Source organism: uncultured Sunxiuqinia sp., assembly GCF_947495665.1.
In the GTDB taxonomy this organism is placed as follows: Bacteria; Bacteroidota; Bacteroidia; order Bacteroidales; family Prolixibacteraceae; genus Sunxiuqinia; species Sunxiuqinia rutila.
In genome coordinates, this window is sequence record NZ_CANLZV010000022.1 from 1 (window position 1) to 44,571 (window position 44,571).

General features: G+C 45.4%; 39 protein-coding genes. 23 read left to right on the forward strand and 16 right to left on the reverse strand.

Annotated elements, in window-relative coordinates; genetic code table 11:
* Positions 1-452 precede the first annotated feature (452 nt).
* On the reverse strand, positions 453-3,752 hold the full coding sequence (locus tag Q1A18_RS17875; RefSeq protein WP_299584002.1) for a TonB-dependent receptor: 3,300 nt from the start codon (positions 3,750-3,752) through the stop codon (positions 453-455).
* 469 nt (positions 3,753-4,221) lie between these two features.
* Here Q1A18_RS17875 and Q1A18_RS17880 point away from each other — a divergent pair, with 469 nt between their 5' ends.
* Positions 4,222-7,434 (forward strand): glycoside hydrolase family 2 TIM barrel-domain containing protein, encoded by a 3,213-nt coding sequence (locus Q1A18_RS17880; RefSeq protein WP_299584005.1) that lies wholly within the window; start codon positions 4,222-4,224, stop codon positions 7,432-7,434.
* Between the two features lie 96 nt (positions 7,435-7,530).
* On the opposite strand, the gene Q1A18_RS17885 is transcribed toward Q1A18_RS17880, so the two are convergent.
* Positions 7,531-7,665 carry a hypothetical protein gene (locus tag Q1A18_RS17885; protein WP_299584008.1) on the reverse strand — a complete coding sequence of 45 codons (135 nt, stop codon included), beginning with the start codon at positions 7,663-7,665 and terminating at the stop codon, positions 7,531-7,533.
* 87 nt (positions 7,666-7,752) lie between these two features.
* Here Q1A18_RS17885 and nadA point away from each other — a divergent pair, with 87 nt between their 5' ends.
* Together nadA and Q1A18_RS17895 are read left to right on the forward strand one after the other, a co-directional pair.
* A complete protein-coding gene (nadA, locus tag Q1A18_RS17890) occupies positions 7,753-8,745 on the forward strand; it encodes a quinolinate synthase NadA (protein WP_299584011.1) in 993 nt (330 codons plus the stop codon).
* 190 nt (positions 8,746-8,935) lie between these two features.
* Positions 8,936-9,670: a hypothetical protein gene (locus tag Q1A18_RS17895; protein ID WP_299584014.1), complete on the forward strand. Its 735-nt coding sequence runs from the start codon at positions 8,936-8,938 to the stop codon at positions 9,668-9,670.
* A gap of 84 nt (positions 9,671-9,754) precedes the next feature.
* Here Q1A18_RS17895 and Q1A18_RS17900 read toward each other — a convergent pair whose 3' ends face one another.
* Entirely contained in the window at positions 9,755-10,681 is a 927-nt protein-coding gene (locus Q1A18_RS17900) for a CPBP family intramembrane glutamic endopeptidase (RefSeq protein WP_299584017.1), read from the reverse strand.
* A gap of 169 nt (positions 10,682-10,850) precedes the next feature.
* Between Q1A18_RS17900 and dusB the strand changes: the two genes are divergently transcribed.
* From dusB to mgrA, 6 genes are all read left to right on the forward strand, one after another.
* Positions 10,851-11,864 carry a tRNA dihydrouridine synthase DusB gene (gene dusB, locus Q1A18_RS17905; RefSeq protein WP_299584022.1) on the forward strand — a complete coding sequence of 338 codons (1,014 nt, stop codon included), beginning with the start codon at positions 10,851-10,853 and terminating at the stop codon, positions 11,862-11,864.
* Entirely contained in the window at positions 11,861-12,244 is a 384-nt protein-coding gene (locus Q1A18_RS17910) for a DUF1232 domain-containing protein (protein ID WP_299584025.1), read from the forward strand. Before dusB ends, Q1A18_RS17910 begins: the two co-directional genes overlap by 4 nt.
* Positions 12,245-12,369: 125 nt before the next feature.
* Complete coding sequence (locus Q1A18_RS17915) at positions 12,370-12,705, forward strand: hypothetical protein (RefSeq protein WP_299584028.1); 336 nt, start codon at positions 12,370-12,372, stop codon at positions 12,703-12,705.
* 130 nt (positions 12,706-12,835) lie between these two features.
* Positions 12,836-13,591: a sulfite exporter TauE/SafE family protein gene (locus Q1A18_RS17920; protein WP_299584031.1), complete on the forward strand. Its 756-nt coding sequence runs from the start codon at positions 12,836-12,838 to the stop codon at positions 13,589-13,591.
* The gene (locus tag Q1A18_RS17925) at positions 13,588-14,307 is read left to right on the forward strand and encodes a class I SAM-dependent methyltransferase (protein WP_299584034.1); all 720 of its coding nucleotides are present in this window, start codon (positions 13,588-13,590) and stop codon (positions 14,305-14,307) included. The genes Q1A18_RS17920 and Q1A18_RS17925 overlap by 4 nt, the downstream gene beginning before the upstream one ends.
* Positions 14,308-14,384: 77 nt before the next feature.
* On the forward strand, positions 14,385-15,374 hold the full coding sequence (mgrA, locus tag Q1A18_RS17930) for an L-glyceraldehyde 3-phosphate reductase (protein ID WP_299584037.1): 990 nt from the start codon (positions 14,385-14,387) through the stop codon (positions 15,372-15,374).
* Between the two features lie 77 nt (positions 15,375-15,451).
* Here the strand turns inward: mgrA and Q1A18_RS17935 are convergent, their stop codons facing one another.
* From Q1A18_RS17935 to Q1A18_RS17945, 3 genes are all read right to left on the reverse strand, one after another.
* Positions 15,452-16,372, reverse strand: a complete 921-nt coding sequence (locus tag Q1A18_RS17935; RefSeq protein ID WP_299584040.1) for a hypothetical protein — start codon at positions 16,370-16,372, stop codon at positions 15,452-15,454.
* A 91-nt stretch (positions 16,373-16,463) separates the two neighbouring features.
* Positions 16,464-18,815, reverse strand: coding sequence for a TonB-dependent receptor (locus Q1A18_RS17940; protein WP_299584043.1), 2,352 nt, complete (start codon positions 18,813-18,815; stop codon positions 16,464-16,466).
* A 204-nt stretch (positions 18,816-19,019) separates the two neighbouring features.
* Positions 19,020-19,376, reverse strand: a complete 357-nt coding sequence (locus Q1A18_RS17945; protein ID WP_299584046.1) for a hypothetical protein — start codon at positions 19,374-19,376, stop codon at positions 19,020-19,022.
* 80 nt (positions 19,377-19,456) lie between these two features.
* Between Q1A18_RS17945 and Q1A18_RS17950 the strand changes: the two genes are divergently transcribed.
* Entirely contained in the window at positions 19,457-19,852 is a 396-nt protein-coding gene (locus Q1A18_RS17950; RefSeq protein ID WP_299584052.1) for a DUF3859 domain-containing protein, read from the forward strand.
* On the opposite strand, the gene Q1A18_RS17955 is transcribed toward Q1A18_RS17950, so the two are convergent.
* The 6 genes from Q1A18_RS17955 to Q1A18_RS17980 form a co-directional block, all read right to left on the reverse strand.
* Positions 19,849-20,142 (reverse strand): hypothetical protein, encoded by a 294-nt coding sequence (locus tag Q1A18_RS17955; protein WP_299584054.1) that lies wholly within the window; start codon positions 20,140-20,142, stop codon positions 19,849-19,851. The genes Q1A18_RS17950 and Q1A18_RS17955 overlap by 4 nt on opposite strands.
* Positions 20,143-20,144: 2 nt before the next feature.
* Positions 20,145-20,993, reverse strand: coding sequence for a DUF3108 domain-containing protein (locus Q1A18_RS17960; RefSeq protein ID WP_299584056.1), 849 nt, complete (start codon positions 20,991-20,993; stop codon positions 20,145-20,147).
* Positions 20,938-22,818, reverse strand: a complete 1,881-nt coding sequence (locus Q1A18_RS17965) for an Ig-like domain-containing domain (protein WP_299584059.1) — start codon at positions 22,816-22,818, stop codon at positions 20,938-20,940. Before Q1A18_RS17965 ends, Q1A18_RS17960 begins: the two co-directional genes overlap by 56 nt.
* 81 nt (positions 22,819-22,899) lie before the next feature.
* A complete protein-coding gene (gene glmS / locus Q1A18_RS17970) occupies positions 22,900-24,738 on the reverse strand; it encodes a glutamine--fructose-6-phosphate transaminase (isomerizing) (protein ID WP_299584062.1) in 1,839 nt (612 codons plus the stop codon).
* A 39-nt stretch (positions 24,739-24,777) separates the two neighbouring features.
* The gene (locus Q1A18_RS17975) at positions 24,778-26,145 is read right to left on the reverse strand and encodes a DUF4270 domain-containing protein (RefSeq protein ID WP_299584065.1); all 1,368 of its coding nucleotides are present in this window, start codon (positions 26,143-26,145) and stop codon (positions 24,778-24,780) included.
* 30 nt (positions 26,146-26,175) lie between these two features.
* Positions 26,176-26,979 carry a glycogen/starch synthase gene (locus tag Q1A18_RS17980; RefSeq protein WP_299584068.1) on the reverse strand — a complete coding sequence of 268 codons (804 nt, stop codon included), beginning with the start codon at positions 26,977-26,979 and terminating at the stop codon, positions 26,176-26,178.
* A gap of 154 nt (positions 26,980-27,133) precedes the next feature.
* Here Q1A18_RS17980 and panC point away from each other — a divergent pair, with 154 nt between their 5' ends.
* From panC to Q1A18_RS18020, 8 genes are all read left to right on the forward strand, one after another.
* A complete protein-coding gene (panC, locus tag Q1A18_RS17985) occupies positions 27,134-27,976 on the forward strand; it encodes a pantoate--beta-alanine ligase (protein ID WP_299584071.1) in 843 nt (280 codons plus the stop codon).
* Between the two features lie 11 nt (positions 27,977-27,987).
* Complete coding sequence (panD, locus tag Q1A18_RS17990; RefSeq protein WP_299584074.1) at positions 27,988-28,338, forward strand: aspartate 1-decarboxylase; 351 nt, start codon at positions 27,988-27,990, stop codon at positions 28,336-28,338.
* 84 nt (positions 28,339-28,422) lie between these two features.
* Positions 28,423-28,911, forward strand: coding sequence for a D-glycero-beta-D-manno-heptose 1-phosphate adenylyltransferase (gene rfaE2, locus Q1A18_RS17995; RefSeq protein ID WP_299584077.1), 489 nt, complete (start codon positions 28,423-28,425; stop codon positions 28,909-28,911).
* A 2-nt stretch (positions 28,912-28,913) separates the two neighbouring features.
* Entirely contained in the window at positions 28,914-30,278 is a 1,365-nt protein-coding gene (gene radA, locus Q1A18_RS18000) for a DNA repair protein RadA (protein WP_299584083.1), read from the forward strand.
* 126 nt (positions 30,279-30,404) lie between these two features.
* The gene (locus Q1A18_RS18005) at positions 30,405-30,791 is read left to right on the forward strand and encodes a DUF4296 domain-containing protein (RefSeq protein WP_299584086.1); all 387 of its coding nucleotides are present in this window, start codon (positions 30,405-30,407) and stop codon (positions 30,789-30,791) included.
* Positions 30,788-31,282 (forward strand): hypothetical protein, encoded by a 495-nt coding sequence (locus Q1A18_RS18010; RefSeq protein ID WP_299584089.1) that lies wholly within the window; start codon positions 30,788-30,790, stop codon positions 31,280-31,282. The genes Q1A18_RS18005 and Q1A18_RS18010 overlap by 4 nt, the downstream gene beginning before the upstream one ends.
* A gap of 75 nt (positions 31,283-31,357) precedes the next feature.
* Entirely contained in the window at positions 31,358-32,137 is a 780-nt protein-coding gene (locus Q1A18_RS18015) for a radical SAM protein (protein WP_299584092.1), read from the forward strand.
* 135 nt (positions 32,138-32,272) lie between these two features.
* A complete protein-coding gene (locus tag Q1A18_RS18020; protein WP_299584095.1) occupies positions 32,273-32,875 on the forward strand; it encodes a helix-turn-helix domain-containing protein in 603 nt (200 codons plus the stop codon).
* Between the two features lie 181 nt (positions 32,876-33,056).
* Here the strand turns inward: Q1A18_RS18020 and Q1A18_RS18025 are convergent, their stop codons facing one another.
* From Q1A18_RS18025 to amrS, 3 genes are all read right to left on the reverse strand, one after another.
* On the reverse strand, positions 33,057-33,506 hold the full coding sequence (locus Q1A18_RS18025; RefSeq protein ID WP_299584098.1) for a DUF2147 domain-containing protein: 450 nt from the start codon (positions 33,504-33,506) through the stop codon (positions 33,057-33,059).
* A gap of 104 nt (positions 33,507-33,610) precedes the next feature.
* Positions 33,611-34,453 carry an AmmeMemoRadiSam system protein B gene (gene amrB, locus Q1A18_RS18030; protein WP_299584101.1) on the reverse strand — a complete coding sequence of 281 codons (843 nt, stop codon included), beginning with the start codon at positions 34,451-34,453 and terminating at the stop codon, positions 33,611-33,613.
* Positions 34,434-35,462: an AmmeMemoRadiSam system radical SAM enzyme gene (amrS, locus tag Q1A18_RS18035; protein WP_299584104.1), complete on the reverse strand. Its 1,029-nt coding sequence runs from the start codon at positions 35,460-35,462 to the stop codon at positions 34,434-34,436. The genes amrB and amrS overlap by 20 nt, the downstream gene beginning before the upstream one ends.
* A 194-nt stretch (positions 35,463-35,656) precedes the next feature.
* Here amrS and pepF point away from each other — a divergent pair, with 194 nt between their 5' ends.
* From pepF to Q1A18_RS18050, 3 genes are all read left to right on the forward strand, one after another.
* On the forward strand, positions 35,657-37,555 hold the full coding sequence (gene pepF / locus Q1A18_RS18040; RefSeq protein WP_299584107.1) for an oligoendopeptidase F: 1,899 nt from the start codon (positions 35,657-35,659) through the stop codon (positions 37,553-37,555).
* Positions 37,556-37,680: 125 nt separating this feature from the next.
* Positions 37,681-38,502 (forward strand): class I SAM-dependent methyltransferase, encoded by an 822-nt coding sequence (locus tag Q1A18_RS18045; RefSeq protein WP_299584110.1) that lies wholly within the window; start codon positions 37,681-37,683, stop codon positions 38,500-38,502.
* A gap of 54 nt (positions 38,503-38,556) precedes the next feature.
* Entirely contained in the window at positions 38,557-39,744 is a 1,188-nt protein-coding gene (locus tag Q1A18_RS18050; protein ID WP_299584116.1) for a glycoside hydrolase family 18 protein, read from the forward strand.
* 394 nt (positions 39,745-40,138) lie between these two features.
* Here the strand turns inward: Q1A18_RS18050 and Q1A18_RS18055 are convergent, their stop codons facing one another.
* Entirely contained in the window at positions 40,139-41,461 is a 1,323-nt protein-coding gene (locus Q1A18_RS18055; RefSeq protein ID WP_299584119.1) for a sulfatase-like hydrolase/transferase, read from the reverse strand.
* A 576-nt stretch (positions 41,462-42,037) separates the two neighbouring features.
* Between Q1A18_RS18055 and clcA the strand changes: the two genes are divergently transcribed.
* Both clcA and Q1A18_RS18065 read left to right on the forward strand, forming a co-directional pair.
* Positions 42,038-43,384, forward strand: coding sequence for a H(+)/Cl(-) exchange transporter ClcA (gene clcA, locus Q1A18_RS18060; protein WP_299584122.1), 1,347 nt, complete (start codon positions 42,038-42,040; stop codon positions 43,382-43,384).
* Positions 43,385-44,374: 990 nt separating this feature from the next.
* Positions 44,375-44,571, forward strand: a 197-nt coding sequence (locus tag Q1A18_RS18065; RefSeq protein WP_299584125.1) for a hypothetical protein, incomplete at its 3' end; no start/stop codon positions are given.

Consider the following 44,571-nt stretch of genomic DNA (forward strand, 5'->3'; position numbering starts at 1 on the left):
GAACTTGTTTGCTTTCTGTTTCCGTTTTTAAGACGACTGGTTTCTGTTTTCGTTACACTCTGTATAGAACTTTTTTTTAACTATTTCTATCTTTTACCTTGAATTCGGTATTACAAATATACAACCATTAAATGGTTCTATGCAATACAAAGTACTATCTTTTTTGAAAATATTTTCATGAAAATCACCTAATTCACTGATTTAACACACATTAAATACCTAGAGAATTTTAATCTTTTTTTCGAAGGATGGAGCAAAAGGGCTTAAGATCACTAAAATGGACTTCCTTCTTATGCCAGAAGGCAACAAAAAAAACAGCAATGAGAGGGTGAAAAAAGAAGAAAAGAGTGCAGGTAGTAAAGAATGAGCCTTTCCTTAGAAAGGTGAAAGGCTGCCCGAAAACAATCGGGCAGCCTTTCTGCTGTTGTTAAAATTTATTTCCTATTCACTCGTTAGAAAAAATAGCGCACTCCAACTTGTAACTGCCAGCATTGATTATAATTCTCATAAGTTGAGTAGGTTTTTGTTGGGTATTCACCACCTACTTTAACCATTGAGAAAGTAGGAACATAATTTGCATCCCTACTCTCGTACTTTAGAATTGAACCGTAGTTACTTGCAGCCATATTTTTATTTACTCCCCATTCAGAATTAATAAGGTTTCCAACATTTAATACGTCAGCACTTAATTGAATAGTATGAGTAGTCTTGCCTACTTTTATCGAAAGATCTTCCAAAATACGCAAATCAAATTTGTGAACCCATGGAGCACGGGCTGCATTGGCTTCAGCGTATTCTCCCTTATGCTTGCTCAAATAATCATCTTGCTCAATAAATGCAAAAAATGCATTTTCATCTTCAGGCGAAACAAATTGAATATCACCTTTGGCTTTAGGAATATAGATTAGATCAGCATTTACTCCATCACTATTCATATCGTTACTATATGTGAATGAATTACCATAAGGTGAGTAACCTGAGTAGAATACGCTAATCGTAGTACCTCTCATAATTTTTGACTCACTGTGACCGAAACGGTAATTCAAAGCTCCAACTACCTTATCAGGAATTACATATTGAGAACGTTGAGCCTCTGCAACATTGGGGCCATTCACAGAAGTAACTCCACTCCAAGCAGAGTTAGCATAGCTGCCCGGCATACCGGAAACTTCTTTCATCTCGGTGCGGGTATAAGCAAGCATCAATTTCAAATCCTCGATTGGCTCTGCATTAACAGTCAAATTCAACGTATAACCATAACCTTTACTTGTATTAGTCAACACACAAGCATCGCGCACACCTTCCTCAGATGGAGAATACAAATAATCGGAGTAGATATAGCGATTATCTGGTCCTGAGAAAGTTTCCCAACTGTCAGTTGGAGTTTTCACTAAATAGTTTTCCTGCATCACGGCATTCACATTTTTCGTAAAAACACCTTCTGCAGTTACCGACAACGGGAAACTAACAGGAACCTGGAAATCGACTCCTGCTGCCGTTTTCCACACCTGAGGCATTTTAAAATCAGGATCAACACCAGCCACAGAACTCACTACACTACCATCCTCAGGAGTCACTTCTGTTTGGAAACCTAAAGTTGAAATCATCTCATCTACACTGGTTAATAATCCACCCGTCAATTTATCCAAATTAGCATCTCGACTCTTCACCGAACCATCTGGATTAAACCTAGTTTGAACTTTCATAAGTAATTGATTCATCCCTGCATTGGAAGGCATATTAGTGAAGAATACCAATGGCAAACGACCTGTAAACAGACCACTACCACCACGAATAACTAATGATTTATCGCCTTTAACATCCCAGTTTGCCCCAATACGTGGAGAAAGATTAATTTTAGCATCGGGCCATGCGCCAGTATCAATTTTGCGACCACCAAAATCCAAATCGTAAATGGCCTGATTTCGCATTATATCGTTTAAAAAGCTAATTCTATCCGCACGCAAGCCAAAAGTTAATTTCAAATTAGGCTTAACAGTCCATTCATCTTGTGCATAAAAGCCCAACTGGCTAAATACAACCTCATTCACAGGGTTCTTTTCACCGTTAGCACCATAAGTCAGTGCAAAATCTACCGGAGCGGCACCATTTAAGAAATCAGACAAACTGGCGTAACGATAATAACCAGTACCACTACGCATATAAGAGTTAGCCGCTGATTGATGCTCATAACTAATACCAGCAGTCAACTTATGAGCATCCAAGTAATAAGTAAAGTTATCTGTAATGGTGTAAATTTTATTTTTCACCCCATTATTATAAGTAAACAACTCGTAACCAGCTGATATATACGGATCCAATGCTTCAGCTCCGGATGCAATATCTCCACTCATAATATCTATGAAAGGGAATACTGACGAGTTCGTTCCACGCACATCCTGTATGTCTGAATAAGTTGCAATAACTTGATTCGACATCTTTTCATTAATTCGGCTATTCAATTCAATTGTCCCAGACTTGACCAGATTATCCATTGAATACATCGAATTAGCGTAAGACATCGAGTACTGAGAAATTCGGTTTTTATTGCGATCACGATATGCACCATCCGTTGAGTTCCCATTAGGAGCGTTCCAAGCCGTGTTCTTTGTATAATTGTAACGAATATTCATTTTATTCGCGTCATTTATATTCCAGTCCAAACGCAACAAATATTTAATATTCTCCTGATCTGCTGGGAAATCGGTAAACGATCCGGTATCATAACCGTATTTATTTTTCAAATGGTCTGATACCGCCTGAAGATCGCTAATTGTTGTTCTGGAAATTGTTTGCTCATCAGTTACACCGTCAGTCGAAGGTTTCCAGTTAACAACTTGTTCTGGACTTTTCTCTTTCTCAATATTACCAAAGAAGAATAACTTGTTTTCAATAATTGGACCACCCAAAGAAGCTCCATAAGTTGTTTTTGACTCCTCTGCTCGTTCTCCAAAATATTTATCGCCAATTTTATTACCGCGCATATCTTGATTGCGATAATAAGTATATCCGGTCCCCTTAAAGGTATTGGTTCCTGATTTAGTAATCGCATTGATCCCTCCGCCAATGAAGTTGGTTTGACGAACATCGAAAGGAGCAATAACCACTTGCACTTCTTCTATCGCGTCCATAGAAATAGGATTTCCACCACCAGGAAGATTTGAACCCAATCCAAAATTGTTGTTAAAGTTGGCACCGTCAACCGTGAAGTTGGTAGAGCGACCATCACCTCCGGCAAAGCTCATTCCATTGGCATAAGGCGAAATACGTGCAATGTCCGAAATGCTTCGGTTAATGGTGGGCATTGCGTTCATTTGTTCGTTCGAAATATTGGTTGTAGCCCCGGTCTTGGTCGTCCGGAAAGGGGAGGCTTGCGTACCAAGCACCACCACTTCTCCTACATCAACCGAGCTTTCCTTCATTGTAGCATTCAAAATGTAAGTTTCACCCAAGAATAGTCTGATATCAGTGAAAGTTCCTTTATTGTACCCAACAAAAGATACTTCAACCCGGTAAGGCCCGCCGGATCTCATCCCTTGCAGATCAAACAAACCTTCTTTGTTGGTAATGGTCCCGTACTGAGAACCTGATGGTTCATGAACAGCCAGGACAGTTGCACCCGGCAGTCGTTCACCTGATTCAGTCTCAACAGTTCCAGTCATTCCTGCAGTAGTTATCTGCGAAAAAACCGGAGAAGTTGCTAACAGCATCAAAGCGAATAGCAAAGTGTAATTTTTTAGTTTTGTTTTCATAGAAAATGGATTAAGATTAGTTACAAATAACACAAAAACATATTTGTCAATAATTAACAACTTGTTACAACTTTGTTAAAAATAATTACGATAAACAAAGGCCATCCTTCTCCAAGCAAAATCAAAAGATTCTACAAATTACAATTTTATGGTTTATAAAAATATAAGAGCAATCACATGTTCATATCTTTCGCCCCATTGTAGATAAGTTTTTTGTTAGCCAAAAAATCGAATAAGCCGTTCTTCCTTTCATTTTTACCTCACGAACACTCTTTTTTAGCTTAACAACTTGCAGAAAATGCCAAACAAAAACAGCAGCTTTTCCCCGTCCTTCCTGACCAAAACCATATTCCAAAAGTTTACAGGCTGTTAAACACGTTTTTTCTGCTTGCTTTTAAAGAATATTTTTAGGATTTTTGCTTCCCTACCGGTACCAACCAGTTAGGCTAACAAACGATAAACACTAATAATGAAAAACTATTACTACTCAATTACGCTGCTACTTGTGCTTTTAATAGGCCATTCATGCACCAGCAAATACAACGATGTTCCTTTTGAAGAGCCCAACCCAAAGCCCTGGGAAGATCCTGAGATTGTTCAAATTAACAAAGAAGCTCCCCGGGCTCACTACATTCCCTACACTACCATTGAACTAGCAGTTCAGGATGAAAAATGGAAATCGCCTTACCTGGCTTCACTGAATGGAACTTGGCAATTTCACTTGGCGCAAAACCCCGATGAACGCCCATACTGGTTTTTCAAAAACGACTACGACACCCGTGACTGGCAGGAAATTAAAGTGCCTTCCAACTGGGAAGTTGAAGGGTTTGACTATCCCATTTACACCAATGTAAAATATCCGCACGCCAAAACGCCACCACTCATTCAAAAAAATTACAACCCCGTCGGCTCCTATAAACGCACCTTTAAGATTCCTTCAGACTGGACGGACAAAGAAGTTATTTTGCACTTCGGAGCCGTTAGCTCAGCCATGAATGTGTGGGTAAATGAGCAATTTGTGGGCTACAGCGAAGACAGCAAAACTCCTGCTGAATTCAACATAACTCCCCTCCTGAAGAGCGGAAAAAATACACTGGCTGTAGAGATTTTCCGATGGAGCGATGCCAGCTACCTTGAAGACCAAGACTTTTGGCGCCTTAGCGGAATGACCCGCGATGTATTTCTGATGGCCCGTAACAAGCAACATATTCAGGATTTCAGCGTGAAAGCCGGCTTGGATGAGAATTACACCGATGGTCACCTGGCGCTGCAGGTTGAACTGGCCAATGTGCAGGCCGAAACCAAAAACCTGACTTTACAGGCTGAACTTTTAGATGGCGATAAGTCTCTGGTCAGTTTTGAACAGGAAGTTGAACTGAGCAATGCCGGCCAGATGCTTCCTTTTGAAGCAACCCTTCCGAAGGTAAAAAAATGGTCTGCCGAACATCCGAACCTGTATTTACTGTTGATCAAACTACAGGATGCCAATGGCAAAACACTGGAAGTTCTTCGTCAGGATGTTGGTTTCCGAACAGTGGAAATCAAAGACGCCCAACTGATGGTAAACGGAACCCCCATTCTGGTAAAAGGAGTCAATTTACACGAACACCACGATGTTACCGGGCATGTGATGGATAAAGAAACGATGTTGAAAGATATCGAGCTCATGAAAACCCACAACATCAATACCGTTCGTACATCACATTATCCCCAACCCGAATTGTGGTACAAACTCTGCAACCAATATGGTTTGTATGTGATTGACGAAGCCAATATTGAGTCGCACGGTATGGGTTACGGCAAAGAGTCGCTGGCCAAAGACCCCATTTGGGGTAAGGCGCACATGGACCGGACGGTCAACATGTATGAGCGCGACAAAAACCAACCTTCCATCATCACCTGGTCATTGGGTAATGAAGCCGGAAACGGGGTCAATTTCATGGCTACCTACAAGTTTCTGAAAGAAGCTGACCCGACACGCCCGGTTCAGTATGAGCAAGCGCACGGCGGCGAAAATACCGACATCAACTGTCCGATGTATGCATCCATTGGTCATATGGAAAACTACGCCAAGTCCAATCCTTCCAAGCCCTTGATTCAATGCGAATACGCGCATGCCATGGGAAACAGTGTTGGAAACTTGCAAGACTACTGGGATGTGATCGAAAAATACGATGTTTTACAAGGTGGTTGCATTTGGGACTGGGTTGACCAGGGACTGCTGACCACCAACGAAGCCGGAGAAACCTACTGGGCTTATGGAGGCGATTTCGGACCGGACACTGTTCCTTCGGATGGCAACTTCTGCCTAAACGGATTGGTTGATCCTGACCGTGGAATAAAACCCCATCTTCTGGAGGTAAAAAAGGTGTACCAAAATATTGGTTTCAAAGCCATCAACCTTCAAAAGGGCATTGTTGAAATTGAAAACAAATACAGTTTCACCAATCTCTCGGAACTGACTATCAGCTGGACCATTACTGCCGATGGACAAACAGTTAAGGAAGGAAAACTGACCAACTTCGAACTGACTCCCGGAGCCAAGCTTCAGGTAAACCTGGATTATACGATTGATCCGCAACCAGGAACAGAATACTTCCTGAACTTTTCAGCAAAAACAAAAGCACAACAAGGCCTGGTTCCAGCCAACTACGAACTGGCAGCCGAACAAATGAAATTACCGTTTGAGAAAGCGGCCAAGAAAATGAACACCGCCGAATTTCCGGCACTCCAGGTAAACGAAACGGATGCTTCAATTACCATCAATGGTGAAGGATTCAGTCTTGAATTTAATAAAACGGTTGGCGTATTGAGCAGCTTCAAAACCGGCGAAACCGAACTGCTAAAAGAAGGCCCGATTCCGAACTTCTGGCGAGCCCCCATTGATAACGACTACGGAAACAACCTGCACAAGCGTAGCCGCGTTTGGCGCAAAGCCGGCGAAAACCGGACTGTAAGCAGCGTAAAACTAACGCAAAAATCAACCAACGAGGTCGTGGTCAACTTCAAGTTTGACCTGAATAATGAGGCGGGTGAAAAAATTGCGGACTACAACTCAAGCTACACCGTTTATGGTAGTGGCGATGTAGTGGTTAACAATCAATTCAAAATGACCAAAGAGGAACTTCCTGAAATCGTCCGGATGGGAATGAACCTGCAAATGCCGCGTCAGTTTGACCAAATGAGCTGGCTGGGACGTGGCCCACACGAATCGTATTGGGACCGCAAAACCAGTGCATTCGTTGGATTGTATTCCGGATCGGTAGCTGATCAGCTCTGGGCTTACGTTCGTCCACAGGAAAACGGCAACAAAACCGATGTCCGCTGGATGACCATCACCAACAAACAAGGAGTCGGATTGCTGTTTGTTGGCGAGCCACTGCTGTCGGTAAGTGCACACCATAACATCATGGAGGACTTTGAGTCGCCTGAGCGTACCGATGGACGTCAGGCCCAAGGTGTAAAGCCGGTAAACCGTCACACCAACGACGTGAAAGAGCGCGAACTCACCTCTGTCAATGTGGACTACAAACAGATGGGAGTTGGTGGCGACAACAGCTGGGGGGCCTGGACACATGAGCCTTATCGTTTGACCGCAAAAAGTTACGACTATTCATTCCGCATGCGACCGGTTTCTGATAAAATCAGCCCAGTCGACAATGCGAAACTACAACTCGATTAATACAAATTACTCGATTCCCGAGTCAAATCCCTGTCAGATTATTAGCTGGCAGGGATTTTTTATTTTGATCTTACCGCTATCCCCAGCGAGCTGATTTTACTGAAGGTACGACTGACCAACGGTGCCCAACACATGGTAAAAGTAATAGTCACCCATTAAACGATGTTTGCCGAAATCTGGTCCCCCACTAACCATTCCTAGTCCTGACACACCCAGTGGATATGCGTTCATTCTCAAAACATTTAAAGATTGCTATATGTTTTTTTAGAGGAATTCTTAATTTTGCAGGCAATTATTCTGAAAAAAGGAGTGCTGACGATGGAAAAGTTATTGGTTCAGGAGATGTTGGAAGAGAAAGGTTTTATTGACGAAAAAATCGATCCTAAACTGAATTTGGTAAACGAGATTAAGCGGCTGAAACAGGAAAAAAATGCCGTTATTCTGAGCCATTACTATGTGGATGGAGACTTGCAGGACATTGCTGATTTCGTTGGAGACAGCTTACAGCTGGCGCAGGCTGCAGCCCAAACCGAAGCAGACATGATTGTTTTTGTTGGCGTGCATTTTATGGCTGAAACAGCCAAAATCATCAACCCCTCCAAAAAAGTGATTCTGCCCGACCTAAAAGCCGGATGCTCACTGGCCGAGTCAGCCCCTGCGGATAAATTTGCTGAATTCAAAAAACAATATCCTGACCACCAAGTTATTTCTTACATCAACTGTACTGCTGACCTGAAAACAATGACTGATGTGGTCTGCACCTCATCCAATGCCGAGAAAATAGTCAACAGCTTTCCGAAAGATGCCAAACTTATTTTTGCCCCCGACAAAAACCTGGGCAACTACATCAACAGCATCACAGGACGCAATATGGTGCTTTGGGACGGCGCGTGTATGGTTCATGAAAAATATTCGGTTGAGAAAATTATCGAGCTGATGGATCAACATCCGGACGCAGAATTTATTGCTCACCCCGAATGTGAAAAAACCGTGCTTTTGCTGGCCAAGCACATTGGGTCTACTAGCTCTTTGCTGAATTACGTTCAGGAAAACAAGGCCCAAAAATTTATCGTAGCTACTGAAAGCGGGATTCTTCACCAAATGAACAAAGCGTGTCCCGACAAAATTTTCATTCCTGCCCCTTCAAACGATTCTACCTGTGCTTGCAACGACTGTTCTTACATGAAGCTGAACAGCTTACAAAAACTGTACATCTGCATGAAACATGAGCTACCCGAGGTACAACTTTCTGCCGAGGTCATCGAACAAGCCAAGGTACCGATTGTTCGTATGCTCGAAATTTCGAAGTAAGTTTAAGAAAGAGCCCACAACCTGAAGGACAGTTTCTCCCCTGGAACAGCACTCAGAGAAAGCAAGAAAATACTGCGAACAGCCCGTAAATATTAACTTGTGAACAGGTAGCTGTTAATTAAAATAGGAAAGAACAGCTCAATTAGCTTGCGCGTAATTCTTATCTTCGTAGTACTCAAAAGAACTTAGTATGCCTTACCGCAGGTTGCCAAATACCGACCAAGCACGAATGAAAGCCATTGAGATGGCTTTGGAAAAAGGAAAGCGAACAGCCTATAGTGAATTGGCTTTCAGTCAGCTCACACTCAACAAGCTTCAATCGCTTTACCCCAATTTGTCCAACTGTATCCGGCAACTTCAGGCTGCCAAACAAGTACAGTTTGACCGGTCCAACGAATACGGCAACATCTTCAAAAAGGCTAAATTATACTTATCCCACTTCGTTCAGGTGCTGAACTTCGCCATTCAGCGTGAAGAAATGAAACCTGCTGTCCGCGAATTTTACGGGCTTCGTCCCAATGCCTTGGATGTTCCTCCACTCAACTTGGAAAAGGACGTTTTAGCCTGGGGAGAACGGATCATTCAGGGAGAACAAAGACGCTGCATGCAAGGCGGAAGTGCCATCTATAGCCCATCCATTGCCTTGGTAAAGGTTCATTATGAAAATTTCAAGGATGCCTTTCAGCATCAGAAAATTCTGCAAAACAACACCGATCGTGCATCCTTTAAAATGAAGGACATACGCGAACAGGCAGATGCACTCATTCAGCAGTTGTGGAACGAGGTAGAAGCCCATTTTGAAGGACAACCCGATGAAATTCGACGTGAAAAAGCCGCACAATATGGCGTGGTGTACGTTTACCGCCAGTCGGAACTGAAACGGATGGAAGCAGAAAAACTGCAGATCAATCTCAATTTCAACTAAGCTGCACCTTTCTTTTAAACCGGGTTCTTATACCTGCAACCGAAAGCTAAGGCTAATCGACAAAACTTCGATTTACGAAAACCATCAGGCTTCTGCGCCCACTCTTTTGCGCAGTATATAGACCAATGCAATGGTTAAGGCCAGACTCAAAACAGCCATCACTACAGAAGTACTCATCGAATCGCCATAGCTGTTCAATGATTCCATTGTTTTACTGCCGGTCTTTTCGGCATGCAAGGCCAAAACACCTAAGGCATTATTCATGAAGTGAGCCAGAATAGGCAACCACATCGACCCCGAATAAATGAGTAGGTAGCCAAATAAAGCACCTAAAACCAATCGGGGGAAAAAGCCAAAAAACTGCATGTGCAAAGTGCTGAATAAAAACGCAGAGATCCAAATTCCCCAATGTTGATTGCGGGTCATGTTCGTGAAAATCTTCTGAACCACCCCACGAAAAAGCAACTCCTCGCCAATAGCCGGAATTACGGCAATCATAAACAAGTTGAACAGCACCCCCCACACCGTTTCTACCGCAATAAAACGATCAATCAGGTTGGCAGCACTATCCTCCATGCTTCGCATCCAGTCTTCCATGCCGGCCAAAAAGCCGGGAAGATGCATATTCTGGTTCAGCTCGCCCAGGTAACCCACCCAGGGGCCGGCTGCCAGCACCGCAAGCAAACCAAGCAACAGATTGCCTGTCCGCACTTTTTGATCCAGGGTCAGGTACCGCCATACATTCCCTTCAAACAACCAAGCTAAAAGAAAGGGAGGCAATACAAAAAGCCCAATGGACTGAACCACCTGAAAATATTTCAACAAGTTTACCGTGTTCGGGTCCGAAGGATCAACCCCCGAAAGGCTGTTCATCATTTCGGAAAGCCCAACAATTGGCACAAGCGCAGCAATAGAAATAGAAAAGACAACCAAAAAGGAAACCAGAATAACAAATGCAGAGAAAACTAACTGTGTGCCGGGCTTCATCCCCCGGAATGTGGTAAAGGCCATAGTTAAAATTTTAAGTGCCCTAAAGATAAGTCGCCCGAAGCAAAAAAAAAACCGCAAAAAAGCCCCCCAAAACAGGTCAGCAGCCAGACTCTTTCCCGTCATCTTCAGGTACAAAACTCGAAACTCAAAGCTTCTTTATATATCTTTGTACCTTAAAAATTGGAGTAAAGTGAAGATTGGATCGATTGATTTAGGAGAAATGCCGCTGTTTTTAGCGCCAATGGAAGATGTGACTTACAAGTCGTTTCGATACATGTGTAAAAAATTTGGCGCCGATGTGATGTACACGGAGTTTGTGTCGTCCGAAGCACTGATTCGGGATATTGCCAAAACCAAACAAAAGATGCACCTTTTCGATTTTGATCGTCCGGTAGCCATTCAGATTTATGGGTACGACATCGATTCGATGGTAAATGCTGCCAAAGCCGTTGAAGAGTTTCAGCCCGATTTTATCGATATCAACTATGGTTGTCCCATGAAAAAAATCGTCAAGAAAGGGGCTGGTGCCGGACTGCTGCAGGATTTGGATAAAATGCAACGGATGACGGCAGAGATTGTCAAAGCGGTTTCGCTGCCCGTAACGGCCAAAACCCGCCTGGGTTGGGACGAAGACTCCAAAGTCATTCTGGAAGCTGCGGAACGCCTTCAGGACGCCGGTGTGGCTGCGTTGGCCATTCACGGCCGAACCCGCAAGCAATTGTATACCGGAAAAGCCGACTGGAGCCTGATTGCTGAAGTGAAAAACAATTCGCGCATGCACATTCCCATTATTGGTAACGGCGACATCAACGGGCCCGAAAAAGCCATGGAGTTCTTAAAACAAAGTGGTGTCGATGGCTTAATGATTGGCCGAGGTTCCATTGGCCGCCCCTGGATTTTCAATGAGGTGAAACACTACCTAAAAACCGGCGAAATTCTTCCTCCCCCCACCGTATCTGAAGTCGTTCAGAACTTGCGCGATCAATTACAACTTTCACTCGACTGGAAAGCCAACGAACGCTCTGCCATTTTGATGATGCGCCGGCATTTTGCCAAGTATTTTCCGGGCGTTCCCGACTTTCGGCAACACCGCATTCAACTCCTTCAGGCCGTCGAGATGGATGAAGTGCAGCGCATTCTTAACGAAATTGTTGAACACTATGGGCAGCTGCAGGTTGATTATACAAACATGAGTTTGAAATGATCCCGCACGATTACAAACAATTCTACAGCGAGCAATCGTTTAAGCAGAAATTGCAGCAGTTTGCAAAAACAGCCGGCCTGCAAGTTGCTTATGCCGCCTTGCTCCTGTTCTATCTGATGAAAGAACCTTCCGTTTCCGTCAAAGCCAAAGTAACCATTGCGGCAGCACTGGGCTATTTTATTTTACCCACCGATGCCATTCCCGACTTGGCCCCCTTGGTTGGTTTTAGCGATGACCTTGGGGTTTTGATTTTTGCCCTTTCCCAAATCAGCAACAACATCACCCCAGAGGTTCAGCACAAAGCCAAAAACCAATTGCGAGCCTGGTTTAAGGAGTTTGATGAAGCCAAGCTGGACGAAATCAACTCCAAAATATTCTAGCCCTTCCTGATCAGCTCAATACCCCAATAGCCAGTCCGCCCAGCGTATTTTTAACAGCCCTTAGCACTTCTTGGCATTGTTTTTGAATTTCATGAATCAGCAAACAAATTAAAAGCCTTGGAGTTATGAAAAAAACAATGCTGATCGTGCTTTTAGGAATGGCGTCTTTTTTACTGAATCCGGAAACAACACAGGCACAGGTGACTGTTGAGCACAAGCCAAGCCCGCCAAAGGTTAAGTTGCCCCTGCCCGAGAAACCCGGACCAGATTATCAGCTCATTCCCGGACACTGGATCTGGCACCGGCCCTCCAAGATGTACGTATGGGTGGGGCCCCACTGGGTGCTCCCCAAGGAAAACAGAAAGTGGAGCCCGGGGCATTGGCAAAAACAAAAGAAAGGCTGGAAATGGATTCCCGGTAAATGGAAGAAGATCAATAAGAGAAAATACTTTTTCAACTAATAATATTATTTTTTTTCATACTTGTTTGTTATGTGTTTTGGGTCAAAGGCCGGATTGTTCCGGCCTTTTTTTGGCTTCCTTCCCTTCGTTCGCTTCAACTTTACTATTTTTGTCCTTCTAAACAAACAACATGGAATTACTTTCACCCTTTGACTTAAGCCCGCTGCAGTGGGTTTTAATGGCTGTATGCGGCATGCTTATAGGTATGTCGAAGGTTGGAGTGCCGGGCGTATCCATGATCGTGGTTCCCATTCTGGCCTTCATCTTTGGAGGTAAACAATCCACCGGAGTTTTACTGCCCATTTTGATGATGGCTGATTTGTTTGGTGTTGGCTATTACCGCCGGCACGCACAATGGAGCTACCTGGTCAAAATCCTTCCCTGGGCCTTTATCGGCGTTGGTCTGGCTTTGTGGGTAGGCAAAATTGTGAACGACGAGCAATTCAAAGACCTCATCGCCATTCTGGTGTTTATGTGCATCGGGCTGATGCTTTGGAAAGACCGGCGAAAAGGGAAAAACTTTTTCCCCGACAGTTGGTGGTTTGCAGCATCCATGGGTGTTTTGGGCGGATTTGCCACGATGATTGGCAATGTGGCCGGCCCCATTTTTGCTATTTACCTGCTGGCCATGCATCTGCCTAAAAACAATTTTATCGGTACCTCAGCCTGGTTTTTTCTGATTCTGAATTTCTGCAAGTTCCCCTTGCACCTGTTCATTTGGAAAACCATTAGCTGGCCCAGCCTGAAAATGGATTTAATGACTTTACCGGCCATTGCGCTGGGGGCATTTCTGGGCATTTGGCTGGTTCGCATTATTCCTGAAAAAACCTATCGGACAGCCGTAATCGTTATTACCGCAATCTCAGCATTTTTACTATTGATATGAAACAGCTTCAGCATTTTTTCAAAGACAAAACCGTCCAGCAGGTCCTCGATGTCGGATGCGGATCGGGCGATTTCATCAAAGTGCTTAACGACACCTTTAATGGGCAGGTATCCATCACAGGAGTTGATCCGGGTGAGCAGTGGCTGAAAGAAGCACGTGCACGTTTCGCCCAGGAGCACATCTGTTTTTCGTGCATGAGTGGCGAAACACTGGCCTTTGAGGATGCCTCTTTTGATGTTGTTTCCTTGTCGAATGCGCTGCATCATTTAGCTGACCTGGAACAAGCCTTGAATGAGATGAAGCGCGTGGTCAAACCTGGCGGATGGATCATCATTAACGAGGTTTCGGATGGCGATTTGACCGAAGCACAGGAGAACCAAAAAATGCTGCATCATTTCAAATCGTTTGTCGATCGTTTGCACGGTATTCCGCATTGCTCAACCTGGACCGTTGACGAAATTCTGGACATTGTTCGTCAAAACAAACTGGAGATTGTAGACTCCTTCAGGCACCTTAAAACGAAGCAAGTCAATTTTGAATCCTATTTTCTGGATGAAAAGAGCCGGCAAATGGAAAGCCTGCTGGAAGAGCTGCAGGGACGACCAGAGTATGATCAGACCAAAGATCAGCTCCCGCTTTTCAAAGAGCGGCTGGAGCAACATGGCTTTCAGTCAGCCCCTCAGTTGCTGGTAATCGCCCGGCCAAAAGCCCGTTAAAACGCGCTAGCTCATTGGGGTAAATCATCAATTATTTTGTAATTTCGGGAGCACAGAACCAAAAACGAAATTAAATCATGACTTATCTGGCAAACAATGCACGTTACAAAACCATGACCTATAACCGGTGTGGCCGCTCTGGCTTAATGCTTCCGGCAATTTCACTGGGCTTATGGCATAATTTCGGCGGAGTCGATGTCTTTGAAAACGGACGCGCTATTCTGCGCCACGCTTTTGACAAGGGAATTACCCATTTCGACCTGGCCAATAACTACGGGCCACCTTACGGCTCGGCAGAAGAAAACTTTGGGAAGATCATGAAACAGGACCTCCGGCCTTACCGCGATGAACTGGTGATTTCGACCAAAGCCGGTTACGACATGTGGCCCGGACCATACGGAAACTGGGGAAGCCGCAAATACTTGCTGGCCAGCCTCGACCAAAGCCTGCAGCGCATGGGGCTCGAGTATGTTGATATTTTTTACTCGCACCGCCCCGATCCGGAAACCCCCTTGGAAGAAACCATGATGGCCCTTGACCAGGCTGTTCGCCAGGGAAAAGCCCTGTATGTGGGCATCTCCAACTACCCGGCCGAACGCACGCGGGAGGCGGCTCAAATCCTGCGTGATCTGGGGACTCCCTGTCTGATTCATCAACCCAAATACTCCATGTTTGAGCGTTGGGTAGAAGATGAATTGCTGGACGTGCTGGAGGAAGAAGGCATTGGCTGCATTCCGTTTTCACCCCTGGCGCAAGGCTTGCTTACCAACAAGTACCTGAAAGGCATTCCGGAAGGGTCGCGGGCTGCAAAGTCGTGGGGATTTTTGAAAGCCGACCAGGTAGAACCGGCCATCGAGAAAGTGAAGCAGTTGAATGAAATTGCCCTGCAGCGCGGACAAACGCTGGCGCAAATGGCCCTGGCCTGGATCATGAAAGATCAGCGAATTACTTCGGTCTTGATTGGCGCCAGCTCCGTTAAGCAGCTGGATGACAATATTGCCATGCTCGACTACCTGCATTTCTCGCAAAATGAGCTGCAACAAATTGAAGCGATTTTGAACGACTAAAATGACAAAAGCCGGCTGAAAAGTAATTACTTTTCAACCGGCTTTTGTATCCATTCAGTCCTTAAAGGCGTTTTATCTTACTTTTTAAAGGAGAACGTTGTGGTTCCGATGTTGTTTCCATCAGCAAAAATATCCACCGTATATTCGCCGGCAATAAGGGGTTGCTCACCATTGTTATCCCAGAAAATATTCACTGGCAGATCATTGCCTTCATAAGTCACCTCGCGCATGGCTGAGTAAGGAATGCGCAGGTCTTCGAACCGGAAAAGGTCGTTTTTCGATTTCAGCAGCAAGATTTGGTCTGGTCGCTGAATACGGACATAAATATTTTTGGCTCCGCGCTTGGCAGTAATGTTCTTTCCGAGGGTAAAATTCACCTGAATCTTTTCCGCTTTTCGACTGTTGTTCACATCATTACCACGAGAGTTAATTCCAAAAGCCGTCAAGCCTTTGGCCTCCAGGGCAGCGGCTTTCTCCACGCGCTGCGACAGGCGTTCTTTTTCCTTTTCCAAGCGCTGCTTTTGGCTTTCAATTTGGGCAAACTCTTGTTTCACCTGGGCGTTTTCCACCATCAGCTCTTGGTTTCTTTTATTCAGCGAATCGACCTGAGTAATGTAGTTCCGCATAATTTTACGCAGCGATCCCACCTGGTTCCGGTACATTTCAATCTGTTCGTAGCTGGCTTTCTTCACTTGCCCAATCTCCAGCATCAGGTCTTTCACCCGGGTTTGTGCCACAAAAAGCTGCGAGTTTACGGTGTCGTTATCTGTTTTCAAGCTGTCGTAACTCTGAACCATTTCCGTTAATTCCATTTGAATGGAATCCTTTTCGGCATTCAGTGCCTTAAGAATTTCCTTGTGTTCGCCACGCTGCAAAAAAAACAACACCACAACACCAACTAAAATAACGGCCAGAAAAATTACAATCAGGTTATTGCGTCTGTCCTTGTCTGTACTTCCTAGAGAAAACTTGTTCTTCTTCATTTGCGAATCGCCCATATTTGCAGAATTTTAGCTCCATAAACAACGCCCACAAAATTAATATTATTTTGTGGGCGGTCAAATAAAGAGGTGTTATGTAGCGAATGTACTAAAAGATATTTCCAAGCTTCACGCCAAAGTAGAAGGTACGAGGCGAAAGTGGCCCGTAAATGTAGCCCGGATCGCGGTCAATGCCGTGGTCAAAATCATCCTGATAAGCATCAAGCAAGTTCTTAGCACCGGCATACACTTGCAGCTGCAAACTTCCCGGAAGCTCAATGTTTTGACTTACTTTCAGCCCCAAATCAAAGAAAGAACCGACTTCATTAAGCTGACCTGCCTCCGGGTTGATCAAGGTATTTCCGAAATAAGGAACCAGCATCTTTCCGGTGTAATTTCCAGTAACCGAAGCCTTGAATGCAGCCGTTGGCGAGTAGGTCATGGCCAGGTAGCCATAACTGTCTGGCGTGCGGAAGAAACGACGCTCGTTGAATTCCTGTGGTGTATCGTATTCGCTTTTCTGAAAAGTCAGTCCTGACTGAAACATCCAACGGGCGCCTGGTGAGGCATTCAACTCCAGATTAACCCCCTGAACCTTTGCGCCATCTTCAGCATTGATTCGGGTGTACACCACTTCACCTTGCTCGTTTGGTGTTCCGTATTCATTCGTGAATGGGTTTTCCAGAACGGTGTAGAATCCTTCAGCCAGCAGCTGGGTTTGCCAACGACCAAAATCTTGTGAAATATCAATCGAAAAAGTTGCACTGTGCGAGTTTTCCTGTTTCAGGTTAGGATCATTTTCATGAATCACCTTGCGAGCTCCGGAAGTTTCAATGTGCAGGTCCTCATCAAAAATCTGAGGAGCCCGGTAGCCTTTGGCAAAGCTGGAGCGCAACTGGACTTGCTCTGACAAGTTGAACAGCAGGCTGGCACGCGGACTAAAAACATCGCCGGAAATATCACCACTCGATGTTGCTTTGTCGGAAATCGCGTAGTGTTCAACGCGGAAACCCAATGAAAAACGCCACCTATCGTTGACCCATTCGTTTTGAGCAAAAAAACCAAGGGTACTAACTTCCTGATCAGCGATGGTGGTTGTACCAACATGTTCCATGGTTTCTACATCCAGGTAGCCCAGTTTTTTGTCCGTTAAGGCATCACTGGTCAACTCCAATCCCATGACTAATTCGGAAGGGGCAAACAATAGTTTTTCGATATCGCGATGGTATTGCGATCCCAGTGAGTAAGCAAAATCGTCGGTGTTTCCATAGGCTGACAAGTCTTGTTCGGCTCCATAGTACGACCCGCGCTCCACCCACTGAGCTGCAGCAAAGAAACTGAGTTTATCGTGGTCGCGCATGAAATGATCGAAGGTCAGGTTGGCCGAATTGATTTGGTGGTCTACAGCCTCTGAAATATCTGCTTCGTGGTTAGGCAAGCTAAAATCATTGCCGCCCCGTCGCGACTCCTCAATAAAGAAGTAATCAAGGTTAATCTTCGAGCGCATCCCTACTCGTTGAAAAAAGCTGGCTCCAAAGGTGCTGTTAGTTATTTTCGCCATCTCAGAAAAACCATCGCCGTTGGCATCGTAAGGATCGCGCTCCCGTTTAAAACCATAAAAACTCATTCCGGAACGGTAATCTTCGCTTACAATGGAACCATTCATGCTGAGGTTAAAATCAGCAATGGCATCAGCACCAATCAATCCCAATGAGCTGTTAATGCTGTATGTGTCCTGAACGGGCTCTTTGGTAATCAGGTTGATGGTTCCGGCAATGGCATTGCTGCCGAACAAGGCCGATCCGCCCCCACGCACCACTTCTACGCGGTCGATCATGTTGGCCGGAATCAGCTCCAAGCCATACACCCCTGCCAAACCGCTAAATACCGGCCGGCTGTTAATCAGGATTTGCGAATAAGGCCCTTCCAGCCCATTCATTCGAACCTGGGTAAAACCGCAGTTCTGACAGTTGTTTTCCATGCGCAAACCCGGTGTAAAACTCAAGCCTTCGCTCAGCGTTACACTTTGAGTGGTCTCCATCAGCTTGGGGCTAATGGTACTCACTATAGTCGAGGCATCCCGGCGCGATTTCTCACTGCGATCAGCCGTTACTACCACCTGCTCCAGCCCAATTTGGTCCGGCTCCAGTTCAGCCAGCAAGGTAAGTGCTTTTCCTACTTTAAATTCGAATTCATACGATTTGGATTGGTAGCCAACGGCTGACACGACAACCGTCTGGGTCCCTTCCGGAATGCCCACCAATTTATAATGTCCGGTTACATCGGCGGCTGTTCCTACCGTGGTTCCTTTCACCATAATGGTTGCAAACGGGATGTGCTCATCGTCCGAACGTACATCTCCAAAGAGCATGGTATCATTGGGTTTTACCGTTGGAACTTCCTTACCCTGAGCCAGGGTGCAAAAAAGTGACATTAAAGCCACAATAAATATTTTTCTCATAACGAGTGCTGTGGTTTTTTTATTGGCTTCTGTTGAAAACCAATGCGTGATCAAGTAATTTTTGGGTTGAATTCATTCGTGAAATGACAACGAATGAATTGTTTTTTTGACAAAGCTAGGTGCCTGTTGAAGGATGTACAATCCCCAAATATTGGGATTTAAATCCCAAAACATAACATAATGACCAAGTTTGTCCCACTAAAATCAGACCACGGGAGGACCACGAAGATCGTTCAGATTGAATTGCTCGTACGAGTAGAAAAAGGCAAGCGGCTGCTCATCGGTATCAACAGCCACCGTTGTCAAACGAACCGGTTCAAAGGGTGTTGATGTATCCAGATAATCTAAAAAGAAAGCCTGATAGTAACAGATTTCCGAATCGCTGTGCGAATGGTGCTTATCGCCTTCTGAATCATGCTTTAAAGGGTGAGCATGTTTCACCACCATGCCATTCGAAAGCACATGCACGTGCATGTTCTGCATCGAGTTAGCCAGCAGGGCCAGATAGACTGGCAGAACCAGAAGAATAAATACTTTTATATATTTGTACAAGCGTCTCATGGAGGAGTTGCAAAGATAATTACTCCGCGCTTATTTGGAATAACTCTTAATAAAAGAATCGAAAAAAATTTAACATACCCTTGGCAAAGAAAAAGATCGATATTGTGCTTTATAGTTATGGTGAATACAGTCCCTGGGACCGATCGAACCGGGACTTACCCAAAATCAGGGAAATCACCGAAATCATTGAAGCAGAAATCGGAACCGAATTTGGCTACATCTTGAAAATACGGAAAGGAAAAGGGAAAAAACTGGAGTTTCGGATCATTCATCCGCCGTTTAAGGATGAACATGGAGCCATTGCACCCGACTTTACCGGGGAGTACTATATAAACAGCAATGACTATTCCTTCTTTCTGGGTGATTGCATCTGGGAACCCCTTGAAGACAAACTGGGCCCGTGGCGCTTAATCACCTACCTCGATGGGCAGGTGATTGCAGATAAAACATTACAATTGGTTGCCAAAAAACCTTAGGCTTCCTTCTCGATCAACTCTGCGAGTTGGGCATAAGCAGCATCGCAGGCTACCAACAGGTCTTCACCAATTTTACGATAGTGTGCTTTAATTAATTTCGGATTGTCTTTCCCGTCCGGATGATTTACCCGTTGACGCAACTCCTGATGCTTGGCCATCACTTCACCGGCTATTTTGTAAGCAGCATCCTTATCTGCATTTTCAAAATAACTGCTATACTGAAAACAATCAACAACTACCAAGGATACTAAATAATCAATGTCCTTTTTAAGATCGCGGATACTTGCCATAATTAGTCTATTTCTGATGTTAATGGATATTTAATCTGTTCCAGGCCGGTCAAAATTGCGCTAACCGATCCAACCAAAATTTCCGTTTCTACCTTCACCGGAATATGATTTCGGTCGGCCGTGAACCAGACGTTCATGTGTTCGCCATCCGGGAAAAAATCGCCCCCTAACAGGGCAATGGATACATGATGACAACGAAACTTCCGGCCTTCGCGTGTTTTCACAACCTCCTGTCCCAGGTAACGAAAGTACAAATCTTCTGTCTTGTTATCAACCAACATCCGAAAATTAACTTTATCCCCCTTTTTAAGGGCATCAAAGTCGTAATTCCGAAACTGATAGACTGTTGTCAGCATATCGGCCGTAGCGGGCTTCCAGCTTAGCGTATCGCGAAAAAGCGCTTCCTTTTCGCGTTTTATTCGCGAATAAATCTTTTTGCTTTCGGCATCGAAGGCGTATTCGTGCAAGGTGGAGCTTTTGCCATGGTTCACTTTCCGGTTAAAATAGTCGGCTTGCAAGCCCTGCACACCGGCATAACTCATGAAAGTATCACGAACCGTATAGAAGAGATCATAAGCCTTGTAGGTGCGGCCTTCAGCCAAAAACTGCCACTGCGCCTCTCCCTTTCGGCGGAGCGTGTCAGCCTCAAAGGTTACTTCGCCGGCATTCACCCATAGAATGCCCCAGTTGTAATAGGCGCCGTAAGTAATCTTCTCTCCCGACTGGAAGACATAGTCGGCCTTTTGCGCACCGACAGAGCTGGGAAGCAAAAGAACAAAGGCAAGGAAAATCAGGCTAGAAAGGCCGGTTGCCCGACCGCTGCGATTGTTTTCTCTTTGAATTTTTGCCATCCTCTTTTTTCTTGTCTTCATCAATCAGTTCCTTATCAAATTGAATTAAGGGGAGTACCCACACTTCCCGAACTTCAAAATTGGAGCGCAGTTTCAAAATTTTAGAATAGTACATGACCTGCTCAGGCTGAATTCCTTCATCCAGTTTCCCGGTATCCCATTTCCCGTTGTTGTTACGATCAGCAATAAGCCTGATTTTATACTTATCGGGTTTTAGATAAGCAAATTCAATTTCACTGTCCTCGGCAATGCGAATTTCCCGCAAGACTTTTTCGTCCTCGGTATTCTCAAGCAATTGCACGATTCCAGGGCCATTCAAGCCGCCAACCATCAAAATAATCTTGGCATAGAAACTCTCTTCCTGAATGCCTATCTTTTGGTTAAGCTTACTGCTGGGGTGCCCCGCAAAGTTGCAGGCAGCAGCCGAATCAACTTGCAAGCGATACTGGCCTTCAAACTCCCACGGGTAATGAATGTGAAATTTACGCGCCGACAAAGAATCCTGCCAAATCTCGAACTCCCGTTCTTCCTCCAAGGTATCTACTTGTTGGTACAGATGAATCATTGACCAATCAAAGAATTCCAAGGGCTCAGGAGCTTCGAGCAAAATGTTGTTATACACATCAAAGCCTTTGCTTTTGCCATTGGCTTTGAATGTAATATGTGGAATGGGCTCGGGCTTATCTTCCTCCTCCTTTTTCCGTCGCTTTCGGGAAGTGCTCTCTGGTTTGGCATAGTTCAAATCCAGCGTATCATGTTTTAGCACCAGCTGATTCAAGCTATCCGCCACCAAATACTCCAAATGAAACATCAGGCTGTCGGTGTTGCTCAACACGGTGTCGGTCAACCAAAACATCAGCGAATCGCGGGTGGGATTAAACTCCATGTAGTTCCAGTCATCCCGGGAAGGAGTCGAATTAAGCAATTCTACATGAAATGAATCGCTCAGGCTTTCAGCAAAGTAAAAGTGAATCAGGTTGTTGCGTTCCCGTTTGGCATCTTCCAGGTACTGGTCAAAGTATTCTTCTTCAAACAGCATTAAAAAGAACGGTGTTTCAAGGGCACTGCGACGTTTGTCCTTTATACTGAGTGTATCAGTCGTATCCGCTACGGCAGTATACTCCGGCAAGTTCATTTCCTGCGGAATCACCAGGGAATCGAGAAAGCCGATCTGCTCCAACTGCTGGTTGTAGTTTAAGCTGTTGTCAGCATCGGTCAGCGCGTACAGCCGGTACGAGCCCGGAGCAATATTACTGACCACAAAGAAGCCCTCTTCATCCGTTTTGGCAATATAATCAGGAATGCTATCGGTAAAAGCCGACAGCTCTTTCAACGCGTGAAGCATGACCAAGGCATCTTCAACTGGCTCCAGGTTATCGGCTCTTTTCACATAACCGCCAATCATCAGGCTGTCAAAATCAGAGCCGGTACTAAAAGAAAACCGGAAATCTTCCAGCGGATTTTTCTCATTATTGTCCACAATGGCATCCTTGAAATCAAGCGAATACGTTGTGTTTTCCTGGAGTTCTTCCCCCAAATCGATAATCAGGGTTTTGGACTTGGTCCGAATCATGGGCCGCTTTTTCAGCGGAGGCGAAACCACCAAGGCTTCACGCACCTCATCGCTAAGCACAAATTCATCAAAGGTCAGACTAATTTCCTCCCCCTTAAAATTTCGACCGTTAAATTCGGGAACGGTTTTAATCACCGCGGGAGGAATGGAGTCTTTAGGGCCGCCTGTGGGCATTCCAGGATTGGCACAAGAGGTTGTAAAAACCAAATACCCAACATAGGCAAACAGAAGTATCGGGAAAAATTTTTTCATGTTTTTAAAGTCTGCATAAACATACAAAATCCATCAGAAATTGCCGATGGTCTTGCTTTTTTGTTTGGTTGAAAGGACGATTTATTCCACAGTAACTGATTTGGCCAGGTTTCGGGGTTGGTCAACATCACAGCCCCGCATCACCGCAATATAATAAGAAAACAGTTGCAGGGGAACCACCGTAAGCAAAGCAGCCACCGCCGGGTGCGACTCAGGAACTTCGAACAGGTCATCGGCCATTTTACGCAAGCCGTTATCGCCTTCGGTAACTACCGCAATGATATTTCCTTTACGGGCTTTCACCTCCTGAATGTTGCTAACCACTTTCTCATAGTAGCTGTCTTTGGCTGACACCACCACTACCGGCAGGTTGTCATCCACTAACGCAATGGGTCCGTGTTTCATTTCACCGGCAGCATAGCCTTCCGCATGAATGTAGGAGATCTCCTTCAGCTTTAAGGCACCTTCCAAGGCAACAGGAAACAGGTATCCACGTCCCAGATAAAGTGCATTCACGGCATCTTTATACTTTTCAGCTACCTGTTTGATGTAAGGGTGACCGACTAATATTTTTTCCAGTTTCTCCGGGATAGCCAGCATTTCGGCAATCAACATTTCATAGAATTCCTGGTCAATCTCCCCTCGTTCCTTCGCCAGTTTAAAAGCCAGCAAAGTCAGCACCGTGACCTGAGCCGTAAAAGCTTTGGTTGAAGCCACGCCAATCTCAGTACCGGCATGAGTATAAACACCGGCTGCTGTTTCGCGGGCAATACTGGAGCCTACGACATTGCAAATTCCAAGAATCAGAGCGCCTTGTGCTTTAGCCATTTTCAGGGCAGCCAAGGTATCAGCCGTCTCCCCGCTTTGACTAATGGCAAGCACCACATCGCCTTCATAAATAATGGGCTTCCGGTACCTGAATTCCGAAGCATACTCCACTTCAACCGGCACGCGGGCATACTCTTCAATCAGGTATTCGGCCACCAGAGCTGCATGCCAGGAGGTTCCGCAGCCAAGAATTATAATTCGTTTGGCGGCCACTATCTGTGGAAAAACATCCATTAGTCCGCCTAAGACAATGTCATTCTGATTTGGCCGAATCCGGCCACGGTAAGTATCTGAAATCGTTTTGGGTTGCTCGAAAATTTCTTTCAGCATGAAGTGCTCAAAATCCCCTTTATCCAAATCGCCAATACTCAGATCGACCTTGGTAACTTTGAAGTTGGCCGGATTATTCTGCACCGTTCTCAGGGTCAGGCTGTTTCGTTCCACAATAGCCACATCACCATCATTCAGGTAAATCACACTATCGGTGTACTCCACAATCGGGCTGGCATCAGAAGCCAGAAAATATTCACCCTGCCCAATGCCAATCACCAACGGACTCCCCATTCGTGCCGCAATAATCCGGTCTTTTTCGGCTTTGCAAATCACCACTATACCGTATGCACCAACCACTTTTGAAAGAGCCAGGCGAACAGCTGTTTCGGCGTCTTCCACCTCTTCCAGCTGATAAAAATACTCAATCAGGTTGGCCAAAACTTCGGAGTCTGTTTCCGAATGGAATTCAAAGCCTTTGGCCATCAAATCCTTTTTCAGGCGGGCATAGTTCTCAATGATTCCGTTGTGCACCAGCACAAAATTACCGAGCATGGACTGATGCGGGTGAGCGTTCACATCGTTGGGCTCGCCATGGGTTGCCCAGCGGGTATGTCCAATCCCGACATGCCCTTCTATGTTTTTGTCCGCTACAAAAGCTTCCAGTTCGCTTACTTTCCCTTTGCGCTTGTAAACGTTTAAGGAACTATTATAAATAGCAATACCGGCGGAATCATATCCCCGGTATTCTAATCGTTGCAATCCTTTGAGCAGGATTGGGTATACATTTTTATCGCCGATATAACCAACTATTCCACACATATTTTATCTGGTTTTAAAAGTGGAAACGATTGGCAGGCGCTAATTCAACTTGGTGTAAGTCACCTCCAAACGAATTCCAACATGGCTGGAACTCCCTTTCAAGACCACTCTTCGAGTCCGCTCATTGCGGAAGAGAGTAGAAAGGTAAAAACCATAATTCGTTACTTCTCCATCAATAATATCTTGTAAGTGATGGGTAATATTGAATGTATAGGTCGCATCCTCAGCGTTGAACCGTCCGCCATACAAAGCAGAAGAAACCGCAAAATCGGAAGGCAGGTACAAGTAGCCATCTTCCCCTTCTGTTTTTTCTCCATCAATAGCCCGTAAAACTAAAGCCGATGGAACTTGATAGTTGTTATAGTCTGAAGCAACGGTATCAACCTGAAAAACAATAGAAGCCTTGTTTATGATGAAATCCGTTGAATCCTTCCAGGTATCCAGACTTGGAATGTCAACCTTTGATCTCAACCCTCCAAGAGTTTGAAGATAAATCAAGCTGTCCGGCGTTTCCGGGTGTTCTACCAGCTGGTCTGCAAATACGGTAGTAGAGTAATCATGTGTAAAGCTGCTAATCCGCGCCGAGTTGGTATTGATGCGATACGAAAAGCTTAAAGAATCGGTCTCCACTGTATCTATTACTTGCGTGTAGTGCAAGGTAAGGTTTGATCCACCTGCCAAGGTATAGAGGCTCAGCAAAGCACCACCTTCACTAACATCTTGCGACTCGATGTAAAGGCCTTTAAAAAAGTCAAGGAACACATCGTTATTCACCATGTCCAGTGAGTCAGCCTTCACCAAACGTTCGGCCAAAGACTGATCAAGTTTAATGGCTAATTCCTGAACCAAGGTATCGGTTTCCGTAGAATCCATGCGGAAAACAGGATAAAAATCCAGCTCTCCAATGACATTGGCACTGGCCAAAGCTTTCAGATCAACATCCTGGTAATAAGGATAATCTCCGGAACCCGTAACATCGGTTGTATCCAGGTAAACATCCTCCTCCAACTCATAAACCTTAAGTGACTGCAAGGTCGTCGTATCGCCATAAAAATCCTTGTAAAGCAGGTACAATACCAACGAATCAGCCTGGGTCGTTTCATCAAATCCGGGATAACCGGGCAGACGAAGCTGAACCGCTAAATTGGCTGTTGTTTTCCCAAACACAGGATCATTAAATGTTCCAAAGATATTGTAATTGGGCTCGTCGGTTCTCAAAAGCTCATCGTTTTCGGTGTACGCCGCAATGGTTGTTGAATCCACAGCAAAATCTACTTCCTTCAAGTCAGAACCTGGTAACAACTCCAAACCGGTACTGTTCGGGTCTTCCTTACAGCTCCACAAGGCTAAGCTTGCCAATGAGCAAACGAGTACCAGTCTACTTAGTTTTTTTAGTTTCCTTTTCACGTAAACATTGTTTTTAGTGCATCAGTGCGCTTACATCACCTTGTCGTAAAATTCGTTGTAGGCATCCACGTAAGTGTCTTCCGACTGATAATTTAGAAATAGTTTTTCTGACTCCTGAATGTAAGCCGACAGGTTGGGATTAATCTGCTCACTGCCTTGAATAACGGCATCTGCATATTCAATTCCCAGTTTACTCATGTTCTCATAAGTCGGTTCATCCAACAGTTTCAGATCGTCCTCTGCAATACCATCCAACAGTACATTGGATTTCGTATTTGGACTTAACGGATTTTTGAAGGTTTCATTGTATACCGAATACACAACTTTGGAATTGGCAAAAAGCGGATCGTCATGATAAGCCTTTTTGATGTATAGAGGTACCAGAGAAGCTAACCAACCATGACAATGAATCAAATCCGGAGCCCAGCGAAGTTTGATTACTGTTTCGAGCACGCCACGGGCAAAAAACACCGCACGTTCATCATTGTCTTCAAATTCTTTTCCTTTTTTATCCCGCAGGATTTCTTTTCGGTGAAAATAATCCTCATTATCAATAAAATAGACCTGCATACGTGCAGCCTGAATAGAAGCCACCTTAATAATTAGCGGGTGATCGGCATCATTAATAACCAAGTTCATTCCCGACAAACGAATCACCTCATGCAATTGATTTCTGCGTTCGTTTACACTCCCGTAACGCGGCATGAAAGTCCTGATCTCTCGACCTTTCTCTTGAATTCCCTGAGGTAAGAACCTCGACTTAACCGACATTTCTGATTCTGGAAGGTAAGGTGTAATTTCCTGGGAGATAAATAATACTCTTTTCTTTTCCATTGAAAAATAGCTGAATTTGAATAGGCAAAATTAGTAAAAATATCGCGAATATTCAATTTAAGGCGGTTACGTGTATCTTAAAAAAACTTAAGAAGGCAGATCACCTTTTGTTTTGAATTAATTTATTTACTTTGCAGCTCAAATTTTGCCCTGTATGTTGGTTGTAAAGGAAATAAAAGAATTACAAGAACGAATTGCGCGAGAGAAACAGGAGGGAAGAACCATCGGTTTTGTACCAACCATGGGGGCCTTACACCAGGGGCACCTATCGCTGATTGAAAAGGCGGGACAACAAACTGACTTTGTTGTTACTAGCATCTTTGTAAACCCCACCCAATTCAATGATAAAAAAGATTTAACAAATTATCCAAGAACCTTGGATAAAGATCTTGAACTGTTGCAGGAAACAGCCTGTCAGCTGGTTTTTGCACCGGAAGTAAAAACCATTTATCCTCAGGAAGATAAACGGCAATTCAACTTCGGAAAACTGGAGCAGGTCTTGGAAGGTCAGTTTCGCCCCGGGCACTTTAACGGAGTAGCTCAGGTGGTCAGTAAACTGTTCGACATGACCAAACCAGACCAGGCTTTTTTCGGTCAAAAGGACTTTCAACAGCTGGTGATTATAAAAGCTCTGGTAAAACAACTAAATTTGCCGATCGAAATCGTGGCCTGTCCAACCATGCGCGAAGAAGATGGCCTGGCCATGAGCTCGCGCAACCAACGTTTGACCGATGAGCAGCGTCAAAACGCTCCGCACATCTACCAAACACTAAAGCAGGCACGGAACAAAGCCCGCTCCATGAGCGTAAACGAAGTAAAGCAGTGGGTGATTGAGACGATTGATCAAAATGAATTCCTGCAAACGGAATATTTTGAAATTACTGATGATGAGAACCTTGACACAATTGAAAGCTGGAACAGTCCGCTAAACAAAGTGGGATCACTGGCTGTTCACTGTGGAGAGGTCAGGTTAATTGATAATATTGTATTTGAATAAATAATTACAACATGTTTATTGAAGTTTGTAAATCAAAAATACATAAGGTAAGTGTTACCGAAGCAAACCTGCAATATGTTGGAAGTATTACCATTGATGAAGATTTGATGGATGCTGCCAACCTGATTGAGAACGAAAAAGTTCAAGTGGTTAACATTAACAATGGCGAGCGGCTGGAAACTTACGTCATTAAAGGAGAGCGCAATTCAGGCGTTATTTGCCTGAACGGCCCTGCGGCACGTAAAGTCGCCGTAGGCGATGTAGTGATTATCATTTCATACGCTATGATGGATTTTGAGGAAGCCAAGAAACACAACCCAACCTTGGTATTTCCCGACATTGAAACAAACAAAATCGTTTAAAACGATTGAAACCCATAAATTAAACCTCAAGGCTTTTTTTAGCTTTGGGGTTTTCTTATTTTTACTGAATAACCTTCAGTTAAGATGATAATAGACCTGTCCCGCAAAATCTTCCCTTCGTTTGAAGCCTTTTTTGACACGCTTAAAACCTGGAAAACAAGCAATCACAAACTTGTTTTCACCAACGGATGTTTTGACCTGCTGCACCGGGGACACCTCGACTCCTTGGTTCAGGCAGCCAGGCTGGGAGACAAACTCATTGTCGGACTCAACTCCGACACCTCGGTTAAGCGCCTGAAAGGTGTCAGCCGTCCGCTGATTGATGAGGAGTCGCGCGCACACATGCTCGCGGCGCTGGAGATGGTTGATGCCGTCATCCTGTTTGACGAAGACACCCCTTATCCCTTAATTAAGGCCATTCGCCCCGACATTCTGGCGAAGGGAAATGATTATGCCATCAGTGAGATTGCGGGAGCCGACCTGGTTCAAAGCTATGGCGGAACCGTGGCACTCCTTCCGCTAACCAAAGGATTTTCAAGCTCATCCTTGATTGAAAAAATAAAAAACAGCTAAACATGGCCAAAGTAAAAACCGTTTATACCTGCCAAAACTGTGGCAGTCAATCTCCCAAATGGGTGGGTCGTTGCAACAACTGTGGCCAATGGAACACCCTTGTGGAAGAAGCCGTAGTGAAGGAAACCAAAAGCCCGTTAAGCTCGCGAACAGCCAGTGGCGCCAAACCGCAAAAACTGAACGAAGTGAGTTCCGAGCAAGTACAGCGAATCGATTGCCACAACAAAGAACTCAACCGGGTGCTTGGCGGCGGCTTGGTTCCCGGTTCCCTGGTGCTGGTTGGCGGCGAACCTGGCATTGGCAAATCAACCCTGGTTTTGCAGGTTGCCCTTGACCTAAGCACCAAAAAGATTTTGTATGTCTCGGGCGAAGAAAGCATTCAGCAAATAAAAATACGCGCCAACCGGCTGAAACGCGAAAACGACAACTGCTACTTTTTAAGCGAAACATCGCTCGAAAATATCCTGACCCACTGCGAACACCTGGAGCCCGAAGTGCTCATCATCGACTCCATTCAAACGGTGTCCACGGCCCACATTGAATCGTCGCCGGGCTCGGTCAGTCAAATCCGGGAGTGTACCAACGGCATTCTGAAATTTTCCAAAGAACGGCAGATTCCCGCCATTTTAATCGGACACATCACCAAGGAAGGCAGCCTGGCCGGCCCCAAAGTGCTGGAGCACATGGTTGACACGGTTTTGCAGTTTGAAGGCGAAAACCAATACCTCTACCGGATTTTACGATCCATCAAAAACAGGTTTGGCTCTACCTCCGAATTGGGGATTTTTGAAATGAACAACGAAGGGATGCGCGAGGTAAGCAACCCATCAGAGCTGCTGATTAACCGCGACCACGAAGGACTTAGCGGGACAGCCATTTCCGGAGCCATTGAAGGCAACCGCCCTTTGCTGATTGAAATTCAGTCGCTGGTAAGCACGGCCGCCTATGGCACCCCGCAGCGCTCCTCTACCGGCTTCGACCTGCGACGCCTGAACATGCTGCTGGCCGTACTGGAAAAACGAGCCGGGTTCAAACTGGCCAGCAAAGATGTTTTCCTGAACATTGCCGGCGGAATAAAAGTGGACGATCCGGCCATTGATCTGGCTGTGATCTCGGCCATCCTCTCGTCCAACTTCGATTTGGCCGTCGACAAGAAACTGTGCTTTGCCGGCGAAGTGGGTCTGTCGGGTGAAATACGCGCTGTCAACCGGCTGGAGCAACGTATCGCAGAAGCCGAGAAACTGGGCATGCAGAAAATTTTCGTGCCCAAAAGCGGAAAGGCCCTCAACCTGAAAAAATTCAACATCCTCATCGAGCAAGTCGACCGAGTGGATGACTTTTTCCGAAAGCTGTTCCGCAAAAACTAACCGAATGCCAACAAGCATTTCCGGTTCCAGCCCAGCTTCGTTTTAGTAAATTCAATCTTTTTTTGAAGTTAGCGGATCAAATAATGAGATGGAATCCTAACTTTGTCAACGAATTCACGATCAGTAATGAAAAAAATAAGCTTATACTTCCTCCTGATACTTTTGGCGGTAGCCTCCTTTTCCTGTAAAGAGAAAAAGGGCTTTCCCGAACCTGTAAACCTGATTAAGGAGAAGCAGATGGTCGATATGCTTTACGATATTCATCTTAATGAAGCCTACGCCAGCCAAGCCCGCTACGATAAAAAAAGGATTCAGGTGGAGTCGAAGGACTTGTACCTGTCAGTGCTGGAAAAATACGGCGTGCCCGACTCTGTTTTCGCACAATCAGTCGTCTTTTACTCCAGCAGGCCCAAACTGTACGACCGCATCTACCAACAAGTGGTTGAACGCCTGAACATGCTTCAGGAAGAGAACAGCGCCCGGAAGGAAGTCAATATTCAACCCCAGGAATGAAGAAATACGCTGCTCACTACCTTTTCCCCGGCAACGAAAGCCCCATTGCCCAAGGAATGGTTCAGGTCGATTCCAGTGGTCTGATTCTGGCTGTTGTTAAGCCGCATGGGAAACTGCAAGAAGAGGCAGGCATGGAATTTCACAACGGCATCCTCTGCCCTGCCTTTGTTAATGTTTACCACGAATTTGAGCCTGAACGCTTTTACCGCAAATTTCCCTTGCTGAAAAAATTCCAAGCGCTGCAGCCCGAACGCCTATCAACCGAAAAAGACGTGCTAAGCTGGCTGATTGCCATTCAGCAGGCCGATGAACAAATCAGTCTGCAACAACTGATTACCATTTTTACCATCGACGCTGCCAAAGCCATCGACCTGGAAAAAGAAATGGGTAGCCTCACTGCCGGGAAACGCCCCGGCCTAATGCTCCTTTCGGGCATGGACTACCAAAAACTGCGATTGACCGAAAAAAGCCATCTGAAGAGGCTGGTCTGACTCCAAAGTAGCCCAGCGCACAACTTGGCTCAGCCAAAACCAAAGAAATCCTTACTTTTGCTGAAAAATTACCGCATGGCAACCTTTCTGTTTGACGAGATTATTTTTGGACCGGTTAAAAGTCGCCGGTTGGGTGTTTCCCTTGGTGTAAACCTGCTTCCTACCGACAGCAAAGTCTGTTCGTTCGATTGCATTTACTGCGAGTGTGGCTGGAACCCGAAACAGCGGGAGAAAAAAGCGGAACTCCCAAGCCGGGAAACCGTTTCCGACAAGCTACGCAGCAAGCTAAAGGCCATGCAAACGGCAGGTGAGCTTCCCGATGTAATTACCTTTGCAGGCAATGGCGAACCCACCCTGCACCCGCAGTTTGCCGAAATTATTGACGACACCATCGCCCTGCGTGATGAGTTTGCCCCCGACTGCCGCATCGCAGTGCTTTCCAACTCAACTATGATTCAGCGGGAAAGCGTTTTTCAGGCGCTCCTAAAAATCGAAGACAACATTTTAAAGCTGGATTCGGCCATCGAAAAAACCGTGCAACTGCTGGACTGTCCGGTTGGACGTTTCGACCTGAAACAAACCATCGAGCAGCTGAAGCGATTCGGCAATCAGGCCATTATTCAAACCCTGTTTGTGCGCGGAGAACATAAACAGCAAATGGTGGATAACACGACCGAAGAAGAACTCAGCGCCTGGCTGGAAGCACTCCTGGCCATTCAACCGAAACAGGTCATGATTTACACCATTGCCCGTGACACACCGGCCGAGGGACTTCAAAAAGTTTCGGTGGAAGAGCTGAATGCCATTGCCGACCGGGTAAAATCAGCCGGCTTTGATGTGCAGGTGTCGGGTTAAGTTCGACCGCTTCTCCCCCGGCTATTTCCCTTAAATAAAACAGCTTGCAGCAATGACGTAAAAATGACGTAAGCCAGACGCTATACACACTAAACCCTGCTCCTACTTTTGTTCGAAACATTAATTTGAAGAAAAATGAAAAACAACGATTTAGCCAGGCGCGTCAAGCTCCTTCGTTCACGGAAAGGGTTTTCACAAGAGTTATTAGCCGAGAATTCAGGCTTGAGTTTACGTACAATTCAACGTATGGAAAATGGCGAAACGGAGCCACGTGGCGACACCTTAAAACGTTTGGCTCATGCGCTGGATGTTTCGTCGGATGAAATCATGGACTGGACCATTGAGGAAGATCGCGGTTTTCTGACCGGCCTTAACTTATCGGCCTTAAGTTTTATTCTGTTCCCCCTTTTGGGCATACTTGTTCCTTTAATTCTTTGGATCTCGAAAAAGGATAAAATAAAAGACGTGGATCAGGTGGGCCGAAACCTGTTGAATTTTCAGATTAGCTGGAGCATGTTTCTCTTTTTGGGATTGATTGGCAACATTTTACTGACACAGTATCGGATCCATTCGAGTGGAGACATCAATATGGCCATCCTCATGACCGCCAACCTCCTCAACATTGGTTTGTTTGGATTAACCTACTTCTTCAACCTAACACTGGTCATCATCAATACCATTCGTATCCAGAATGAGAAAGCAACATGGTACTTTCCAAAGATTCGCTTTCTGCGTTAATCCCAACGACCATTTTCTGGAGAACAACAACAAATTTTTTCAAATCGAATTGATCCAATCTGTTGGTTTGAGCAAAAAAACACATGAAGACAGTTGAATACAATCACTTTCAACTGTCTTTTTTCGGCTGAAGATTTATATCAAGCTATATCTTTAACATCTTATTCGCTTTGCCCCCGAATCAGTTGAGTTTGGTGCGTGTCCATTCGGTTGATTTGCCCAGCCATCGGATTCCCACCACATAACCTTTCAGGTAAAGCGTGTTTGAATCATTTTTAAACCAGGCGTAGCAATCGTAGGTTTTGCCCGACTTGGGATCGTAAATTCGACCGCCCTGCCATTCCTTGTCGCTGGTATCGTAGGTCAGGCGGTTCAAAATCTGAAGACCAACAATGGAGCGGTCGCGCAAATCCGGATCCGGATTTTCATCATCTTTGGGAGGCTGGCCATTGTCATATTTCTCCGGAATCATGTACACAATGGTTCCCGTGAACACACCATTTTCTTCAACCACTTCTATTTTCGAAGTCTTTTCATCATTCCACCAAATACCGGTGATATCGGAGGCTTTCTGCGCCGAAACAGTATTCAGCCCCAGCCCAAACAGCAAAAGAAACAGGATTTTTTTCATCGTATCAGGATTAGTCATCAAACATAGCGCTTGCCGTTCTGTTGAATTGCAAGCAGCCTAAAGGTAAAGAAATCAATGAATAATCCTTCACTCCAATGAAAACATCAGGCATCGTAACACAAAAAGGAGATGTAGTCCACCACCATTGCTGCCGGCTGTACTTCCCCGGAATTTCCTCTGCGCAGCAAGGCAATTCCAGGCCGCTGCGCCACCTGACGGGTATATTCAATCAAGGTCATAATGGGGCCATAGCCACAGGCCGACACCTGGTGCTTCTGCACCACATCAAATACGTTCTGACTATTCAGACTTAAAATCTGGTCAATGACCAGCTGATCCTTCTCATACCCCTTGCTTGGCGATTCGTGGTGCGAAAAATCAGAAGAAGCGATAAGCAGAATACGCTCACCGGTTTGCAGGGCAGCCTGCTTGATTTTGGAAGCCAGCGACACCGCGCTGGGGACGGTTTGCTTATTCATGGTAATCATGACCACCGCAAAAGGATGTTCGGCATACAGCTGCAAAAAAGGCAATTGCACTTCACCCGAATGCTCGAGCGAATGCGCCCGGTTGTTGGGTTCAATATCCAGGGCCTCCATAAAAGCCTGGTCGGTATCCACCGTGCCCAAAGGCGTTTCCCATTGGGTGTAGCTGCTGGTGTTGTACCAACCCGATCCGTAGCCGGTGTGATTGGGATTTACCACCACAATGGTATCGAAATGCTGCTGACTTTGCTTGAGAATATCGTAGAAATGAATGGCCTCGTAACCGGAGTAAGCATAGCCTGCATGCGGAACAATGCCGCCGAGCAGGGTTTTCTGAGCCAGAGCTTTGTTGATGCTTGCCTTTTCAGCCTGATAAACATTCTGGATCAGTTGTTTTAAGGCCACCTCGTTGTCGGGGTAGAAACTTCCGGTAAAAATGGGGTTACGAATCGACGTGTTCATAGAGATGCTGTTTAATGACGTTGGTTTTACAGTGCTGACAATTTCCACTGGCATCAATCCCGCTCGGATGAACCTGATAGGCATTGCGCTCAATCAGCTTGTTGTTGCAATGCGGGCAAAACGTATCGCCATGATCACCGACAAACAAATTGCCCAGGTAAACGTGATGAAGCACATTTTTAGCCAGATCATACATCCGGAACAAGGTTTCGGCTGGCGTTGGTTCCAGTCGCAAACGGTAGCCGGGGAAATACCTGGAAAGATGAAGAACCGTTGAGTTCCCAGTCTCATCGGCAATCCATTGACACAGTTGTTCAAACTCCTGCAAATCATCATTCAGTCCCGGAATAACCAGGGTCGTCAGTTCCAGATGACTGTCTGATCGTGCAATCTGTTTGATCGTACGTAACACCGGACTCAGCCTGCCCTGGCAATGCTTCCGGTAAAAAAGCTTGTTAAAGGCCTTCAAATCAATATTGAAAGCATCCATCATTCCCATCAAGCTGCTCAAAGGTTCGGGGTTGATGTAACCATTGCTGATCATCGCGGTGTGCAAGCCTTCCTGCTTGGCATTCACTGCTGCACTCAGCATAAATTCATAATTCACCGTGGGCTCATTGTAGGTAAACGCCAGGCCAATGTTATGCGGCGTTCGTTTAGCCAGCTCTACCAGCTCTACGGGCGAAAACTCATGCAGGGGTTGGCGGTCTGTTACCCCGCCCTGGGTCAGGCTGTGGTTCTGGCAAAACGGGCAGCGCAAATTGCATCCGGCCGTTCCGACCGACAAAATTTTATGCCCCGGAAAAAAGTGATACAAAGGCTTCTTTTCCACCGGATCCAGGTTCATCGCCTCCACCTTACCATACACTTTGGACAACAACACCCCGCCGTGGTTCATGCGAACCAGGCAATCGCCATAGGCACCGGGCTTAATCCGGCAGTTATGCGGGCACAAGTGACATTGCACCTGGTGGTTCTTCAATGCGGTATAGTAAAGCGCTTCGTGCATGGTTTTTTGCTTTTAATACGGGGCAGACAGCCGTTTTCAAAGCCCTGTAATCTTCTATACGCAAACCTTCGATAAAAGGTATCTTAATCCAAAAATCAGAAAAGATGAAGAACATCTTTTTTTATACCAATTCCTTGTAATATATTTCCACCATAAATTACCTATACAGTCAGGAACTGTACAATTTAAAATACATGAAGCGAATTAATCTGAAAACAAACACGATCCTGTTAACTATTATAGCGATGTTTGTGGCTATGAATAGTAACAGTCAGAATCAGAAAACCCGGGAAGATATCCCCGAAAAGTACCAATGGAATTTGACCGATTTATATGAATCGGATGAAGCCTGGCGGGAGGCCGTAGAGAATTTAACAGACAAACTCGATGAAGTTGAAAAGTTCAAAGGCACATTGACCCAATCCGCCGATCACCTGTTGAAAGCCATGGAATTCAACAGTCTGCTTTCCAAAGAAGCTTCCAAAATCTACCTGTACGCCGGCATGAACTCCGACCTGGACACCCGCAACATGAAATACAACGGCATGAAACAAGAGCTGCAATCTTTGTTTTCCAACTTTGGAGCCAAAGCCGCTTTTATTGAGCCGGAAATTCTGTCTGCCGACTGGGCAACCATCAAAGACTTTATTAAAGAAGAGCCAAAGCTGGCCGTCTACCGCATGCCGCTGGAAAACATGTTCCGCACCAAAGCCCACTCCCTGAGTGAAAAAGAAGAGCGTATCATGGCCCTTTCCGGCATGGTGGGCTCCGTACCTCAGGCGGTTTACGGAACTTTTTCCAATGCCGAGATGCCCAAACCCGAAGTTACGCTGACGGATGGCTCGAAACTTAAGGTTGGAAGCGCCGAATATGGCCGCTACCGGGCATCAGCCAACCGCGCCGACCGCGAGATTGTGTTCGAAGCCTACTGGAACAACTATGCGAAATTTCGGGCTACCTACGGCGAAATGCTTTACGGCAACGTGAAAGCCGACATTTTCCATGCCCGCGCCCGTCATTACAACTCATCGCTTGAAGCTTCGCTTTACCCCAATAACATTCCGGTGGAAGTGTACCATTCGCTGGTGGACAACGTGAACGAAAACCTGCCTGCTTTTCACCGCTACCTCAACATTAAAAAGCGCATGATGGGGGTTGATACCTTGAAGTATCTCGATTTGTATGCTCCGGTAGTGAAAGATGTTGACCTGACGTACGACTACGACGAAGCAACAGCCCTTATTCTGGATGCGCTGAAACCGCTGGGAAAAGAGTATGTGAACACCGTTAAGCAGGCGGTTGATGAGCGCTGGATTGATGTGTACCCCACCGAAGGCAAACGCTCCGGAGCTTACTCCAACGGCGCCTTCTACGATGGTCACCCCTTCATTTTGCTCAACTACAACGATCTTTACGACGATGTAAGCACCCTGGCACACGAGCTGGGTCACACCATGCAAAGTTACCTTTCGAACAAAAGCCAGCCCTACCCAACGGCCGACTACGTAACTTTTGTGGCCGAAGTAGCTTCTACCTTCAACGAAGTATTGCTTTTTGAATACATGATGAATAAGGTGGAAGATGACGATGTACGCTTGTCGTTGCTGATGGAGTGGCTCGACCGTTTCAAAGGCACCTTGTTCCGTCAAACCCAGTTTGCCGAGTTCGAACTGAAGATTCACGAAGAAGCTGAAAAAGGCAAACCGCTGACCGGTGATGAGTTCTCCGAAATTTACACCGACATTGTTAATCGCTACTACGGACACGACAAAGGCGTTTGCTACGTGGATGACTACATCAACATGGAGTGGGCCTACATCCCTCACTTCTATTACAACTTTTACGTGTACCAATACAGCACCTCGTTTACAGCCTCCATTTCGCTGGCCGAAAAAGTGATGAGCGGCGACAAACAGGCCTTGAAAAACTACATCGATTTCCTCTCTGCCGGTGGATCCGACTACCCCATTCCGCTGCTGAAAAACGCAGGCGTGGATATGACCAGCTCTGAACCATTCGACAAAGCCATTGCCTCGATGAACAAGGTGATGGATGAAATTGAAAAGATACTGGACAAGAAGGAGAAAGAGTAACCATGTTACTGATTGTCCGTTTATAAACCAGCTTCCCGCAAGGGAAACTGGTTTTTTATTGACTCCTTTCCCTGGCTTACCCGGGAACTTTCATTCGATGAATAACTCATAAAAATCTCCAACCAATGACTCCGAAAAAAGACTACATCGCCATCAACCGCGAATCGTGGAACAACAAAACAGCCACGCATCTCCAGTCCGATTTCTATGATCTGAAAGGCTTTCTGGCAGGCAAAACATCCTTGAAGTCCATTGAACTGGAACTTTTGGGTGATGTGCGCGGAAAAAGTATCCTCCACCTGCAATGTCATTTCGGACAGGACAGCCTTTCATTGGGGCGCATGGGAGCCCGGGTAACCGGCGTTGACCTTTCCGACCGGGCCATTGAGCAAGCCCGCCAGCTGGCCGAAAAAACGCAGATTGAGGCCAAATTCATTTGTTGTGACCTTTATGACTTACCCCGGCATCTGGATGAAAAGTTTGATGTGGTGTTTACCAGCTATGGCACCATTGGCTGGCTGCCGGACCTGGATCGCTGGGCCCGGCTTATTGCCAGCTACCTGAAGCCAAACGGCCAGTTTATCTTTGCTGAATTCCACCCGGTGGTCTGGATGTTCGACGACCAGTTTCGGCAAATTGCCTACAACTATTTCAATTCCGGAGCCATTGTAGAAACGGAATCAGGCACCTACGCCGACCGGGATGCACCCATCAGCCAGGAGTTTGTTTGCTGGAACCACAGCCTGGGTGAAGTCATCACCAGTTTGATTGAAAACAAGCTTGTGCTAAACACGTTCAACGAGTTTGATTATTCGCCCTACAACTGTTTTAACAACACCTTGGAAGCGGAGCCGGGCAAATTCCGAATCCAACACCTTGGCAATAAGCTGCCCATGGTTTATGCCCTAAAAGCAAGCTTAAAAAAAGTAACAACAACAGCGCGATAAAGCTGTTGTCCTACAAAAACACTAATTTTGCATTACAAATTCAAAACCTTCGACATGAACAAATTATTCGCTATTGTTTGTCTGGCAATTCTCGCAACTGCGATGGCCTGTACCTCAACCAGTGAGCCGGCTAACAAGCCTGCCCGCGTGATTATGGGTTATTACTTTGCAGGAGAAGATGCACAGATTGAAAAACTTCCGCTGAACAAGTTAACGCACATCATCTTTTCGTTTACCGAAGTATTGGACGGAGAGATGAAATTTCCAACGGCATTCAGCGCGGATCAACTTCACCGCCTGGTCGCCCAAAAAGAGAACTATCCCGGACTGAAAGTGATGGTTGCCTGCGGTGGCTGGGTTGGCAGTAAAGGATTTTCGGAAATGGCTGCAACGCCCGAATCGCGCAAAAAATTTGTGGATAGCACCGTTGACTTCATTAACACATTCAAAATTGACGGAATCGACCTTGACTGGGAGTATCCGGCTTTGCCAGGAGATAACAACCCTTATGGCCCGGAAGATACGCCCAACTTTACTTCGCTGGTTAAAGAGCTTCGCGAAGCGATGGATAACATCGATGAAGATTTAATCCTGTCGTTTGCCTCAGCCGGATGGGCCAAGTACTACGACCATATTGAGACCCTTGAGGTGATGAAGTATGTGGATTACATGAACATCATGACTTACGACCTGACTACCGGAGCCAATCCGTTTACTGGTCACCACACCAACCTGGGACTGATTACGAAAGAAGACCTGGAAGGAACACCAATGATGGAGGCTTACAAAGCCGATCCGGATTTTGATGTTGAAAACTGGACGCCTCGTTCTACGGAGTTCATTGTTGACTATTGCATTGATCTTGGCATTGAGCCTTCAAAAATTGTGCTGGGAGCTGCTTTCTACGGACGCGGATGGAAAGGTGTTCCACCGGAAAACAATGGTCTTTACCAGCCCAACCAGGGAATTTTCATCAACTGGGCTTCCTACTCGCTTATGCGCGACAAGTACGAAAACAAGAATGGCTACGTTCGCCATTGGGACCCGGTAGCCAAAGCGCCTTACCTGTACAGTGCGAAAGACAGTATTTTCTTTTCGTACGACGACAGCACCTCGCTGAAAATGAAGAGCCGCTACGCGATCGACAAAAACCTGGGCGGAATCATGTTCTGGCACCTGGGTGACGATACCACCGAAGAAAACAGCTTGCTGGATGCCATTTATGAGGAAATGACACGCTAAAACAAGCACTGAAAATAAATAGAAAGGCTGTCTCAAAGTAATTTTGGGACAGCTTTTTTTATGGCTAAACTGACCAGCTTTTCCAAAGTTCTAAACTTTGGAAAAGTTAAGAAAACGATACATGCCCAAAAGCTTATCAGCCAAACAATAGCAGAATCAACGATTTCGGTCCGATCCGCCACTATTTCCATGCAGTCCGACACAATTTCGATGCAATCCGCCATGATTTCGGTCCAGTCCGATGATATTTCCGTCCGATCCGCAAGCATTTCGGAACAATCTGCAGCAAATGCGCTCCAATGAGCCGTTCTTTCGTGGCCATCCTACTGCTTCCCACCCGTGCCAGCCGAAGATGACTTTTATCGAATCATCAAGCCTAAACACCCCTGTTGACTTATCTCACACTAGCCAATCCAGGATGTTTTTGGAGTTCCTGCTCCAGCTTGGTTCTAATGAGGCGTTCATTTTGGCTCAATGAATCAGTATTCAACGGATGCTTTTCTAGACGATCCTGAGTCAGGTTGTAAAATTTGCCATCCTGATACAGCTTATAGTCGAGCGTCCGGACAAACTGATTGCGATACCGGTTGACATTCTTGCCCCACTGAGGATCATAGTGCACAAAGGCAGTTTCTCTTGCTTCATAGTTCCCCCCGGTTAGCAAAGGATAAAAGCTTTTCCCATCCGCTTCAACCGCTCTCCCTGCAATATCAGCCAAAGTGGGAAAGAAATCGCTGAATTCAATGAGGTTTTCATAGGTAAATCCCTTTTGAATTGCTTTGGGCCAGGATATAACCAGCGGTACATGAGTCCCCGCATCAATCGTCTTCCCTTTTCCGCCTTGTATGGTTTCTGTCGCCAGCTTGGAGTAGATGGTGGGATGCGTTCCATTATCTCCGGTAAAAATTACCAGGGTGTTCTCATACAGATTGAGCTCCTTCAACTTATCGGTTAGTTTCCCGACAATTTTGTCGGTATAAGTAACCATATCCTTGAAGTAAGCGGTGTCATTTTTGTTTCGTAGTGCTTCATTCGCCCAGTCTTCCGAATCAGGCGTCGGAACAAATGGATCGTGGACCAACACCATGGGATAGTAAACAAAAAATGGGTTCTCCTGATGTCGCTCCATAAAATCCAGGATATAGTTTGCAAAGATATCCGGGCCATAATCCTCTGCCGAGGTCTTCAGGATGTGTCCATTTTGCTCAATCAAGGGGTTTGCATACCGACCTCCTTCGCTTCCGGCTTTTGTCAGTTGCCACAAACAATATTCATCAAAGCCGAACTGATTGGGCTTGGTATTATCGTTCCAATCCGGAATTTCATCTTTATGGTAGGCTCCGTTAAGCTGCCATTTGCCGGCAATACAGGTGACATAGCCTGCATCCTGCATCAAGTTGCCAAAGGTATATTGATTGGTGCTTAAATGCCCAAAATAGTCGTAGTTGCGGTAGTTGTACAAGCCAGTCATAATCTTAACTCTCGAAGGCGTACAAAGCGGTTGCGAAACGCAGTTGCTAAAACGCACACCAACAGAAGCCAGTTGATCGAGATGGGGTGTCGCATAGGAAGTAGAACCATAAGCGCTTAAACACTCATAGCCCATATCATCCGCCATAATCAGCAAAACATTGGGCTTATCCGCTGTTATCGTCGGCTGGCAGGATGCTGCTGATAACAATAAAAGCGAGTTAATGACGAGTGCTGACTTTCTCATAAGGCTGTGTTCGTTTAAATGTCGGGTGTTCTAAAGAACGACTTAAAATACGCGAAATCATCCGGCGATGCAAACAGCTTCTCATATTCATTCAATTCCTTTCTGATTTGGGTACTGCTCTGATAACCTTAAAGAAATGGCAAAGGAGACATAAACTTGGCCAGTTGAACAGGCGAAATTGCCCGAGGGAATACTGAGAACCCGATTGTTCGATCAATTACAAACCGAAAGATCCTGAAATATGCAATTGAAACAGTTTAATGAACACAACCAACTCTGTCAGTTCTTTAAATCGTGAATAAAATGGGTTTTCTTAGGCTCATGTTTTGTGAAGTTTTGTAAATTGAAGGAGAAACGATTAAGCTGTAATACCCGAACACAAGGATACGAAGCAGTACGATTCCCAATTGCTGATTTCGATTGGGAGGATGCTTAATGATGCCGTTTAGAGCATATCGTATTGTTGTTCGAAAAGGAAGGGGCTTAATTCTTTCAGTGATGGAAACGGGAACGATTATTCAAGGAATAAAACTTGCGTTTCATTTAGCTTGGAACAAGAATAAAATCAGCTGATTTATGATAAAGCTTAATGCATTTCCTAATGAATATCAACGATCGGTTTATGAGAACACCAGGCATTTCAGGCTATTGTTCTATGCGCTGTTAATAGGGCTTATTGTAGGACTGGTTGGTTCCATTTTTAGAATTACACTTAGCTATATTGAAGGTTTCAGGATTACCTTATTTGAACATGCAGGCAACGCGGGATTTATAAGTTGGCTATGGCCTGTTTTGTTTGCAATTGCTGGAATAAGTATTGCCTTATTTCTGGTTCGGAAATTTGCACCTGAAGCAGCAGGAAGTGGCGTTCAGGAAATAGAGGGGGCCTTAGACGGGATACGTCCCATGCGTTGGAAAAGAGTAATACCAATAAAATTTATTGCTTCGTTATTTTCCTTGGGCAGTGGCTTGTTGTTGGGGCGCGAAGGGCCGACGGTTCAGTTGGGTGCCAATATTGGTAAAATGGTTAAAGACACTTTGGGGCAATCAGATATTGAAAATAACCCATTGGTTTCAGCTGGTGCTGCAGCAGGGCTTGCCAGTGCTTTTAATGCACCTTTTGCGGGTATTATTTTTGTTATTGAAGAAATGCACGGCCATTTTAAGTTTAATTTTTATTCAGTAGCGGCGATTATGATTGGAGCGGGAACAGCCGATTTTATTGTTCGCGTCATGGTTGAATCTAAGCCCATTATACAAATGATGGTTTTTCCTAGTCCGGACCTTTTGGGATTATGGCTATTTATAATTCTGGGTTTATTATGTAGTGTTATCGGCTACCTCTATAATAAGCTTCTTATTTTATCGTTGGATTTTTTTCAATTCGCCCTTAAAATGCCAGTAATTTATACCGGAGTTTTTGTAGGATTAGTCATCGCCTTAATCGGTATCTTTTCCGCCGATATGATCGGTGGCGGGTACGAAACAATTACCAAAGTCCTCGATAATTCATTTCCTTTATCTTTCCTGTTGTTTCTATTTGTTGCAAGAATGTTATTATCCTTTTTTAGCTATAGTCCCGGAGTACCCGGAGGCATTTTTTTACCCGTGCTTACACTTGGCGTTATTTTAGGAGTCGTGTTCGGAATAATCATGCAAAACTATTTTCCCAATTTAATTGCTCATCCGGGTGTTTTTGCGATTGCCGGTATGGCAGGCATTTTTGCAGCAACTGTTAGAGCACCCCTTACAGGATTAGTGCTGGCTGTTGAAATGACGTCAAACTATGAATTGATTTTACCATTAATAATTGCTACAGTTACCGCCTCTGTATTTACAACCCTTTTTGGAAATAAGCCAATTTACACAACCCTTTTAGAGCGTACATTGGTAAAGAGCAAGCAGGAAGAACAAGTAGAATAAAACCCGGCAGGAAATAACCAGACGTGCTTTAAGTGGCACGCAGGCCAAGCATTGAGCCACTGGTTAGACGAAGTCGGGTGTTCCGGTCAGCTGGCCTTAAGTTTTCAACCAAAGGTTAAAGCACAATTCGAAACTGCACCAGCAGTGGGATTTTTGCATTTCCTGTCTATTCGTTTGTCCTCTGTTTCTCAACCTTCACCTTCCCTCGTGCCTACAGCCTTCTGTCTGCTCACTACTGCCTTCCTGCCTGATTTTCAACCCATCCTGCGTAAGGTTTATTGGCTTCCTACTTTAACCTTTCTCCTTGATTCTTTAACCTTTCAATTAATAATTGATTGTCAGATTTTTGGATGCTCAGATAGTCAGATTGTGCGTGCGTTCTTGAGTTCGTGCCTTCGTACCTTCCTGAGTTCGTGACCTCGTGCTTGATTCTTACCCCATCCGTCCCGGTTCCCTGGACATCTTCCCTTCGAGAATGGAAGGAAATCCAACCACTAGCGCATGGTTCAATGAGAATAAGGTTTATTGGCTTCCTCCTTTAACCTTTCTCCTTGATTCTTTAACCTTTCAATTAATAATTGATTGTCAGATTTTCGGATGCTCGGATACTCAGATTGTGCGTGCGTTCTTGAGTTCGTGCCTTCCTGAGTTCGTGACCTCGTGCTTGATTCTTAACCCATCCGTCCCGGTTACCGGGACACCTTCCCTTCGAGAATGGAAGGAAATCCAACCACTTGCGCATGGTTCAATTTTCTTAAACCTTATTAGCTTCTTTGTTGCTGATTTTGACCACCCCGTCCCCGACAAGTCGTGGACACCCCTCCTTGACAGGCGGGGAAATGGGCCTGAGCCAGACAATCGACTTTTGGCTACAGCGAAAGGTGCTTTTTTCGTTCCTGAGTTCGTACGTTCGTGCCTTCGCCTTCTCCCTTCTGCCTGTCTCCTTTGCTCCCTTTTTGGTAACCCGACTGCAGTTCCCATTTTGGTGACTTGTTGCACGTTTTTGCCGACTGCAGTTTGTTTGGAGGTAACTCGAGTCATGCGGGAACTGACTTCAGTCAGCTTGGAGCTAACTCTTCGCATCTTTTTACCGACTGCAGTCACCTTTTGGATGAATTGAGTCAGGTCAGAACCGACTGCAGTCACCCCGAAGGTAAGTCGAGTCAGGTCGGAACCGACTGCAGTCA

Excerpts from the sequence above, each read along its gene's own strand:
- Q1A18_RS17875 (WP_299584002.1), bottom strand. The coding sequence starts at position 3,752 with ATGAAAACAAAACTAAAAAATTACACTTTGCTATTCGCTTTGATGCTG.
- Q1A18_RS17880 (WP_299584005.1), top strand. The coding sequence starts at position 4,222 with ATGAAAAACTATTACTACTCAATTACGCTGCTACTTGTGCTTTTAATA.
- Q1A18_RS17885 (WP_299584008.1), bottom strand. The coding sequence starts at position 7,665 with ATGAACGCATATCCACTGGGTGTGTCAGGACTAGGAATGGTTAGTGGG.
- nadA (WP_299584011.1), top strand. The coding sequence starts at position 7,753 with ATGGAAAAGTTATTGGTTCAGGAGATGTTGGAAGAGAAAGGTTTTATT.
- Q1A18_RS17895 (WP_299584014.1), top strand. The coding sequence starts at position 8,936 with ATGCCTTACCGCAGGTTGCCAAATACCGACCAAGCACGAATGAAAGCC.
- Q1A18_RS17900 (WP_299584017.1), bottom strand. The coding sequence starts at position 10,681 with ATGGCCTTTACCACATTCCGGGGGATGAAGCCCGGCACACAGTTAGTT.
- Q1A18_RS17910 (WP_299584025.1), top strand. The coding sequence starts at position 11,861 with ATGATCCCGCACGATTACAAACAATTCTACAGCGAGCAATCGTTTAAG.
- Q1A18_RS17915 (WP_299584028.1), top strand. The coding sequence starts at position 12,370 with ATGAAAAAAACAATGCTGATCGTGCTTTTAGGAATGGCGTCTTTTTTA.
- Q1A18_RS17920 (WP_299584031.1), top strand. The coding sequence starts at position 12,836 with ATGGAATTACTTTCACCCTTTGACTTAAGCCCGCTGCAGTGGGTTTTA.
- Q1A18_RS17925 (WP_299584034.1), top strand. The coding sequence starts at position 13,588 with ATGAAACAGCTTCAGCATTTTTTCAAAGACAAAACCGTCCAGCAGGTC.
- mgrA (WP_299584037.1), top strand. The coding sequence starts at position 14,385 with ATGACTTATCTGGCAAACAATGCACGTTACAAAACCATGACCTATAAC.
- Q1A18_RS17935 (WP_299584040.1), bottom strand. The coding sequence starts at position 16,372 with ATGGGCGATTCGCAAATGAAGAAGAACAAGTTTTCTCTAGGAAGTACA.
- Q1A18_RS17940 (WP_299584043.1), bottom strand. The coding sequence starts at position 18,815 with ATGAGAAAAATATTTATTGTGGCTTTAATGTCACTTTTTTGCACCCTG.
- Q1A18_RS17945 (WP_299584046.1), bottom strand. The coding sequence starts at position 19,376 with ATGAGACGCTTGTACAAATATATAAAAGTATTTATTCTTCTGGTTCTG.
- Q1A18_RS17955 (WP_299584054.1), bottom strand. The coding sequence starts at position 20,142 with ATGGCAAGTATCCGCGATCTTAAAAAGGACATTGATTATTTAGTATCC.
- Q1A18_RS17960 (WP_299584056.1), bottom strand. The coding sequence starts at position 20,993 with ATGGCAAAAATTCAAAGAGAAAACAATCGCAGCGGTCGGGCAACCGGC.
- Q1A18_RS17965 (WP_299584059.1), bottom strand. The coding sequence starts at position 22,818 with ATGAAAAAATTTTTCCCGATACTTCTGTTTGCCTATGTTGGGTATTTG.
- glmS (WP_299584062.1), bottom strand. The coding sequence starts at position 24,738 with ATGTGTGGAATAGTTGGTTATATCGGCGATAAAAATGTATACCCAATC.
- Q1A18_RS17980 (WP_299584068.1), bottom strand. The coding sequence starts at position 26,979 with ATGGAAAAGAAAAGAGTATTATTTATCTCCCAGGAAATTACACCTTAC.
- panC (WP_299584071.1), top strand. The coding sequence starts at position 27,134 with ATGTTGGTTGTAAAGGAAATAAAAGAATTACAAGAACGAATTGCGCGA.
- panD (WP_299584074.1), top strand. The coding sequence starts at position 27,988 with ATGTTTATTGAAGTTTGTAAATCAAAAATACATAAGGTAAGTGTTACC.
- rfaE2 (WP_299584077.1), top strand. The coding sequence starts at position 28,423 with ATGATAATAGACCTGTCCCGCAAAATCTTCCCTTCGTTTGAAGCCTTT.
- radA (WP_299584083.1), top strand. The coding sequence starts at position 28,914 with ATGGCCAAAGTAAAAACCGTTTATACCTGCCAAAACTGTGGCAGTCAA.
- Q1A18_RS18005 (WP_299584086.1), top strand. The coding sequence starts at position 30,405 with ATGAAAAAAATAAGCTTATACTTCCTCCTGATACTTTTGGCGGTAGCC.
- Q1A18_RS18010 (WP_299584089.1), top strand. The coding sequence starts at position 30,788 with ATGAAGAAATACGCTGCTCACTACCTTTTCCCCGGCAACGAAAGCCCC.
- Q1A18_RS18015 (WP_299584092.1), top strand. The coding sequence starts at position 31,358 with ATGGCAACCTTTCTGTTTGACGAGATTATTTTTGGACCGGTTAAAAGT.
- Q1A18_RS18020 (WP_299584095.1), top strand. The coding sequence starts at position 32,273 with ATGAAAAACAACGATTTAGCCAGGCGCGTCAAGCTCCTTCGTTCACGG.
- Q1A18_RS18025 (WP_299584098.1), bottom strand. The coding sequence starts at position 33,506 with ATGAAAAAAATCCTGTTTCTTTTGCTGTTTGGGCTGGGGCTGAATACT.
- amrB (WP_299584101.1), bottom strand. The coding sequence starts at position 34,453 with ATGAACACGTCGATTCGTAACCCCATTTTTACCGGAAGTTTCTACCCC.
- amrS (WP_299584104.1), bottom strand. The coding sequence starts at position 35,462 with ATGCACGAAGCGCTTTACTATACCGCATTGAAGAACCACCAGGTGCAA.
- pepF (WP_299584107.1), top strand. The coding sequence starts at position 35,657 with ATGAAGCGAATTAATCTGAAAACAAACACGATCCTGTTAACTATTATA.
- Q1A18_RS18045 (WP_299584110.1), top strand. The coding sequence starts at position 37,681 with ATGACTCCGAAAAAAGACTACATCGCCATCAACCGCGAATCGTGGAAC.
- Q1A18_RS18050 (WP_299584116.1), top strand. The coding sequence starts at position 38,557 with ATGAACAAATTATTCGCTATTGTTTGTCTGGCAATTCTCGCAACTGCG.
- Q1A18_RS18055 (WP_299584119.1), bottom strand. The coding sequence starts at position 41,461 with ATGAGAAAGTCAGCACTCGTCATTAACTCGCTTTTATTGTTATCAGCA.
- clcA (WP_299584122.1), top strand. The coding sequence starts at position 42,038 with ATGATAAAGCTTAATGCATTTCCTAATGAATATCAACGATCGGTTTAT.